55 protein-coding genes and 1 pseudogene (2 of these 56 only partly in view) are annotated in these 55,580 nt (G+C 59.0%); 20 read left to right on the top strand and 36 right to left on the bottom strand.

The window, feature by feature from the left end:
* Nucleotides 1-5,290, top strand: partial view of an ATP-binding sensor histidine kinase gene (locus A6013_RS12250; RefSeq protein ID WP_069733141.1) — the 3' portion only. Its footprint begins 293 nt before the window's first position; the window shows 5,290 of its 5,583 coding nt (coding positions 294-5,583); its start codon lies off the left edge, out of view; its stop codon occupies nt 5,288-5,290.
* Nucleotides 5,291-5,293: 3 nt separating this feature from the next.
* On the opposite strand, the gene A6013_RS12245 is transcribed toward A6013_RS12250, so the two are convergent.
* Both A6013_RS12245 and A6013_RS12240 read right to left on the bottom strand, forming a co-directional pair.
* Nucleotides 5,294-5,911, bottom strand: a complete 618-nt coding sequence (locus A6013_RS12245; RefSeq protein WP_045259555.1) for a response regulator transcription factor — start codon at nt 5,909-5,911, stop codon at nt 5,294-5,296.
* 179 nt (nt 5,912-6,090) lie between these two features.
* The gene (locus A6013_RS12240; protein ID WP_045631073.1) at nt 6,091-6,477 is read right to left on the bottom strand and encodes a VOC family protein; all 387 of its coding nucleotides are present in this window, start codon (nt 6,475-6,477) and stop codon (nt 6,091-6,093) included.
* 85 nt (nt 6,478-6,562) lie between these two features.
* On the opposite strand from A6013_RS12240, the pseudogene A6013_RS12235 reads away from it, so the two are divergent.
* Nucleotides 6,563-7,168, top strand: a pseudogene (locus tag A6013_RS12235) (ATP-dependent Clp protease proteolytic subunit); the annotation flags it as partial.
* A gap of 135 nt (nt 7,169-7,303) precedes the next feature.
* Entirely contained in the window at nt 7,304-8,425 is a 1,122-nt protein-coding gene (locus A6013_RS12230) for a cupin domain-containing protein (protein WP_069733140.1), read from the top strand.
* A gap of 38 nt (nt 8,426-8,463) precedes the next feature.
* Here the strand turns inward: A6013_RS12230 and A6013_RS12225 are convergent, their stop codons facing one another.
* Nucleotides 8,464-8,652, bottom strand: a complete 189-nt coding sequence (locus tag A6013_RS12225) for a hypothetical protein (RefSeq protein ID WP_047363975.1) — start codon at nt 8,650-8,652, stop codon at nt 8,464-8,466.
* A gap of 221 nt (nt 8,653-8,873) precedes the next feature.
* Here A6013_RS12225 and A6013_RS12220 point away from each other — a divergent pair, with 221 nt between their 5' ends.
* The 3 genes from A6013_RS12220 (at nt 8,874) to foxA (ending at nt 12,429) form a co-directional block, all read left to right on the top strand.
* Entirely contained in the window at nt 8,874-9,107 is a 234-nt protein-coding gene (locus A6013_RS12220; RefSeq protein ID WP_063942935.1) for a DUF2171 domain-containing protein, read from the top strand.
* A 138-nt stretch (nt 9,108-9,245) separates the two neighbouring features.
* A complete protein-coding gene (locus tag A6013_RS12215; protein WP_069733139.1) occupies nt 9,246-10,199 on the top strand; it encodes an AraC family transcriptional regulator in 954 nt (317 codons plus the stop codon).
* 121 nt (nt 10,200-10,320) lie between these two features.
* Nucleotides 10,321-12,429 (top strand): ferrioxamine B receptor FoxA, encoded by a 2,109-nt coding sequence (foxA, locus tag A6013_RS12210; protein WP_112792168.1) that lies wholly within the window; start codon nt 10,321-10,323, stop codon nt 12,427-12,429.
* Nucleotides 12,430-12,508: 79 nt separating this feature from the next.
* Here the strand turns inward: foxA and A6013_RS12205 are convergent, their stop codons facing one another.
* A complete protein-coding gene (locus A6013_RS12205) occupies nt 12,509-13,924 on the bottom strand; it encodes a PLP-dependent aminotransferase family protein (protein WP_069733138.1) in 1,416 nt (471 codons plus the stop codon).
* 176 nt (nt 13,925-14,100) lie between these two features.
* On the opposite strand from A6013_RS12205, the gene A6013_RS12200 reads away from it, so the two are divergent.
* Nucleotides 14,101-14,262 (top strand): DUF1127 domain-containing protein, encoded by a 162-nt coding sequence (locus tag A6013_RS12200; protein ID WP_048959778.1) that lies wholly within the window; start codon nt 14,101-14,103, stop codon nt 14,260-14,262.
* 94 nt (nt 14,263-14,356) lie between these two features.
* Here A6013_RS12200 and A6013_RS12195 read toward each other — a convergent pair whose 3' ends face one another.
* Nucleotides 14,357-14,611, bottom strand: coding sequence for a DUF4282 domain-containing protein (locus A6013_RS12195; protein WP_039265304.1), 255 nt, complete (start codon nt 14,609-14,611; stop codon nt 14,357-14,359).
* 80 nt (nt 14,612-14,691) lie between these two features.
* Complete coding sequence (locus A6013_RS12190) at nt 14,692-16,080, bottom strand: PLP-dependent aminotransferase family protein (protein WP_069733137.1); 1,389 nt, start codon at nt 16,078-16,080, stop codon at nt 14,692-14,694.
* 101 nt (nt 16,081-16,181) lie between these two features.
* On the opposite strand from A6013_RS12190, the gene A6013_RS12185 reads away from it, so the two are divergent.
* Nucleotides 16,182-16,661 carry a carboxymuconolactone decarboxylase family protein gene (locus tag A6013_RS12185; protein WP_014882392.1) on the top strand — a complete coding sequence of 160 codons (480 nt, stop codon included), beginning with the start codon at nt 16,182-16,184 and terminating at the stop codon, nt 16,659-16,661.
* Here the strand turns inward: A6013_RS12185 and A6013_RS12180 are convergent.
* Entirely contained in the window at nt 16,648-17,550 is a 903-nt protein-coding gene (locus A6013_RS12180; protein WP_028015376.1) for a LysR family transcriptional regulator, read from the bottom strand. The two genes, A6013_RS12185 and A6013_RS12180, sit on opposite strands and share 14 nt — an antisense overlap.
* Nucleotides 17,551-17,650: 100 nt before the next feature.
* Between A6013_RS12180 and A6013_RS12175 the strand changes: the two genes are divergently transcribed.
* The 7 genes from A6013_RS12175 (at nt 17,651) to A6013_RS12145 (ending at nt 23,258) form a co-directional block, all read left to right on the top strand.
* Nucleotides 17,651-19,063, top strand: a complete 1,413-nt coding sequence (locus A6013_RS12175; RefSeq protein WP_069733136.1) for an aldehyde dehydrogenase family protein — start codon at nt 17,651-17,653, stop codon at nt 19,061-19,063.
* Between the two features lie 75 nt (nt 19,064-19,138).
* Nucleotides 19,139-19,462, top strand: coding sequence for an antibiotic biosynthesis monooxygenase (locus tag A6013_RS12170; protein WP_028015378.1), 324 nt, complete (start codon nt 19,139-19,141; stop codon nt 19,460-19,462).
* Nucleotides 19,455-19,850 (top strand): hypothetical protein, encoded by a 396-nt coding sequence (locus A6013_RS12165; protein ID WP_063438171.1) that lies wholly within the window; start codon nt 19,455-19,457, stop codon nt 19,848-19,850. The genes A6013_RS12170 and A6013_RS12165 overlap by 8 nt, the downstream gene beginning before the upstream one ends.
* On the top strand, nt 19,825-20,520 hold the full coding sequence (locus tag A6013_RS12160; protein WP_069733135.1) for a helix-turn-helix transcriptional regulator: 696 nt from the start codon (nt 19,825-19,827) through the stop codon (nt 20,518-20,520). The genes A6013_RS12165 and A6013_RS12160 overlap by 26 nt, the downstream gene beginning before the upstream one ends.
* A gap of 149 nt (nt 20,521-20,669) precedes the next feature.
* Nucleotides 20,670-21,140, top strand: coding sequence for a MarR family winged helix-turn-helix transcriptional regulator (locus A6013_RS12155; protein WP_028015381.1), 471 nt, complete (start codon nt 20,670-20,672; stop codon nt 21,138-21,140).
* The gene (locus A6013_RS12150; RefSeq protein WP_028015382.1) at nt 21,137-22,204 is read left to right on the top strand and encodes an HlyD family secretion protein; all 1,068 of its coding nucleotides are present in this window, start codon (nt 21,137-21,139) and stop codon (nt 22,202-22,204) included. Before A6013_RS12155 ends, A6013_RS12150 begins: the two co-directional genes overlap by 4 nt.
* Nucleotides 22,194-23,258 carry a DUF2955 domain-containing protein gene (locus tag A6013_RS12145; protein ID WP_069733134.1) on the top strand — a complete coding sequence of 355 codons (1,065 nt, stop codon included), beginning with the start codon at nt 22,194-22,196 and terminating at the stop codon, nt 23,256-23,258. The genes A6013_RS12150 and A6013_RS12145 overlap by 11 nt, the downstream gene beginning before the upstream one ends.
* On the opposite strand, the gene A6013_RS12140 is transcribed toward A6013_RS12145, so the two are convergent.
* Together A6013_RS12140 and A6013_RS12135 are read right to left on the bottom strand one after the other, a co-directional pair.
* Nucleotides 23,249-23,629, bottom strand: coding sequence for a tautomerase family protein (locus tag A6013_RS12140; protein ID WP_069733133.1), 381 nt, complete (start codon nt 23,627-23,629; stop codon nt 23,249-23,251). The two genes, A6013_RS12145 and A6013_RS12140, sit on opposite strands and share 10 nt — an antisense overlap.
* On the bottom strand, nt 23,629-23,937 hold the full coding sequence (locus A6013_RS12135; RefSeq protein WP_069733132.1) for a carboxymuconolactone decarboxylase family protein: 309 nt from the start codon (nt 23,935-23,937) through the stop codon (nt 23,629-23,631). Before A6013_RS12135 ends, A6013_RS12140 begins: the two co-directional genes overlap by 1 nt.
* 97 nt (nt 23,938-24,034) lie before the next feature.
* Here A6013_RS12135 and A6013_RS12130 point away from each other — a divergent pair, with 97 nt between their 5' ends.
* Nucleotides 24,035-24,898 carry a LysR substrate-binding domain-containing protein gene (locus tag A6013_RS12130; RefSeq protein WP_069733131.1) on the top strand — a complete coding sequence of 288 codons (864 nt, stop codon included), beginning with the start codon at nt 24,035-24,037 and terminating at the stop codon, nt 24,896-24,898.
* Here the strand turns inward: A6013_RS12130 and A6013_RS12125 are convergent.
* From A6013_RS12125 to A6013_RS12115, 3 genes are read right to left on the bottom strand one after another with little or no spacing between them, the layout of a single operon-like run.
* Nucleotides 24,879-26,156: a DUF445 domain-containing protein gene (locus A6013_RS12125; RefSeq protein WP_028015387.1), complete on the bottom strand. Its 1,278-nt coding sequence runs from the start codon at nt 26,154-26,156 to the stop codon at nt 24,879-24,881. The genes A6013_RS12130 and A6013_RS12125 overlap by 20 nt on opposite strands.
* Nucleotides 26,157-26,159: 3 nt before the next feature.
* Nucleotides 26,160-26,813, bottom strand: coding sequence for a LysE family translocator (locus A6013_RS12120; RefSeq protein ID WP_069733130.1), 654 nt, complete (start codon nt 26,811-26,813; stop codon nt 26,160-26,162).
* Nucleotides 26,814-26,860: 47 nt separating this feature from the next.
* Nucleotides 26,861-27,604, bottom strand: a complete 744-nt coding sequence (locus tag A6013_RS12115) for an AraC family transcriptional regulator (protein ID WP_069733129.1) — start codon at nt 27,602-27,604, stop codon at nt 26,861-26,863.
* 151 nt (nt 27,605-27,755) lie between these two features.
* Here A6013_RS12115 and A6013_RS12110 point away from each other — a divergent pair, with 151 nt between their 5' ends.
* A complete protein-coding gene (locus A6013_RS12110) occupies nt 27,756-29,126 on the top strand; it encodes an NAD-dependent succinate-semialdehyde dehydrogenase (protein WP_069733128.1) in 1,371 nt (456 codons plus the stop codon).
* Between the two features lie 44 nt (nt 29,127-29,170).
* On the opposite strand, the gene A6013_RS12105 is transcribed toward A6013_RS12110, so the two are convergent.
* Entirely contained in the window at nt 29,171-29,491 is a 321-nt protein-coding gene (locus A6013_RS12105; RefSeq protein WP_028015390.1) for a hypothetical protein, read from the bottom strand.
* Nucleotides 29,491-30,036 carry a YfaZ family outer membrane protein gene (locus A6013_RS12100; RefSeq protein ID WP_028015391.1) on the bottom strand — a complete coding sequence of 182 codons (546 nt, stop codon included), beginning with the start codon at nt 30,034-30,036 and terminating at the stop codon, nt 29,491-29,493. The genes A6013_RS12105 and A6013_RS12100 overlap by 1 nt, the downstream gene beginning before the upstream one ends.
* Before the next feature lie 410 nt (nt 30,037-30,446).
* Here A6013_RS12100 and A6013_RS12095 point away from each other — a divergent pair, with 410 nt between their 5' ends.
* Complete coding sequence (locus A6013_RS12095) at nt 30,447-31,805, top strand: esterase-like activity of phytase family protein (RefSeq protein ID WP_069733127.1); 1,359 nt, start codon at nt 30,447-30,449, stop codon at nt 31,803-31,805.
* A gap of 53 nt (nt 31,806-31,858) precedes the next feature.
* Here A6013_RS12095 and yjiA read toward each other — a convergent pair whose 3' ends face one another.
* From yjiA to hpaG, 14 genes are all read right to left on the bottom strand, one after another.
* The gene (yjiA, locus tag A6013_RS12090) at nt 31,859-32,812 is read right to left on the bottom strand and encodes a GTPase (RefSeq protein ID WP_069733126.1); all 954 of its coding nucleotides are present in this window, start codon (nt 32,810-32,812) and stop codon (nt 31,859-31,861) included.
* 10 nt (nt 32,813-32,822) lie between these two features.
* The gene (locus A6013_RS12085; RefSeq protein ID WP_003856610.1) at nt 32,823-33,026 is read right to left on the bottom strand and encodes a YbdD/YjiX family protein; all 204 of its coding nucleotides are present in this window, start codon (nt 33,024-33,026) and stop codon (nt 32,823-32,825) included.
* A 65-nt stretch (nt 33,027-33,091) separates the two neighbouring features.
* Entirely contained in the window at nt 33,092-35,245 is a 2,154-nt protein-coding gene (locus A6013_RS12080) for a carbon starvation CstA family protein (RefSeq protein WP_028015394.1), read from the bottom strand.
* A gap of 191 nt (nt 35,246-35,436) precedes the next feature.
* On the bottom strand, nt 35,437-36,354 hold the full coding sequence (locus A6013_RS12075; protein ID WP_048957191.1) for a YafY family protein: 918 nt from the start codon (nt 36,352-36,354) through the stop codon (nt 35,437-35,439).
* Between the two features lie 176 nt (nt 36,355-36,530).
* Entirely contained in the window at nt 36,531-37,043 is a 513-nt protein-coding gene (locus A6013_RS12070; protein ID WP_069733125.1) for a 4-hydroxyphenylacetate 3-monooxygenase reductase subunit, read from the bottom strand.
* Nucleotides 37,044-37,060: 17 nt separating this feature from the next.
* Nucleotides 37,061-38,623, bottom strand: a complete 1,563-nt coding sequence (gene hpaB, locus A6013_RS12065; protein ID WP_028015397.1) for a 4-hydroxyphenylacetate 3-monooxygenase, oxygenase component — start codon at nt 38,621-38,623, stop codon at nt 37,061-37,063.
* 195 nt (nt 38,624-38,818) lie between these two features.
* A complete protein-coding gene (hpaA, locus tag A6013_RS12060) occupies nt 38,819-39,709 on the bottom strand; it encodes a 4-hydroxyphenylacetate catabolism regulatory protein HpaA (RefSeq protein WP_028015398.1) in 891 nt (296 codons plus the stop codon).
* Nucleotides 39,681-41,024, bottom strand: a complete 1,344-nt coding sequence (gene hpaX, locus A6013_RS12055) for a 4-hydroxyphenylacetate permease (protein ID WP_069733124.1) — start codon at nt 41,022-41,024, stop codon at nt 39,681-39,683. The genes hpaA and hpaX overlap by 29 nt, the downstream gene beginning before the upstream one ends.
* A gap of 21 nt (nt 41,025-41,045) precedes the next feature.
* Complete coding sequence (gene hpaI, locus A6013_RS12050; RefSeq protein ID WP_059354706.1) at nt 41,046-41,840, bottom strand: 4-hydroxy-2-oxoheptanedioate aldolase; 795 nt, start codon at nt 41,838-41,840, stop codon at nt 41,046-41,048.
* Nucleotides 41,841-41,850: 10 nt separating this feature from the next.
* A complete protein-coding gene (hpaH, locus tag A6013_RS12045; protein ID WP_048957186.1) occupies nt 41,851-42,654 on the bottom strand; it encodes a 2-oxo-hept-4-ene-1,7-dioate hydratase in 804 nt (267 codons plus the stop codon).
* A gap of 100 nt (nt 42,655-42,754) precedes the next feature.
* Nucleotides 42,755-43,135 (bottom strand): 5-carboxymethyl-2-hydroxymuconate Delta-isomerase, encoded by a 381-nt coding sequence (locus A6013_RS12040; RefSeq protein ID WP_048959796.1) that lies wholly within the window; start codon nt 43,133-43,135, stop codon nt 42,755-42,757.
* 9 nt (nt 43,136-43,144) lie between these two features.
* Nucleotides 43,145-43,996 (bottom strand): 3,4-dihydroxyphenylacetate 2,3-dioxygenase, encoded by an 852-nt coding sequence (hpaD, locus tag A6013_RS12035; RefSeq protein WP_041911312.1) that lies wholly within the window; start codon nt 43,994-43,996, stop codon nt 43,145-43,147.
* A gap of 2 nt (nt 43,997-43,998) precedes the next feature.
* The gene (gene hpaE / locus A6013_RS12030) at nt 43,999-45,465 is read right to left on the bottom strand and encodes a 5-carboxymethyl-2-hydroxymuconate semialdehyde dehydrogenase (RefSeq protein ID WP_069733123.1); all 1,467 of its coding nucleotides are present in this window, start codon (nt 45,463-45,465) and stop codon (nt 43,999-44,001) included.
* Nucleotides 45,462-46,739, bottom strand: a complete 1,278-nt coding sequence (gene hpaG, locus A6013_RS12025) for a 4-hydroxyphenylacetate degradation bifunctional isomerase/decarboxylase (protein WP_069733122.1) — start codon at nt 46,737-46,739, stop codon at nt 45,462-45,464. The genes hpaE and hpaG overlap by 4 nt, the downstream gene beginning before the upstream one ends.
* Nucleotides 46,740-47,010: 271 nt before the next feature.
* Between hpaG and hpaR the strand changes: the two genes are divergently transcribed.
* Nucleotides 47,011-47,451, top strand: coding sequence for a homoprotocatechuate degradation operon regulator HpaR (gene hpaR / locus A6013_RS12020; RefSeq protein WP_023334396.1), 441 nt, complete (start codon nt 47,011-47,013; stop codon nt 47,449-47,451).
* Nucleotides 47,452-47,534: 83 nt separating this feature from the next.
* The gene (tsr, locus tag A6013_RS12015; protein ID WP_048959804.1) at nt 47,535-49,199 is read left to right on the top strand and encodes a methyl-accepting chemotaxis protein; all 1,665 of its coding nucleotides are present in this window, start codon (nt 47,535-47,537) and stop codon (nt 49,197-49,199) included.
* 90 nt (nt 49,200-49,289) lie between these two features.
* Here tsr and A6013_RS12010 read toward each other — a convergent pair whose 3' ends face one another.
* From A6013_RS12010 to A6013_RS11975, 8 genes are all read right to left on the bottom strand, one after another.
* The gene (locus A6013_RS12010; RefSeq protein WP_048959798.1) at nt 49,290-49,805 is read right to left on the bottom strand and encodes a GNAT family N-acetyltransferase; all 516 of its coding nucleotides are present in this window, start codon (nt 49,803-49,805) and stop codon (nt 49,290-49,292) included.
* On the bottom strand, nt 49,805-52,096 hold the full coding sequence (gene opgB / locus A6013_RS12005; RefSeq protein WP_048959805.1) for a phosphatidylglycerol--membrane-oligosaccharide glycerophosphotransferase: 2,292 nt from the start codon (nt 52,094-52,096) through the stop codon (nt 49,805-49,807). Before opgB ends, A6013_RS12010 begins: the two co-directional genes overlap by 1 nt.
* 268 nt (nt 52,097-52,364) lie before the next feature.
* On the bottom strand, nt 52,365-52,847 hold the full coding sequence (locus tag A6013_RS12000) for a DUF2501 domain-containing protein (RefSeq protein ID WP_048959799.1): 483 nt from the start codon (nt 52,845-52,847) through the stop codon (nt 52,365-52,367).
* Between the two features lie 84 nt (nt 52,848-52,931).
* Nucleotides 52,932-53,669 carry a DNA replication protein DnaC gene (gene dnaC / locus A6013_RS11995; protein WP_028015417.1) on the bottom strand — a complete coding sequence of 246 codons (738 nt, stop codon included), beginning with the start codon at nt 53,667-53,669 and terminating at the stop codon, nt 52,932-52,934.
* On the bottom strand, nt 53,666-54,211 hold the full coding sequence (dnaT, locus tag A6013_RS11990) for a primosomal protein DnaT (protein ID WP_069733121.1): 546 nt from the start codon (nt 54,209-54,211) through the stop codon (nt 53,666-53,668). The genes dnaC and dnaT overlap by 4 nt, the downstream gene beginning before the upstream one ends.
* A 147-nt stretch (nt 54,212-54,358) precedes the next feature.
* On the bottom strand, nt 54,359-54,787 hold the full coding sequence (locus tag A6013_RS11985) for an organic hydroperoxide resistance protein (protein WP_013095463.1): 429 nt from the start codon (nt 54,785-54,787) through the stop codon (nt 54,359-54,361).
* 84 nt (nt 54,788-54,871) lie between these two features.
* Nucleotides 54,872-55,324 carry a MarR family winged helix-turn-helix transcriptional regulator gene (locus A6013_RS11980; protein WP_028015419.1) on the bottom strand — a complete coding sequence of 151 codons (453 nt, stop codon included), beginning with the start codon at nt 55,322-55,324 and terminating at the stop codon, nt 54,872-54,874.
* 41 nt (nt 55,325-55,365) lie between these two features.
* A protein-coding gene (locus tag A6013_RS11975) for a TetR family transcriptional regulator (RefSeq protein WP_028015420.1) crosses the window boundary here: on the bottom strand, nt 55,366-55,580 show its 3' portion. Its footprint extends 427 nt past the window's final position; the window shows 215 of its 642 coding nt (coding positions 428-642); its start codon lies off the right edge, out of view; its stop codon occupies nt 55,366-55,368.

Below are 55,580 nucleotides of genomic sequence, written 5' to 3'. Positions count from 1 at the left end.
TTTCGCGCTGGTGTATGCGCCGTTTGCGTTTGAGTTGCTGGCGCGGCGCGCGGGCAGGGCGATCTCGGGGATCTCGCGCTTTATTGAGATGGCGATCCAGATCTGCGTTCCCCTGCGCCAGATGCACCTGCAAAACCTGATCCACGGCGATATCAAGCCCGGCGCGATTTTTGTTCATCACGATGCCACCTGCCGTCTGGGCAGCTTTGGCCTCTCCTGTAGCCTCTCCGGTGCCTTCTCCCAGGCCCGGCTTGCCGTTTCAGGCGGTACGCCCGCGTATATGTCGCCGGAGCACACCACCCGCACCCGGCGTCCCGTTGACGGCCGCAGCGATCTCTACAGCCTCGGCATGGTGCTGTATGAACTCCTGACCGGTCGCCTGCCGTTTGAGTTGGGGGAGGACGATCAAACCAACTGGGCGCACTACCATATTGCCTCGGAGCCGCTGGCCCCGGACGTGATTCGCCCGGACGTGCCGGGAATGCTGTCGACCATCATCCTCAAGCTGCTGGAGAAGCACCCCGATAACCGCTACCAGACGGTCGACGGGCTGATTGCCGACCTCCGCCGCTGCCAGGCGACGCTGACCTGCGAGGGCGAGATCGTCGCCTTTACGCCCGGCCAGCAGGACCGCACTCCCGCGATCCATCTGGCGGACTCCCTGTTCGCGACGCATCCGCAGGCGAATGACGTCATTGCCGCGTTTGAGCGGGTGGGGCAGAGCCTCGTGCCGGAGCTGGTGACGATCGGCGGGCCGTCGGGGATTGGCAAATCGTCCATCATCGCGACGGCGCTCAAAACGCTGCAGCAGCGTCAGGTATTGCTGGCGGTGGGGAAAGTCGATCAGTTCTCGCCGTCTTTGCCCTACGGCGTATTAAGCTCTGCGTTCCGCACCCTGACGCTGCACCTGCTGGGGCTGCCCGCGGAAGAGGTAGCGAAGTGGAAAATCCGCCTGTCGCGCGCCCTGGAGGGGTACGAAGCGCTGGCCGTCAGCCTGGTGCCCGAGCTGGGGCTGCTCCTTGAGAGCAAGCCGCGCTACTCGGCGGATACGTTTTCCATTGATGCCCGGGCGCGCTTCAGCCATATGGTGCTGGCGCTGGTAAAAACCTTTGCTTCTCAGGGCTGCCCGCTGGTGCTGGTGCTCGACGATCTCCAGTGGAGCGACGCGGCCAGCCTGCATACGCTGAAACATCTGCTGGTGACCTGCGGCGCTATCCCGCTGCTGCTGGTGGTTGCCCACCGCGATATTGGTTCGTTGTCCGAACCGACACTGCAACAGCAGCTGGCGAGCCTGCCGGAGGCGGCGCAAAACGCGACTGAAATTGTCCCGCAGGCGCTGTCCGTGAAGGCGGTGGCGCGCTGGCTGGCGACGATATTTCGTGCCCGCAGCGCGGCGACGACCGACCTCGCCACGCTGATCCACGAGAAAACCGGGGGCAACCCGCTCTTTGTGCACGAGTTTTTCCGCCGCATCGTGGATGACGGGCTGGTGGTGCACAACAAATATCAGGATAAGTGGCACTACGATCTGCAGGCGATCCGCGCCCGACACTACACCGAAAACGTCGTTACCCTGGTGCTGGAGCAGCTCGAAGAGCTGCCCGACGAGACGCGCCGCCTGCTGGGCAGCCTCGCCTGCCTCGGCGGCACGGGCGAGATGGAGATGATCTGCCGGGTGGTCAGCATGTCGATGGCGGAAATGCGCTATGCGCTGCATCCGGCGGTGATGGCCCAGCTCATTGTGCTGACGGAAAAAGAGTACGCCTTCACCCACGACCGGGTGCAGGAGGCGGCCTTTGCGATGCTGGATCAGCATGAGAAAAGCCATCTTCACCTGACCACCGCCAGCCTGCTGGCCGACGCCGCGCGTCAGGCCGCGGGGAACGAACTGCTGTTCCGCGCCGTTCACCACGTCACGGCCGCGCTGGACTGCATCCAGCCCGCGCCGCAGCGCCAGATGTTCCGCGAGCTGAGCCTGCTGGCCGCACGACGGGCAAAGCGTTCGGGGGATTATCCATCGGCGCTCAGCTATATCCAGACCGCCAGAGCGCTGGGCAACGCCGGGACGGTGTCAGACTTTATGCTTGATATCGAAGAGGCGGGCTGCGAGTTTGCTCTGGGGCACCTGGAGCGCACCCGCGAGCTGTGTGACGCCATCCTCGGCTGCCCCGGCGGGCTGACCGAAAAGGCGCTGGCGGCCAACCTGCTGGTGGAAGTGTACATTCGCCAGTCGGACAGCCGTCTGGCGCTGGAGGCGGCGCTCTGCTGGCTGGGGATTTTTGGTATTCAGATTGGCCGCCACCCGGAAGATGCCGACTGCGACGAGGCCTGGGAACACTTCTGCAACCGCACGGCCGACGCGCCGCAAAGCCTTTTTGCCCAGCTGTCGCGAATGGATAACCCGGAAACCGAAGCGGTGATGAACCTGCTCTACAGCGCCAGCATTTGCGCCAGCTTCATCTGCCCGCGCCTGCATTTTTTGCTGCTTTGCCGCATGATGCACCTCACCCTCGACCACGGCATCACTGGCGCCTCCACCACGGCGATGGCCTGGTTTGGCGTGCTGATTGGCCAGCGCTACGCCGAGTACCGCCTCGGGTTCCAGTACGGCACCCTGGCCCGCGAGCTGGTGAACCGCCACGGCTACGACGCGTTCGAAGCCAAAACCCTGCTGCCCCTCGACCAGCTCAGCGTCTGGACTCAGCCGCTGTCATTCACCATCGAGTGCGCAAAAGCCTGCTTCACCGCCGCCGTTACCCACGGCGATATGACGGTGGCCTGCTTTGCGGCCTGCCATCAGGTCATTAACTTCCTCTCACGGGGCGATCACCTGGACGGGGTATTGACCAGCATCGATCGCGGCCTGGCGTTTGTACGTAAAACCCACTTCCAGGACGTGGAGACCATATTGATGCTCCAGCGCACCTTCGTGGAGTTTTTGCGCACGCCGACGATTGGCACCTGGACCGCGTCGCAGGCGCTGCCCGAGGCGCTGCTTCCCGCGTCGCCGGAGCAGGCCCCGGAGCAGACCTCCACCATGCTGTTCTGGTACTGGCTCTACCGCGGCATGGCGCACTTTACCTGCGGCGAGTATACCGACGCGCAGGCGGATCTTGAGATGGCGGGCTGGTACGCGTGGTCTGCGCCGGGCCATATCCATTTGCTGGATTACCATCTCTACAGCGCGCTGGCGCTCTCACGTCAGCTGACGCCGGAGACGTTTTCGGCGAATCACCGCCGCAGCATTCACGCTCACTACGACAAAATCGCCCTCTGGGCGCGCATTAATCCCTGCACGTTCGCGGATAAAGAGGCGCTGATCTACGCCGAAATTGTCCGTCTGGACGGGATGAACAGCATTGCGCTTGAGCAGTATGAGAAGGCGGTCCGGCTCTCCCGCGAGGGTGGCTTTAACCCGATTAACGCCCTGGCCCACGAGCTGGCGGGCCGCTTTGCGCTGGCCTGCGGCTACCCGACCGCATCAGACGCGCACTTCCGCGGCGCGATTGCCGCCTGGGGCCGCGCGGGCGCGCAGGCCAAGGTGCGCCAGCTGGAGCAGGATTTCCCGCACCTGCTGGCCTCCGGGCAGGCCAGCGCCTACGACACGGTGGCGTTTGCCCAGAACGAGACGATCCGCGATCTGCAGAGCGTGATCAAGGCTTCCCGCGCGCTGTCGGAAGAGATCAATCTTGAGCGCCTGATTGAAAACCTGATGACCATCCTGCTCGAACGCGCCGGGGCGCAGCGCGGCCTGCTGCTTCGCGTGAGCGATAACCTGATCCCGGAGATCGAGGCCAGCGCCTGGACCAGCACCGACGGCGTGCGGGTGCGGATCCTGAAAGACGTGCCGATGGCGACCGACATGCCGCTGTCGGTGCTGGCTGCGGTGATCCGCACCGGGCAGGAGATCCGTACCGGCAAGCCGGAGGAGTTTCATCCCTTCAGCCAGGACCCTTATCTGGTGACTTCGGGGGCGGCGGTGATGTGCGTCCCGATGTTCAAACAGGCGCGGCTGGTGGGCGTGCTCTACCTGGAAAACCGCCTGATGCCGGAGGTCTTCACCGCCGAGCACTCGCGCGTGGTCAGCCTGCTGGGCGCGCAGGCAGCGGTATCCCTGGAGACGGCGCGGCTCTACGCCGAGCTGCTGGCGGAGAACATTCAGCGCCGCCGGGTGGAAAAAGAGCTGCGCGCCAGCCAGACCTCGCTGATGCTGGGCGAGCAGATCAGCCACACCGGCAGCTGGCGCTGGGAGCTGGAGCAGGATCTGATGTTTGTCTCGGAAGAGTACGCCCGCATTCTCGGCCTGCCCGACCAGCAAAAGATGATCTCCATGGCGGAGTTTTTAACCTTCGTCCACGAGGACGATTACGCCCGCATCAGCGCCATCGTCACCCAGAGCGTGCGCGACGGGCTCTCCATGCGTGCGGAGTTTCGTATAAAGCGCACCGACGGCTCAACGCGCTACATCCTCGGAATTGGCGATCCGGTGGGGGTGGGCAGCGAGGTGAACGAGTACTACGGCATCATTACCGATATCACCAGCCAGCGCGCCGCGGAGGATGCCATGCGGGTGGCGCAGGCGGATCTGGCGCGCGTTTCCCGCGCCACCACCGTCGGGCAACTGACCTCCTCCATCGCCCACGAGATCAACCAGCCGCTGATGTCGATCGTCTCGAATGCCGGGGCGAGCCTGCGCTGGCTCAGCCGCGAGCCCGCCCGCCTGGATAAAGTGCGCGAAGGGCTGGAGGAGATCGCCGCGGAAGGTGCGCGAGCGGGGGAGATCATTCGCAGCATCCAGTCCCTGACGCGCAAGCAGGATCCCACCTTCTCGCGCATCGATATGCACTACCTGATTCACCATATCATCACGCTTTCGCGCAGCGAGCTGGAGCAGAGACACATTAGCGTTGATTATCTGTTGAACGCCAGCGACAGCTTTATCACCGGAGACAGCGTGCAGATCCAGCAGGTGCTGCTGAATCTGGTGATGAATGCGGTAGAAGCGATGGCCGAGGTGAGGGATCGCGCCACCACCATCATCCTCAGCACCGCCAACGCGGACGGGAAAGTGATCGTTGAGATCGCCGATACCGGGAGCGGCATTGAGCCCGAACGGCTGGAGCAGATTTTTGACTCGTTCTACTCCACCAAGCCGCAGGGGATGGGGATGGGGCTGACCATCAGCGCCAGCATCATCGAGCGCCACTGCGGAAAGCTGAGCGCGCGCCGCCGGGAGCCGCACGGCACGGTGTTTACCTTCGCGCTGCCGCTGGCCGCGCAGGAAGGGTAAACGTTACTCCGCGGGCTGGCTTTTGGTCAGGCGCTCAACGGCCCTGACCAGCTCGGCCACGGAGCGCACCTGCATTTTCTCCATCACGCGGCGGCGGTGCACCTTCACCGTGATCTCGCTGACGCCCAGCTCGGCGGCAATCTGCTTGTTGAGCTTGCCGGTGATGGCAAGCTCAAGCACCTCGTGCTCGCGCGGCGTGAGGGACAAATGGCGCTGCTTCAGGGCGTAGTGCTCTTTATTGCGCACGGCGTTGTTTTCCGCCAGCTGCAGCGCGGACTCAATGGCGTCGATCAGCGCGGCGGATTCAACGGGCTTGGTGAGAAATTCGTACGCGCCGCCTTTGATGGCGCGCACCGACATCGGGATAGTGCCGTGGCCGGTGAGAAAAATAATCGGGATCTCGCGCCCGCTGTCTTTGAGCGCGTCCGCCACCTCGAAGCCAGAGATGGCGGGCATCTGCATGTCGAGGATCACGCACGACGGCAGATCCTCAAACCGGTGTTGAAGAAACGTTTCTGCTGATGAAAAGCCGATGGCGTTTAAGTCTGCCGATTCCAGCAGCCCGATTACGGACTGCCTGACCGCGTCATCGTCATCAACCACATACACAATGTGTTCCATTCACCGCCCCGGTGCTGATTTAAATGTCGAGGATGCAAACAGTCTCAACGGTGGCGTAAGAGACTGTTTATGCTGACTTTCATCTTAACACATTAAATATCATTATCATTTAACAATATGATAACCATATGAAGTATAGCGAGCCGGGGCGGGGGGGGGGAAGGAATGAAACGCTGTTTTTATGCACCGACAAGCTCGATGCGGTTGCCGTCCGGGTCCGCGATTACCGCTTCATAAAAGCCGTCCCCGGTCATGCGCGGGGCGCTGAGCAGCGTGCCGTTTGCCTGCGCCCGCTCGGCCATGCTGTCCACTTTTGCCTTGCTGCCGACGTTAATGGCGATATGCGCCCAGCCGATAAACTCCGGGTGCGACGGGGCGTCGGGCAGGTCCGGCAGCGTCATCAGCTCGAGGGTCGGCCCGTCATCCAGGGTAATAAAATGGGATTCAAACCCCGGACGGTTTTTGCTGACGTAGCGTTCGTTACTGCGGCCATTAAACACCGTTTCCCAGAACTGAACCTGGGCTTCAAGGCTGCGGGTCCAGAGTGCGACATGTGCGATATTCATAAGCTCCCTCGTTATTTGTCTGTGAGGACTTTCACCGATAAAACAGGCTACACTCTGGTTTTGAGCGCGACAAGCTGAGGAAACAACAATGCACTACACACTGAAAGAAAGCGACAAGGACAAAGCGGAAGGGTCAAGCGGCGCGGGCGCTCTGCAGCAAAAACTGCTGGAGTCCCGTTCGATTGTCATCTCCGGCGAGATCAACCAGGAGCTGGCGCAGAAGGTCATTACCCAGATGATCCTGCTGCAAAGCGTCAGCAACGATCCGATCAAGCTGTACATCAACAGCCAGGGCGGCCACGTGGAAGCGGGTGACACCATTCACGACTTCATCAAGTTCATCCGCCCGGAAGTGCACGTTATCGGCACCGGTTGGGTGGCAAGCGCCGGGATCACCATCTTCCTGGCAGCGAAAAAAGAGCACCGCTACTCGCTGCCGAATACCCGCTTTATGATCCACCAGCCGCTGGGCGGCGTGCGCGGTCAGGCGACGGATATTGAGATCGAAGCGCGCGAGATCATCCGCATGCTGGATCGCGTCAACAAGCTGATCGCTGACGCCACCGGCCAGCCGCTGGAAAAAGTGAAAAAAGACACCGACCGCAACTACTGGATGTCTCCGGCAGAAGCGCTGGACTACGGCATCGTGGGCAAACTGATTACCCATTACGACGAGCTGAACCTGGATTAAGTTTTACTACCGTGTACGTGTCGGGTAGCGGCTTCGCCTTACCCGACCTACGTGCGCTCGTTTGACCCATGACAAGTTCCCCCTCTGCCTTCTTGCCTATAATCGCGCCTGTTTCCCCTCTCACTGGTGCTACCCATGGCGTATCAATTGAACCTGAACTGGCCGGAATTTCTTGAGAAATACTGGCAAAAACAACCCGTAGTGCTGAAAAATGCCTTCCCGAATTTTGTCGACCCGATTACCCCGGACGAGCTGGCAGGCCTGGCGATGGAGCCGGAAGTCGATAGCCGTCTGGTGAGCCACGCTAACGGCAAATGGCAGGCCAGCAATGGTCCGTTTGAGCACTTTGACGGTCTGGGCGAAACCGGCTGGTCGCTGCTGGCGCAGGCGGTGAACCACTGGCATATGCCCGCCGCGGAGCTGGTGCGTCCGTTCCGCGTCCTGCCGGACTGGCGTCTGGACGATCTGATGATCTCCTTCTCCGTGCCGGGCGGCGGCGTGGGTCCGCATATCGATCAGTACGACGTGTTTATCATTCAGGGGATGGGAAGCCGCCGCTGGCGCGTGGGCGACAAGCTGCCGATGCGTCAGTTCTGCCCGCATCCGGCGCTGCTGCACGTGGATCCGTTTGAGCCGATCATCGACGAAGATCTTGAGCCGGGCGATATCCTCTATATTCCGCCTGGATTCCCGCATGACGGCTTTACCCATGAAACCGCGCTCAACTACTCCGTCGGCTTCCGCGGGCCGAACGGCCGCGATCTGATCAGCAGCTTTGCCGACTACGCGCTGGAAAACGATCTGGGCGGCGAACACTACAGCGATCCGGATCTCACCTGCCGCGAACATCCGGGCCGCGTGGAGCAGTACGAGCTCGATCGTATCCGTCAGATGATGATCGACATGATTAGCAAGCCGGACGATTTCACGAAATGGTTTGGCAGCTTCGTCTCCACGCCGCGCCACGAGCTGGATATTGCCGCCGCCGAGCCGCCGTATTCGGCAGACGAGGTGCTGGACGCGCTGCAGGGCGGCGAAACGCTGTCGCGCCTGAGCGGCCTGCGCGTGCTGAACGTTAACGGCAGCTTCTTCATCAACAGCGAACAGCTGGAGACGGTAGACGCGAAGGGCGCGGATGCGCTGTGCCGCAACACCGAACTCGGCCAGGCCGAGCTGGGCGATGCGCTGAAAAACCCGGCGTTTGTTGACGAACTCACCGGGCTGATTAACCAGGGGTACTGGTACTTCGACGAGTAACAGGAGGCGGCGTTTAGTCAGCCTAAACGCCGCTACGTTCAAACCAGCATATTACACGCCTTCCAGTAGTTCAAAAGCCGCTCGTCGTCGCGCTCTTTCTCCGCTTTGATTTTCATCGCCTGGGCGAGATTCTCTCGCGATACCTCATGGCCTTTTTGCACGATGTCCAGGACCGCTTCACCAAGAGCCAGCGAAATTTCTGCCCGATTATTGTTGCGAATCGTCATAAATACCTCCTCGTTGGTTGCGATAATTTAATTATGATCGGGAAATAATCAGTCGGAAATAATTCATCTCATTCTTATTTTTTTCATTTCGGCGTTAAATAGACATCATATTCCATTCTGTCAATGATGTTTCAAAATGCTAATAAGCCTTTTAAGCCTGAATTTATGCGCTACAGTTATTTTTCGTGCAACAGGCAAATAACCGAAACAGGAGAATGATTATGGTAGATAAAAGCGCAATTAAGGATCACACTCAGGTTGTCGCCAGCTGCGGAACGCACGTCGGGGTTGTGGACCATTTAGACGGCGAGCGTATCAAGCTTGCTAAGAGTGACCCTGAATCAGGCGGCAAGCACCACTTTATTCCTCTCGGCTGGGTCGATAAGGTCGAAGATAATAACGTTATCCTGACCAAAAACCATAAAGAGGTTTTTGCTGAGTGGCAGGAAGCATAAATATATTTCTCGTAAAGAAATATATATCTTCGCTCCGGCTTTGTCCGGAGCGTAATAGTGTCTGCGCCCGGTGATTGCTGATATGGCAAAGGGATGGTACTGTTTTGCCTGTCCTTTTCCCGATGCAGGCCCCGAATTATGCTCCAGAGTGAAAATAGATCAGCGAAACGCATATTTTTTGTTGAGGATTTTCAGGTATTCGGCGAGCGCTACGGCATCGACTACCGTTTCCCGCTGTTAAAAGGGGATCAGATCAGCGGCAGCCCGGTGTTGCAGGGGAATGTGGAAGAGATGACGCTCTCGTCCGGCATTTCGCTGACCCACTCCGACGTGCATGTATTACAACCCTACGAAACCACATCCCGCCACAGCAGCCCGCTTTATATGCTGGTAGTGCTGGAAGGCTGCGTTACGATCGCGCTCAATGGCATCGACTATCACGTTCGTCCCGGCATGGCGTTCAGCGCCCGTCTGAGTGAGGAGCAGGTGATGAGCGCGCGTCACGACGCCGACAGCGCGCTGAAAACGCTCTCGTTTGGCGTGTACCCGCATGAAGCCGGGCGTGAAGCCCTGCTTGAGTCGCTGCTGCTGGAATGGCAAAACCTGAATACACCCACGTTTGTCTGGCACGTTCCCGAGTTTGTTATGTCAGGCATTCAGCATGCGCAGCAGCAGAGAGGAAGCGTGCTCGCGCGTAAGCTATTGCTGGAGGGGCTGATGTACCAGCTGCTCGGCCACGGCCTGAATCAGCGCCAGCAGCCCTGCCCGAGCCGCCCTGAGCATGCGCGCCTGGAACGCGTACGGAGCATGCTGGAACAGTCTCCTGAACGGGATCATACTCTCGCGCAGCTGGCAGCCTTGGCTGCAATGAGCCCAAGCAGCCTGCGCAGCAAGTTCCGTCAGCGCTACGGCTGCACCCTCTTCGATTATCTTCGCGACTGTCGCCTTGCGCTGGCGCGCCGCTATCTGCTGGAAGGCCACAGCGTGCAGCAGGCGGCCTGGATGTGCGGGTATCAGCATGCCACCAACTTCGCCACCGCATTTCGTCGTCATTACGGGATTTCTCCGGGCGACGTGCGCAAACTCCGCTAACGTAATTTCGCCCATCGCGCGAACGCATCCCGTGCGGTTTAGCATCACGCATACGTAACCTGGCGGCGCGCATAGCCGTTTGCACTCTCAAAAAGGTAATAATTCTTATTAACAATAAGAAATATCTCTGGAGAGGGTTATGTTTGCTAAATCGCGTCTGGCACTGCTGGTGGGATGGGTTACCGGTAGCGTCGCTTTTCCTTTACTGGCGCAGGATGCGCAAAAAACTGACACCGTGGTGGTGACCTCGCAGATGCAGTCTGCGGCCACCAAGCTTGAAACGCCGGATATTGAAACTCCGCAGTCGGTCTCTATCGTCACGCGCGAGCAGTTCGAAGAGCAGGGCGCAACCAGCGTGCGTCAGGCCGTGAGCTACACGCCGGGGGTCTACAGCAACCAGATTGGGGCGTCTAACCGCTTTGACTACATGGTGCTGCGCGGCTTCTCTGACGGCAGCCTGGACAACGTCTACCTGGACGGCCTGAAGATGATGGGCGACACCAACTCCCACAGCTCGCTGGTGGTTGATCCGTGGTTCCTGGACAGTATCGAAGTCGTGCGCGGTCCGGCCTCCGTGCTCTATGGCCGTTCATCGCCGGGCGGGATTGTGGCGCTTACCTCTCGTAAGCCGTCGTTCGATCCGGGCGGGGAGATCAAGCTCTTCGCCGGGAACAATAGCCAGCGTGGGGCGATGTTCGACGTCACCGGCCCGGTTGATGATAATGACCGCGTGGCGGTGCGCCTCAGCGGGATGACCCGCTATGCCGATTCCCAGTTCGATCCGCTGAAGGAAGAGCGTTACGCGCTGATGCCGAGCCTGACCTGGCGTATCACCGATAACACCCGTCTGGATCTGATGGCCTACCTGCACCGTGATCCGGAAGGCGGCAGCCACTCCGGCCTGCCGTATGAGGGCACGGTTGTGCCGCACAGCGGGAAGAAAATCTCCAACACGTTCTTTGAAGGTGAAGACGATTACGACAAGTACGATCGTCGGGAAAACATGGTCGGCTATAACCTTGAGCACCTGTTTGACAGCGGCTGGTCCGTGCGCCAGAAGCTGCGCTACCTGCACACCAAAGTGGAGCTGAACCAGGTGTATGCCGCAGGCTGGCTGAATGACACCGAGCTGAACCGCGGCTATTCCGGCTCCGACGAGAAGATGAACGCCATCACCCTGGATAACCAGGTCGACGGCAGCTTCGACACCGGGGCGGTGAACCACCGCGTGCTGATCGGCATGGACTACCAGGACCGCACCAACAACGTGACCGGCTACTATGGCGGCTTCCCGCCGATTGACGCCTTCCACCCGGTTTACGGTGCAAAGCCGGACTACATCACCCAGTACAGCAGGGAAAAGCATAAGCTTCGCCAGACCGGTTACTACCTACAGGATCAGATGTCCGTTGACCGCTGGCGCCTGACGCTCGGCGGGCGTTACGACCAGGTGAGCGTGTCGAACGTCGACAACTTTAACCACACCCGCAGCGATCTGGATAAAAACAACTTCAGCAGCCGCGCGGCGCTGCTGTATCTGTTTGATAACGGCGTTGCGCCGTACGTCAGCTACTCCACCGCCTTTACGCCGACCAGCTTTGCTGACGAGCAGGGCAATATCCTGGATCCGATGAAGGGCAAGCAGTGGGAAGCGGGCGTGAAGTATGAGCCAGAAGGGATGAACAGCCAGTTCAGCGCCTCGGTGTTCCGCATCAACCAGAAGAACATTGCCACCAAAGAGGAGCCGACCGATCCGTACCGTTCCATCGGTGAAATCGAATCCGAAGGCGTTGAGCTGGAGGCGATTGGTCAGCTGACCGACAGCCTGCGCATGCAGGCGGCGTACACCTACACGGATATTCGCTATAAGAAGAGCAGCCCGGAAGAAGAGGGCAAGCGCGCCGTCTATGCCCCGCGTAACATGGCCAGCGCCTGGCTGAGCTACGACGTCAAAACCGGCCCGCTGGACGGCCTGACCGTCGGCTCCGGCGTGCGCTATGTCAACGGGATCGCCAGCGATCGCCAGAACACCCATACGCTTCCATCGTACACGCTGGTGGACATGGTCGTGGGGTATGACCTGTCAAAAGTGGGGCTTACGGGCGTGAGCGCGCAGCTGAACGTCAATAACCTGACGGACAAAAGCTACGTTGCGGCGTGTAACTCGCTCTCTTACTGCTACTTCGGCGCAGAACGCAGCATTGTGGGCAGCGTTTCGTGGAAGTTCTGAGCCGTTGATTTTGCCGGGTGGCGGCTTCGCCTTACCCGGCCTACGCTATTCCGTAGCGCCACCGGCGCTAAAAAACGTACTACTCCTCCATCGCAATCACAATCGCCTCGCCCATCTTCTTCAACGCTTCGCGATGTTTATCCGTTGGCGGCAGCGCCACGTTGATCCGCAGGCAGTTGCGGTACTTCCCTGACGCGGAAAATAACGATCCGGCCGCCGCCTGGATCTTCAGCCGGCACAGCTGCTTGCTGACGCACACCATATCCACCTTCTCTGGCAGCTCAACCCACAGCAGGAAGCTCCCCTGCGGGCGCGTGACGCAAATCTCCGCCGGAAAATACTGCCGCACCCAGCAGGTGTAGGTTTCCATATTCTGCTGATAAATCTGGCGCATACGGCGCACGTGGCGATGGTAATGGCCGTCGCGAATAAACGCCGCCACCGCCATCTGGGTGCCCGGCACGTTAAACCCGCCCGCGGCGTATTTCATGTGCATCACCCGGTCGTAATAGCGCCCCGGCACAATCCAGCCGACGCGCAGGCCCGGCGCCACGGTTTTGGTAAACGAGCTGCAGAGGATCACGCGGCCATCGATGTCCATCGAGTGAATGGTGCGCGGGCGTGGGTACTCCGCCCCCAGCTCACCGTAGATATCATCCTCCACAATCACGATATCGTGCCGCTGGGCGAGGGCTAAAACCTGTTTTTTCCGCGCTTCCGGCATGATAAACCCGAGCGGGTTATTGCAGTTGGGCACCAGGATCACCGCCTTGATCGGCCACTGCTCCATTGCCAGCTCTAACGCCTCGATGCTGATCCCGGTTTCAGAGTCGGTGGGAATTTCAATCGCCTTGATGTCAAACCCGCGCAGCATCTGCATGGTGCCGTGAAAAGATGGCGACTCCACCGCCACGATGTCCCCCGCTTTGCACACCGAGAGCAGGGCGATCGACAGCGCGCCGTGGCAGCCGTTGGTGATCACAATGTCGCTTGCCGAGACGGTAGAGCCGCCGTCCAGCATCAGGCGGGCGATCTGCTCGCGCAGCTCAAGGCGGCCATCGAGCACGTCATAGCTCAGCATCTCGCTCGGGTTATGCAGCGCAAGGCGGCTCATCTCGCGCCACAGGGGCTTCAGGCTCGGCTGGTTAATGTCCGGCGAGCCGCCGCCAAAGGAGATCATCTCTTTGTCGGCGCGGGCGTCCAGCAGCATCATCACCTCATCCCACTGGGTGACGTCCACCGGGCGCTGCACCGGGCGCGTCATCGCCGGGACGGGCGGCTGGGCTTTGCGTTTCGAGACAAAATAGCCGGAGCGCGGCTGGGGGGTGATCAGCTGAAGGTTTTCGAGGATCTGGTAGGCCTGCTGTATGGTGCTGATGCTCACGCCATGCTCCTGGCTCAGGGCGCGCACCGACGGCAGACGCTCGCCGCTGCGATACAGCCCTTGTTCAATGCGTTCTGCCAGAAGGTTGGCCAGGTGTTGATAGCGTGTCATGCTGTATCCTTTATTTTCACCATACAGATTATTAAACCAGTACAGATTGCCGCAAAAAACGGCATGCAGATACCGTTTTAGCGGATCTGTATGTTAAACAAAAGTTGTTTTTGCATCTGTATTGCGCAGGTCGATTTCCAGGATGATAACCCCACTGGCACAGTGAGGAGAGCATTATGGAATTCTACGAAAACCGTTCAAAACGTCCGTTCGTCGTATTTGTCTGGATCGGCAAAACGATCCGCAACTGGTATCGCATCAACCGGACCCGCCGCATCCTGAGCCAGATGAGCGACGAGCAGCTCAAGGACGTTGGGTTATCGCGATATGATGTATGAGGATAGGGTTGTCCGGTGGCGCTACGCTTACCGGGTCTACAGAAGAACGTAGGCCGGGTAAGGCGTAGCCGCCACCCGGCATATAACAAGCGGATTATTCGGCAGATTTTACGGACGTGTTTTCAGCGATACGGCGCAAATATTCGTTGTTCTTGAACGCAACCATAATCAGTTCGAACATCACGCGGCATCCGACCAGGCTGCATACCGTACCGATAAAGCCGGTGATGAGATGGTCGCTGAACATGGTATACACACCGCCTGCAAAAATAAGCAGCATGGCGATCCAGTAAAATAAGACCAGCACGCGTGGTGTTAATAAATAATCAAATCCCAAAATTGATTTCATTTTCTTTTCCTTAGAAATGTAAAAAGCCATCAGATTATATCGATATTTTAAATTGGTGCTAATTGGGCAGATATCTGAATTCAGAGTAATATCTCCAGCGTCTGCCGTTTCGGCCTTTCCAGCAGCTCCACCGCCTCCTGATACGTCCGCACGTTGTTATAGCCCATTACCAGCCCGTAGCGTTTGCCCGACCCGCGATACCACTCAGAGAGCGCATTGACCTGCAGCTGCTGTTCCTGCCAGCAGCGGGCCACTTCCCGGTCGCAGCTCCCTTTGGTGAGAAACGCCACGATATGCATCCCGCCGTCGTTTTGCTCGGTGAAAAACAGATCGCCATACACCTCGCGCAGGGCGGCAATCATCCAGTCGCGGCGGGTCTGGTACAGCGCGCGCATCTTTTTGAGATGGCGGAAAAAATGCCCTTCGTTGAGAAACGCGGTGAGGATCTTCTGCGTCAGCACCGGCTGGCCGCTGGTGGTGATATCCGCGCAGTCGGTAAAGGCCCCGACGGTGCTGGCGGGCATCACCACGTAGCCCATGCGCAGCGACGGCATGATGGTTTTACTGAAGGTGCCCATAAAGATCACCCGGTCGTGCTGGTCGAGGCTTTTCAGCGACGGCAGCACCTTGCGGGTGTAGTGAAACTCCCCGTCGTAATCGTCTTCGATGATCCACGCCTCGTTCTGGCTGGCCCAGTCGAGCAATTGCTGCTTGCGCGGCAGGGAGAGCGTCACCGCCAGCGGGCTCTGGTGCGAGGGGGTGACGATGGCAAAACGCGCGTCACGATGGTGACGAAGCAGGTATTCCGTATCAATGCCGCAGCGATCGACCGGCGCCGTGTGCAGGCGCGGCACGATCCGCTTCAGCAGCTGCTGGCCCATAAAGTAGCCCGGATCTTCAAACACCACCTTGTCGCTGCGGCTGGCGAGGGTGTCGAGGATCAGCCGCAGGCTGCCGCTGTAGCCGCTGGTGATCAGCACCTCTTCGGCGGTGCAGGACAAGCCGCGCGAGATATTGAGATAGCTGGCGATGGCCTGGCGCAGCGGATACCAGCCCAGGACGGGCGGGTTGAGCATCTCCTCCTGACGCATGGCGCGCGTCGCCTGGCCCGCCAGCAGCAGCCATTTTTTATACGGGAAGCTGTCGAGGGCGGGGATGCCGGGGCGCAGAAATCCGGCCCGCTCGCGCTGGCTGATAAGCGAGGCCGGAAGCGTGCCGGTAGGCTGTTCCGCAGGGGCATTGTTATCCGGCAGCAGTAAATCCGGGTTGACCCGCGTGCCGCGCGCGCCCTGGCTCACCAGATACCCTTCACCCGTCAGAATGGCGTACGCCGTTTCGACGGTTTTGCGCGCCACCTTCAGCTCTTCCGCCAGCACGCGGATGGCAGGTACCTTATCCCCCGGCTTCAGCACGCCCCGCGTGATGTTGTCGCGATAGCGTGTATAAATGTCGTGATAGCCCGGCTTCATGTCCTACCTCATTTCACGCTTTTTGTATCTTTTTACTATGTCATGAACGGCGTAGATTTGCCTCATCGCACGGCACATGCCGCACAAAAAGAGGAAAGACAATGAGCACTCGCGTTAACCACCATAAAGTTACACCTGCCCTCGCCAACGCGCTGTCTGCCCTGAGCATGGAGGTGGCAAAAACCTCCATCGACCCGGCGCTGAAGCACCTGATCGACATTCGCGTGTCGCAGCTGAACGGCTGTACGTTCTGTCTGGATATGCACTCTAAAGAGGCCAAAATCGCCGGGGAACGCGAGCTGCGCCTGTACCATCTTGCTGCCTGGCGCGAGTCCCCGCTGTTCAGCGCCCGCGAGAAAGCCGCGCTGGCCTTCACCGAAGCGCTGACCCAGATTGGCGTTCACGGGGTGAGCGACGCGCTGTACCGCAGCGTGGCGGAGCACTTCTCGGACGTGGAGATTTCAGAGCTGAACTTCGCCATCGTGGCGATCAACGCCTGGAACCGTCTGGGGATCACCTCCCGCATGGCGCCCGGCTCGCTGGACGCGGCTTACGGGCTGAATAAGGCTAACCTGGAATAATCCCGCGCTCGCGGATCATCGCCACCAGCGCCCGCAGTCCCGGCGGAACGTGGCGATGGCCAGGGTAATACAGGCGCAGCCCGGCAAAGGGCTGCGCCCAGTCGTTTAAAACGCTCACCAGCTCTCCACGCTCAAGCTCTTCCCGGATATACAGTTCCGGCAAAAATCCTACCCCTAATCCCGCCTTTACGGCGCGGATCGAGGCGAAAAGATCGGATGTCGCAAAGCGCGGCGGTACGGCAAGGGCGTACGTTTCCCCCCGACGCGCCAGCTCCCAGCGGTAGATCCCGCCGTGGGCCATGCGCATGCCGATCCCCTGATGTGAAAGCAGATCGTCCGGCGTCTGCGGAGTACCGTGACGGGCAAAATAGTCCGGCGTGGCGGTCACCAGCTGGCGGATCTCCCCGGTAAGCGGCACGGCGATCATGTCCTGCGGCACGGACTCCTCAAGGCGGATCCCCGCGTCGTAGCCTTCCGCGACGATGTCGATCATGCGCGCTTCGCTGACGGTTTCCACGCGCATCTTCGGATAGCGGATCATAAAGTCGATCAGCAGCTGGTCCAGAAACAGGGTGCCGATATGGTTCGGCACGTTCAGACGCAGCGTGCCGGCGGGTTCCCCGGTGTCGCTGTGGATCTCCTCGCTGGCGAGGCGGATCTCCTGCAGCGCCGGGCCAACACGCGCCACGTAGCGCTGTCCGGCGTCGGTGAGCGCCACGCTGCGGGTAGTGCGGTTAAAGAGGCGGGTATCAAGGCGGCTCTCCAGCCCGGCGATAGCGTTACTGACCGCCGTGGCGGACATGCCGAGCTCCTGCGCCGCGCCGCGAAAGCTGCCGCGCCGCACCACCGCCATAACCACTTCCAGCTCTGTCAGACCTGAACGATGCATAGATTATCCTGAAAATCGAAACAACCCTTGCAGCATAGCGTGGATTATCGCAACGGAGAAGCCGTGCCAGACTGTGCTCACACAGCCTGAGGAGGTTTATATGCACACTATCGAACAGATCTTTATTAACGGCGAATTTGTTACCCCGCACGGCACCGAACGGTTTGATTTATACAACCCGGCGACGGCGCAGGTCATCGGGCAGGTACGCCTGGCGGATGAGGTTGACGCAGCGCGCGCCGTTGCGGCGGCAAAAGCGGCGTTCCCCGCGTGGTCGCAGACGACAAAGCAGGAGCGCATTGCCGCGCTAAAACGTATGCACGCCGCCGTGGCCGCTCGTCACGACGATCTGCTGGAAGCGGTCATCGAAGAGTACGGCGCGCCCGCCTCGCGCTCGGCGTGGATGGCCAGCTATCCGGCGGAGGTGATTGCTCAGGCGATTGAGGCGCTGGAGGCGTTTGAATTCGTCACCCACGCGGGCGCAGCCACGGTGCAGATGACGCCGCTTGGCGTGGCCGGGCTGATTACGCCGTGGAACAGCGACGCAGGATTTATCTGCGGCAAGCTGGCGGCCGCGCTGGCCGCGGGGTGTACGGCGGTGATCAAGCCGAGCGAAATGAGCGCCCTGCAAACGCAGATTGTCACCGAAGCGCTGTGCGATGCGGCTCTGCCGCCGGGCGTGTTTAACATCGTCACCGGACGGGGTGAGACGGTCGGTGACACAATCAGCCGCCATCCGGACGTGGCAAAAATCTCGTTTACCGGTTCGACGCATACCGGCAAGGCGATCCTGCGCAACGCGGCGGAAAGCTTTAAGCGTGTGACGCTGGAGTTAGGCGGGAAATCGCCGACGATCCTGCTGGATGACGTGGATCTGGCGCAGGCGATCCCGCTGGTGATTCAGGCCGGGTTTATGAACAGCGGGCAGGCGTGCGTGGCCGGTACGCGCATTCTGGTGCCTTACTCGCGTAAGGCGGAGATCGAAACCGCGCTGGCGCAGGCCGTGGCGGCGGTGAACTCCGGCGATCCGCGCGATAAATCAACGGACGTCGGCCCGATGGTCAGCGCAAAGCAGTGGCAGCGGGTGCAGGGCTATATCCGCAAAGGTGTTGAAGAGGGGGCGCGCCTGCTGGCGGGCGGCGAGGGGCGGCCGGAAGGCACACAGGACGGCTGGTTTGTGCGCCCGACGCTGTTTGCCGACGTGAACAACCAAATGACGATTGCCCGCGACGAGATTTTTGGCCCAGTGCTGTGCGTAATTCCCTACCGTGACGAGGCGGAGGCGATTGCCATTGCCAACGACACGGACTACGGCCTGAGCGCGGTGGTGCTGGGCGGTGCGGACCGCGCGCGCCGCGTGGCGCAGCAGATTGTTTCCGGTCGCGTGCTGGTGAACACCCTGGCCCATGAACCGAAAGCGCCATTCGGCGGGTTTAAGCACTCCGGCGTGGGGCGCGAGATGGGCGAGTGGGGGATCCGGGCGTTTATGGAGCCGAGATCGGTTCTGGGCTAAAGCTTCGCTCTTTACCGAAGCATTGTGCTTTTCCATCCTGCATTCTCTCCTCAACATCACAGCGGAGAGACCATCATGATCGCAGTCCTTTTCGAAGCCAAAGCCGCGCCTGCCCATCAGGCGCGCTACCTCCAACTTGCCGCAGAGCTTAAGCCTTTGCTGGCCGACATCGACGGCTTTATCGATATCGAACGGTTCCAGAGCCTGACGACCGACGGCAAAATTCTTTCCCTTTCCTGGTGGCGGGATGAAGAGGCCGTCCGCCGCTGGAAGCAGAACGTTTTCCATCAGGCGGCGCAGGCCGAAGGGCGGGAGTCGATTTTCTCTTTCTACCGTATTCGCGTGGCGCAGCTGGTGCGGGAGTACAGTTCTGAAACGGGAGGGCGCGCGGATGTATGACGTTCACGTGATTTTCCGCGACGGGCCCGGCGAGCTGGCGCGCTTTGGACAGCTGTTGGGGCGCAACGGCGTAGGGCTTGAGGGTGGCGGCGTATTCGGTACCGATGCCCATTTCCTGGTGGAGGACGGGGAAAAAGCCCGCCGCGTGCTGGTGGAGGCCGGGTTTACCGTGCAGGCGGTGCGCAGGCCGGTTATCAGAAAGCTCAGGCAGGAACGCCCCGGAGAGTTGGGCGAGATCGCGGCGGCGCTGGCGGCACGCGGCGTGTCTGTTCTTACCCAGTACAGCGACCATGCGAATCACCTTATTCTGCTGACGGATGATGATAAGCTGGCCGCAGAGATCACCGAACCCTGGGCAGCACATGTTAAAGACAAGCTTACCGACTGATAACGGCGCGGCGCTGGAGCAGGCCATTGCGGCGGTGGCGGCGGCAATGGCCGATCCGTCGCGCGTGAAGATGCTGTGCGCGCTGATGGACGGGCGGGCGTGGACCGCTACCGAACTGAGCACCGCGGCAGACGTCGCCCCCTCGACCGCCAGCGGGCATCTCGCCCGGCTGGTGGAGGGAAAGTTGATTACCTGTCTGTCTCAGGGGCGGCACCGCTACTATCGTCTGGCGGGGCACGACGTGGCGGAGCTGATCGAACAGATGATGGGGCTCTCCTGGAGCCGCATTGCGCCGCCGGAAACCACCGCGCCGAAGGCCATGCGGGAGGCGCGCACCTGCTACGATCATCTGGCGGGCGCGGTGGCGGTAAAGATCTACGATTTCATGCAGGCGGAAGGCTGGCTGGAGGCAGACGGTTCAGCGCTCACGCTGTATGGCCGGGAGCAGTTTCTGAAGCTCGGCGTGTCGTTAAGCGCTCATCCGCGCCGCAAGGCCTGCTGCGCCTGTCTGGACTGGAGCGAGCGGCGGTTTCACCTCGGAGGCGAAGCTGGCGCGGCGCTGCTTATTCATCTGGAAAGCAAAGGGTGGATCCAGCGGGTGGCGGGGTATCGGGAGGTGGTGTTGACGGCTTCGGGAAAAAGTGCCGTCAGGAGGCATTTTAGCCGCTAAACTCCACTGCGGGCTGGTGCCCTCACCCCGACCCTCTCCCACAGGGAGAGGGAGACATCGTTTTCGCAATTCCTGCGCTTTCGCCTCTCGTTTCTTGATACTTACCCTGATAACTATTATCTTGACCGCGTGTGACGAGAGGTTTCCCCATGAGTGAAGAAGCGCTGTTTAGCCGCAGGCCGATGGGCATGCGGATGGCGATGATCGTGCGCCAGTGGCGTGCGGTGATCGATGATGCCATTCTCGATACCGGCTTAACCCAGTCGAGCTGGACGGTGATGATGCAGCTTCATCAGCTCGGGGATAACGTCTCAATGAGTGAGCTGGCGGAGGTGCAAGGTATTGAACTGCCGCCGCTGATGCGCACCCTGACACAGCTGGAAAAACAGGGTTACCTGCTGCGCACCACATCGCCTTATGACAAGCGCATCCGGCTTCTGACGCTGACGCCTGAGGGAAAAGCCATATTAAAAAGGCTCACTCAGGTGATTGAGACCTATCAGGCTCGCGTATCGCAACACATCGCGCCGGAGCATATCGAGATTTTCAGCGCCACGTTAAATCAAATCGCCTGCAATTTGCGGACAATCCGCGAAGAAGACAACAAGACCGAAAAATAATGACCCCTGAACAAAAATTTGCCCGCTGGGTAAGGGTGAGTATTGCCTCTTTCCTGCTGATGTTTATCTATTTTGTCGTCGCGGATATCTGGATCCCGCTGACGCCGGACTCCACCGTCATGCGCGTGGTAACCCCGGTTTCTCCGCGTGTCTCCGGCTACGTGGCGGCGGTACATGTCCACAACAACAGCCAGGTGAAGAAAGGCGATCTGCTGTTTGAGCTCGACGACACGCCGTTTCGCAATAAAGTGGAAGCGGCGCAAATCGCGCTGGAGCAGGCGCGTCTCTCTAACGAACAGCTGGACGCGCAGATCGCCGCCGCGCAGGCCAGCCTGAAAACCGCGGTGCTGACCGCGCGTAACGACAAGGTGACCTTCGAACGTTACCAGAAGCTGAGCACGTTACAGAACGTCTCGCAGGCGGATCTGGATAAGGTCCGCACCGCCTGGCAGAGCAGCGAGCAGTCCGTCAGCACGATTCAGGCCAACATCCGGAACCTGCGCATCCAGCGCGGCGAGCGCGAAGAACACCGCAACGTGACGCTGCAAAAATACCGCAACGCGCTGGATGAAGCAGAGCTGAACCTCGGCTGGACAAAGGTCTACGCCCAGGCGGACGGCACGGTCAGTAACCTGCAGTTAAGCCCCGGTTTTTACGCCTCATCCGGCTCCGCCGCGCTGGCGCTGGTAAACAACCAGACCGATATCGTGGCCGATTTCCGCGAGAAGAGCCTGCGCCATACCCGTCAGGGCACCGATGCCGCCGTAGTGTTTGACGCCTTCCCGGGGCAGGTGTTCCGCGCCCACGTGGCCAGCAGCGACGCGGGGATCCTCGCAGGCCAGGAGGCGGTTAACGGCCAGCTCTCCCAGCCGGAGACCTCTAACCGCTGGGTACGAGACGCCCAGCGCATGCGCATTCACGTCACGCTGGACGAGCCGCTGCCGAAGCCGCTGCCAACCGGCGCGCGGGCGACCGTGCAACTCTACAACAGCGAAGGGCCGTTTGCGCGCTTCTTCTCTGGAATGCAGATCCACCTGGTGAGCCTGCTTCACTATGTCTATTAATACGCTGGCGCGGGTCTTTACCCCGCACGGCAACATCGTCTACACGGCAAACGACTTTCGCCAGACCCTGCGCATCGTTTTTGCCGGGATGATTGCCCTGAGCATATCGAGCTTCTACAACACCAGCTACGGCGTGTTTTTCGTGGTCTATCCGATCATGCTCCTCTCGCTGGTGCCGGTGTTTAACCGCCACGTGGCGAAACAGTTTATCTTCAGCGCATCGCTGAACTGCGTCGAAATGGTGATTATCATCGGCTATCTTTCCCAATGGCCGGTCATCATGACGCTGGTGGTATTTGCCCTTTACGTGATGCGTTTTCGCTTTATGAGCAAAGGGCCGCTGTTCCTGTTCGGCTCGATGGGCGTTGTGTGCCAGAGCGTGATGCTCAACTTTATGAGCTACCCCACCACCAACTGGCACACGCTGCTGTTTTCCAACATTGAAGCGAGCGTGATGGCGGTGTGCCTGAGCGCGCTGATGAACTACCTGCTGCCGGACGTGGAGCCCCGCAAGCCGCCGCCGCTGATTGAGAAAGACGACGCCCGCGTGCGCCACGAGTCGCTGCTCTCCGGCAGCGTCGCGACGATGATTTTCGTGGTGTTTCAGATTAGCGACTTAAGCGATTCGCTCTCGGCGCTGATGGCAGGAATTCTGATCCTGTTCCCTATGCACTATCGCGGCGCGGTGATGAGCTCCATCTGGCGCGTGGTCGGGGTAGTGCTGGGCTGCCTCTACATTTTGGTTGTGCAGCTTATCCTCTACGATCACAGCAGCCATATGCTGCTGATGATGCCGCTGATTGGCCTCGGCCTGGCGTTTGGCGCGCGGCTGCACGTGATGGAGAAAGTGGGCGCGGGCGTGGGGTTTTCCAGCATCACGACCATCGGCATTATGTTCGGGCAGAACATCCACCCGGACAGCGACCTGGTGTTCAGCGATCTCTATCGCATCACCTCCGTGACCTTTTCGCTGGTGGCGACGCTGACGATGGTCTTTCTGGTGCATTTGATCCTGAACCGTTTCGCCGCCACGCGCTACGTCATTCAGGGCTGATAGCGTTTGCCGCCGCTGAAGCTCCAGTCCTCAGCGGCCGTAAACTGGATAACGACCATCACGTCTCCACCTTCAATGCCCATCTTCTCATTCAGTTGCGCAGCCAGCTGGTGGTAGAGGGCAGATTTCTGTTCAGTGCTCCTCGGCTTACCAGCAACGATATTAAACAGTATCGCCCCCTCCGTTCTGCCCGTGCTGAGATAGTGCCGATCAATGTATCGATCCCCGGCCGCGAAGCATTCAAAAAAATGGAATCTGTCCTGTGCGGGAACGGCGAAGGTTTCCGTTAGCGCCTGGTGCAGAATGTCCGAGATCTGCTTTTGCTGCATCTCGCTATAGCGGTCACCCGTCATGATACGAACAAACGGCATTACTGTTTCTCCTCTGCAAGGCTGCTCAGCGCGCTGACGGCGGCCGGCCAGCCTGCGTAAAACGCCAGATGGGTAAACGCTTCGGCTATTTCGTCGTCCGTCACGCCGTTTTGCCGGGCGAAGCCGATATGCCAGGGAAGCTGCGCGGTGCGCCCCAGGGTAGCCAGCGCGGCAAGCGTGATCAGACTGCGATCCCGCGGGGCTAACTGCGGACGCTGCCAGATATCGCCAAAAAGTACCTGCTGGCTCAGTTCCGCCAGCTTAGGGGAAACCTGCGCAAGCGTGTCGCGATTCAGTGTTGTGCTCATTTTTATTCCTCCTGTCGTCTGGAAATCACTCTCGCAGGCTGCCACCATAAATAAAATCGCAATGTTCAGGACTGAATGTCCTGAAAATGAGGATGATATGGATAAACGCTTTTCAGCATTAGACCTGGACGCGCTGCGCAGCTTTGTGGAGGGGATCCAGTCCGCCAGTTTTGCCGAGGCGGCGGACAGACTGTGTCGGTCCACCTCTGCGGTCAGTGCCCAGTTAAAAAAGCTGGAGCAGCAGTGTGGCGTGGCTCTGACCGTTAAGCAGGGGCGTACGCTGGCACTGACCCGAGAGGGTGAAATTCTGCTGAGCTACGCCCGACGCATGCTGGTATTAAATGATGAAGCGCTCCGGGCTATCAGAGGTGAGTTGCTTCAGGGCGAGGTGCGGCTGGGTATGCAGGAGGACTTTGGCGAGTCCGTGATGCCGAAGGTCCTCGGCGATTTTCACAGACAACACCCTGAGCTTCGCATGACGGCACGTGTCGATCGCAACCCGCCGCTGCTGCGCGGCGTGGCGGCGAATGAACTCGATCTGGCGCTGGTCTGGCAGGAAGGTCGAGAAGGCGACTACGTGCGAAGCGAACCGCTGGCATGGATTTGCCGGTCCCGCGAGGATATTGAGGTCCTTCTGCAGCGAGGTGAGCCGCTGCCGCTGGTGATGTTTGACGCGCCCTGCCTCCTGCGAAGCCGGGCCATCGCGACACTGGATGCCGCAGGTATTCCCTGGCGTATCGCTTATACCAGCTATAGCCTGAGCGGGCTGTGGGCGGGAGTTAGCGCGGGGCTGGGTATTACGCTCCGCACGCGTATTGGTCTGCCCGAGACGTTACGGATCGACAGCCACCTGCTGCCAGATGCAGGAGAGCTGGGTATCGCCCTGCATCAGGGGAGCGCCTCCCCCGATGCAGCTATTACCAGCATGAAGGCGCTGATCCTCAGGACGCTGAATGGATAAGCGTTGGGACTTGCGAGAGTAAGAACAGGATTAGGCCTATCGTCCCGCCCACCAGCGTGCCGTTGACGCGGATGAACTGCAGGTCTTTGCCGATGTTCAGCTCAATCTGGCGGGACATGTCTTTGGCGTCCCAGCTTTTGACCGTGTCGCTGATGTGGCGGGTCAGGAACGCGGCGAAATCCGGCGCGACGCGGTGCGCGGCCTGCTCCAGATGCTCGTTCAGCGACGCGCGCAGGCTGGCGTCGTTTGTTAGCGTTTCGCCAAACCACAGTCCGGCGTTGGCGATGCGCTGCTTCACGCGCGAGTCCTCGCTCTGCATATCCGCCTTCAGCCACTGGCGCAGGTCAGCCCACATCTCGCCCAGATAGCGGTTAAACGCCTCATCGTTTTTCAGGTAGTGCTTGATGTTGTCGGCTTTCGCCGCCATTTCCGGATCGTTTTTCAGGTTGTCGATAAGCTTCAGCGTGGCGCGGTCGAACGCCTGGCGGATCTGGTGCGTGCGGTCGTGGCTGATATCGTCCAGCAGCGTGTTCACCGCGTTCGACACCATCTCCGCGCTTTGATCGCCCAGCCACTCAGTGGGGAGCACCATCGCCTTGCGCGGGTGTTCGGTTTTCAGCCAGTGGACAATCTGATCGGCAATAAACTCCCGCGTGCTTTCCCGCTGAATCAGGGTAATCAGGCGGTTGATGATGGCGTCCAGCAGTACCTGATGGCGGTTGTTTTTGGTCATGCTCTCCAGCATGACGGCGCTGGTTTCGGTGAAATCCACCTTATCGATGGCCTTATGCACCGCCCGTTTAAGCAGGCGCTGAATACGTCCGTCATCGGTCAGCTCGAGAAAACCGCTCATCACCTGCATCAGATGCAGCCCGACGCGCTGGGCGTTGTCGGGCTTGCTGAACCAGGCGCCAATCATCTGCGCTGGCTCATAGCGGCGGATCAGCGCCACAAGCGACTGAGTATCAAGAAACTTCTCCTGCACGAACTGGCCAAGATTGTCGCCGATTCGGTCCTTATTGCGCGGAATAATCGCCGTATGGCGTGAGATAAACGGAATGGGAACCCGGCGGAACAGCGCGACGACGGCAAACCAGTCCGCTAGCGCGCCGACCATCGCCGCCTCGGCAATGGCTTTGACGCCGCGCACCCAGAAGGTCTGCGGCAGGAAGAGAGTGGTGACAAAGGCCGCGGCGGCAATCAGCAGCAGCGACAGCGCCAGCAGCTTGGCGCGTTTGAGTTCAGCGATTTTTTCCATGGGTTAAGGATAGAGGGAAGCGGGGGAAAAGTGCAAAAATCGCCACAGCACCCACCCGCCAAACCCCATCAGCACCACGCCCGCCGTGCGCTCAATCCACCACAGCGAACGGCTAAGCTTCTGTTGCACCGCCGATAGCCCCATCATCGACACCAGCGCCAGATCCCACGCCAGCACCATCATCACCATCCAGACGCCGCAGGTCGCCTGCTGAAGCAGCGTGACGTCCGGCCCGAGTAACGCCGTCATCAGCGCCAGGTAGAACAGCGCATTTTTTGGATTTAACAGCGCCGATCCCAGCCCCAGTAGGAGCTGCTTCATCAGAGAAGGGCACCGCTGTCGGGTTTCTGCAAGCGCCAGTGCCTGCGGTTGGCTGCGCACCAGATGCGAGCCGATCCACAGCAGGTACAGCGCCCCGCAAAGCTCTATCAGCGTAAACAGCCACGCAAACTGCCGCAGCGCGTTCCAGCCGATAATCACCAGAACAATATAGAGCGCGTTACCCGCGGCGATGCCGACGCACAGCCCGGCGCTGCCGCGCAGCCGATAGCGCGCCGCGTAGCCCACAAGCAGGAAAAAATCCGGACCCGGGCTCAACAGCGCAACAAAATGCGCCAGCGCCAGAGCGAGAAAAGCGGAAGGGAAGAACAGTTCCATAGCGACCTCAGTTAACCATCTGAGGACAGGCTACGGCGCTGCAGAACCTATTTATTGTCTGATATTGATCGGCCTGTGGCGTACTGGCGCGGCGTGGCGGCGGTATAGCTGACGAAGGTCTTATGAAAATGGCTCTGGTCGGCAAAGCCGCTCTGGTAGCCGACGTCGGCGATGTCGTCCCCGGCACGTAGCCGCGCTTTGGCGAACTCCACGCGGGAGATGTTGAGGAAGCTGCCCGGCGTCAGGCCGGTGTCCTGCCGGAAGGTGCGGATCAGCGTCTCCTTGCGCAGCGAGAAGCGTTGGGCAAGTTCGTCGAGAGAGGGCGGGCTGGTGAGATTGGAAAGAAACGCCTCCTGAACCTGCTGGCTGGTTGGCCGAAGCGCGTCTGCGTTATCCGCGCAGCGGGGAAGGGCAGAAAGTAGCGCCTCCACGGACGCTGGAGACATTGTCTTAACGACGTCCAGGTAATGGGCAAACAGGGCAGGGTTACGAATCACCTGTAGCGCCAGAGGAAGATCGGTGTCGATATAGAGCATATGGTAGCTGCGCGGCTGCCCGTCGACGGGGTTGCAGCTGTGCGGCACATAAGCTGGGATCGCAATGAGGTCCCCGGGATGAAGAATGTACTCTTGGTCATGGCACACGCAGCAGGTCTGGCCTTCCATAATCGCGCCGATAGAGAGTTGAGGGTGACAGTGGCGTTTGTACGCCCGCGTGCTTTGCCAGGTGCTGCGCAGCTCAAGACCCCTGGCGCGGTGAAAAGTCTGGCGAACGTATCGGGTATCGGTCATGGAAACTCCTTCTGGACGTTTTTTATACCACGTCAGCGAACCGTCCGGCACTGCTTAACTCAGAACCTTCCGGATATACCCAACTTTACGTCCACAGCCAGTCATGTTGACTACCCTTAATACCCTAAGCGGTAAAACATGGAGATTCGATATGGCTTATCAGACAGTAAATCCTGCCACTAACCAGCTCATCAAAGAATACCCCTCACATACCGACGCGGATATCGAAGCGGCGCTGAAGGCGGCCGATGCGCTTTACCATTCGGATTGGGCGAAAGGCGACATCAGCCAGCGCCTGCCGGTGCTGCATAAGCTTGCCGACCTGATCGACGAGCGCGTGGAGGATCTGGCCAAAATCGCCAGCCAGGAGATGGGTAAGCTCATCGAACAGAGCCGCGGCGAGGTGAAGCTTTGCGCGCAGATCGCCCGCTACTACGCCGACAACGCGAAGCAGTTCCTCGCCCCGGTGAAGTACGACTCTGAACTTGGGGAAGCGTGGGTGGAGCATCACCCCATCGGCGTACTGATGGCCGTCGAGCCGTGGAACTTCCCGTACTACCAGCTGATGCGCGTCCTGGCACCAAACCTGGCGGCGGGTAACCCCGTTATCGCCAAGCATGCCAGCATCGTGCCGCACTGCGCCGAGACCTTTGCGCATCTGGTGCGCGAGGCGGGCGCGCCGGAAGGGGCGTGGACGAACCTGTTTATCTCGTCCGAACAGGTGGCGAATATCATCGCAGACGATCGCGTGCAGGGCGCAGCGCTAACCGGCTCCGAAAAGGCGGGCAGCGTGGTGGCCGCGCAGGCGGCGAAGCACATTAAGAAATCGACCCTCGAACTGGGCGGTAACGACGTCTTCGTGGTGCTGGACGACGCGGACCTGGATAAAGCGGTTAAGATTGGCGTGAATGCGCGGCTCAACAACGCCGGGCAGGTCTGTACCGCGGCGAAGCGCTTTATCCTGCATGAAAAGATTGCGGATGCCTTCCTCAGCAAATTTACCGAGGCGTTTAAGCAGGTGAAGATTGGCGATCCGCTGGACGAGAGCACCACGCTGGGGCCGCTCTCTTCCAAAGATGCGCTGGAAACGCTGACCAAACAGGTTAACGAGGCGGTGAAAAACGGTGCCACGCTGCACTATGGCGGCAAGCCGGTGCAGCGCGACGGGAGCTTCTTCGAACCGACGATCCTGACGAATATATCGCGTGAGAACCCGGCGTACTTCGAAGAGTTCTTCGGCCCGGTCGCGCAGATGTACGTGGTGAAAAACGACGACGAGGCGGTCGCGCTGGCGAACGATTCCCACTACGGCCTGGGCGGGGCGGTGTTCAGCCAGGACATCGAGCGCGCGAAGAAAATGGCGTCGCGGATCGAGACCGGGATGGTGTACATCAACTGGCTCACCGATACCGCAGCAGAGCTGCCGTTCGGCGGCGTGAAGCGTTCCGGCTACGGACGCGAGCTGTCGGATCTGGGGATCAAAGAGTTTGTGAACCAGAAGCTGGTGGTGGTGCGTAAGTAAGAGGTAATAAAAAAACCTGCCGGTTGGCAGGTTTTTTCAGTTGATTACTGTACTTCGATCTTGTCCCAGCCGCTTTTGAACATGCAGCTGTCGACTAACGTATCCCGGCGATATTCATTCGCGTCTTCAACCGTGTAGCTCGTGGAAATATCCTTTTTCTTGTTCTTTTTGTCCGTTTTTTCCGAGCTCGAACCGGTCACTACGTTATCCGGAGGCAGATCGATCAGGGCCTGCGCTTCGCATTCCGTGAGCTTTTTATTCATCTCAGCGTCGCTCACGCCCGGTTTTACCCATTTGTACTGGACGCAGCCGGTGAGCATCAGCGTGAGGCTCAGAACGCAAAGCGCGGTAATGCGGTGTTTCATCAGAAGCTAACTCCACCGCCGACATATGCGCCATCAATCAGGGTGTGGTTTGGACGACCATCTTTACCGTCAACGCTCACGTGGCGGTAGCCCACTTTCAGCGTAACCGGTTTGATTGGGGTCCAGCTTACGCCGCCGTTAGCTTCAACGTAGTTTTTCACGCTGTTGTTCAGGCCTTCTGGTGCCGCATAGCCTTCGCCATAGACGTGGATGCTGTCGGTCAGCGCAACGTTTACGCCGCCGCCAATCGGGAAGGCCACGCCGTTATCGCCTTTTTTCGGACCGATGTAGATGGCTTTTGCGCCCGCATTCAGCATCACCGGGCCCACTTCCAGGTTGTAGCCTGCGCCCACGCCACCGGTCTGGGTACCGTCGTCGGTGTTTTTCAGCCAGTTACTTTCGAGATAAACACCGGATGAGGATTTGCCCATTTCCAGGTTGAGGTTGGTAAAGTTTTTACCCTGCTCAATGCTGCCGCCCATTGCCAGTGCGGAACCCGAAATGGCGGTCAGTGCAGAAAGAAGAAGAATGTTCAGTTTTTTCATGTTTCGTGCCTCATCATCAAATTAATCTGGGGGCACCTTAACAAGCGATGTTTATGACTGCAAATGTGATGCAAATCGACTTTTCATGCTGTAATTGTTAATTCTTTTATCTTTATTTGTAACGCTTAAGTTGGGTTGTCGGTGTGTCAACGCGCAAATTTCAGGTGTTGAGGAACAGTTTAATTTTTTGACTAAACGAAATCTGAACGAGGCAGGGATAGTGATTTGATATGCATTAATTGCGCTTCTAATAATTTCCAATTCCATTTCTAAAATCACATAAAAAAACAAATTTTTACATTTTTATGGTCATTATTCGTTCAGATGTCCGGCCACGTTTCCTTTCCATGTCATTTTTCTGACACGTTTGTTCATTACGTTGTGGGCTTCACTTTCCGGATGCTAACAATATGAAAAGAAAAATCATTCCTGTGCTTATCGGCTGTACGCTCTCTTTCTCTGGCCTGGCGGCGCAGCCCACGGCTGAGCGCTATGTTGTCAGCTTCCCTGACGGCTCACACGTGAAATACAGCGGCGCCTTTGCCGGTGCGTTTCCGAATGGACTCCCGGTAGGGATTGGCTCCGGCCTGCTGTTTACGGGCAAGCAGGGCGATGCTCTGACCTTCGCGACCGTAACCGATCGCGGTCCTAACGCCGATGCGCCCAAAATGGGTAAAAACGAAGCCAAAATTTTTGTCACGCCGGATTTCGCGCCGCAGCTGATGACCATCCGCGTTCAGAACGGCAAAGCGGAGGCAACGGATGCCCGCCCGCTGCATGATGATAAAGGCGAGATTAACGGCCTGCCGCTGCAAAGCGGCGTGATTGGAGCCACCAATGAGGTGGCGTTCAGCGATACCCTCAAAATTCTGAAGGGTGACAACCGCGGGCTGGACACGGAAGGCATCACCCCGGACGGCAAGGGCGGTTTCTGGCTGTGCGACGAGTATGGCCCGTTCCTGATTAACGTCGACAGCAAAGGAAAAATTCTGGCGATCCACGGGCCGCAGGCGGCGGAAGGGGAAAAATCCATCGCGGGCGGTCTGCCAAACGTTATTAAATGGCGCCAGCCGAACCGGGGCTTTGAAGGCCTGACCCGGATGCCGGACGGGCGGATTATCGCCGCCGTGCAAAGCACGCTGGATATCGACGGTAAGAGCAAAAAGCAGGCGCTGTTTACGCGTCTGGTCAGCTTCGACCCGGCGACCGGGAAAACGGCGATGTACGGCTACCCCATCGACAGCGCGGCCTACAGCAAAAACAGCGACGCCAAAATCGGCGACATCGTGGCGCTGGACGACCAGCACATCCTGCTGATTGAACAGGGTGAGGATAAAAATGACGCGATGCGTAACCTTATCTACAAGGTGGATCTCAGCAAGGCGAGCGACCTGACCGCTTTCGACAAGCCGGGCGAGTACCCGGAGTTTGATGATGAGAAAACCCTGGCGCAGCGCGGCATTACCCTTGCTGCAAAAACGCAGGTCGTCGATCTGCGCGCGCTGGGCTGGAAGCAGGAGAAGGCCGAAGGGCTGGCGCTGATCGACGGCAAACGGATTGCGGTGGCGAACGATAACGACTTTGGCGTAAAGGTGGCGATGCAGCATCCGGTTGAGGGCAAAAAGCTCAAGGATTATCGGGTGAACGAGGAAGGCAAGCTGACGCTGGATGATAAACCGGTGGAAACCACGCTCAGCGTGAAGCCGCTGAAGAAGCCGGAGTCAGAGAGCGAGCTGTGGATTGTGACGCTGCCGGAAGCGTTGAAATAATTTTACCCCTCATCCTAACCCTCTCCCCAAAGGGGAGAGGGGAAGCAAGGCGGTTATTTCTTCAGACCTGCAAACGCTGCTCGGATTTCTTCTTCCGGCAGCTGGATACCAATAAACACCATCACGCTGTGCGGCGCTTCATCGCCCCACGGGCGGTCCCAGTCGGCGCTGTACAGGCGCTGTACGCCCTGAAACAGCAGGCGGTTCGGCTCGCCGTCGATCCACAGCATGCCTTTGTAGCGCAGCAGCTTGTCGGCAAACGACAGCAGCAGGTTTTCCATTACCCGGGAGACCTCGCTGATGTCCACCGGGTAGTCCAGCTCCACCACAATCGACGCCACGTCGTTTTGCTTGTCTCCCATAAAGTGGAAGCGCGGTTTCGTGGTGACGTTCTCCTCCAGCATAAAGCCGTTGGTGTTAAACAGCTGGGATAGATCGATATCGCCATGCGTCACCGTATAAATCGGCGCGCGCGAGTTGATGCGCGTCAGGCGCTCGCGGAGTTTTTCGCTGTCGCCTGCCACGTCGGTTTTGGTCAGCAGGATGCGGTCGGCGTAGCCAACCTGGGACTGGGCGATGGTGAACAGGTTCATCTGCTCGTCGGCGTGCACCGCGTCTACCAGGGCAATCACCCCGTCCAGCAGGTAGCGCTGGCAAAGAATATCGTGCGAGAAAAAGGTCTGAATAATCGGGCCGGGGTCGGCCATGCCGGTGCACTCGATCACCAGACGGTCGAAGCCGATGTCACCGCGATCGCGGCTGTCGAGCAGGTCCAGCAGGGCGTCTTCCAGCTCGTTAGAGCGGGTGCAGCAGATGCAGCCGTTGGTCAGGGTTTTGATTTGCGTGGCGCGGTCTCCGATTAATTGATCGTCAACGGAGACTTCGCCAAATTCGTTTTCGATGACGGCGATTTTGAAGCCGTGCTGCTCGTTCAGGATGTGGCGCAGCAGGGTGGTTTTACCGGCGCCGAGGAAACCGGTCAGCAGGGTAACGGCAATCGGGGTCATGGTCTCTCCTTTAGCAGCAGCGGACGCCGCCTTCTCCACTTCCGCCGTAGCGCGCTTCCTGACGCTCGCGGAAGAATTCGGTGTAGGTCATATACGGCTTATCCGGATGGTTGGTCTTCATATGCTCAACGTAGTTGTCATAGTCCGGAATGCCAATCAGCATCTTCGCCGCCTGACCGAGGTATTTTTTTGCTTCGCCTAAGTTACCAAACATTGAGAGTTCCAGATAGAAGAAGCCCGGAGGTGCGCAGCGATCCGGGCCTACAGTGACAGGCTTAATTAATGGTGTGAAGAGGTCTTCACGCCGCCTTCCGGCACCGGCACGTACGGGGTCTCTTTATCCGTACGGCCTTCGGTGTTGCGCACTTTCATCCAGGTTTTGATGCCGTAGAAGATAATGCTGTACACCACCACCAGGAACAGAATGCTCAGACCCGCGTTGGTGTAGTTGTTCACCACGATATGGTTCATGTTGGCAATCTGCTGCGCGGTCAGATCCGCGCCGCCTGCGGCAATCTTCTCTTTGTACTGGTTAGCCATGAAGAAGAAGCCTTCCAGCTGCGGGTTGGTGCTGAACAGCTTCAGGCCCAGCGCCCAGGTGGTGCAGAGCAGCAGCCACAGCGCAGGAACCACGGTCACCCAGATGTATTTGGTGCGCTTCATCTTCACGAGGACGACGGTACCGAGCACCAGGGCAACGGCTGCCAGCATCTGGTTAGAGATACCGAACAGAGGCCACAGGCTCTTCACGCCGCCGAGCGGGTCGACAACGCCCTGATACAGCAGGTAGCCCCACAGGCCTACGCACCCGGCAGTACCCAGAACACCCGCTACCAGAGAGTCGGTTTTCTTCAGGAACGGCACGAAGTTGCCCAGCAGATCCTGCAGCATGAAGCGGCCCGCACGGGTACCGGCATCCAGCGCGGTGAGGATGAACAGCGCTTCGAACAGAATACCGAAGTGGTACCAGAAGCCCATGTCCGCCCACGGCAGCACTTTGTGGAACACGTGTGCGATACCCACGGCCAGCGTCGGCGCGCCACCTGCGCGGTTCAGCACGGACGGTTCGCCAATGTCCTTCGCGGTCTGCATGATCTGCTCAGGCGAGATCACGAAGCCCCAGGAGCTGACGGTCGCCGCCGCGTGTGCGCTGGCCTCTTTCAGCTGCGCCATGATCAGCGCGGTATTTTCCCCGCCCATCTCATGCAGGTTTGGCATGGTGATGCCCAGACCCGCCGGTGGAGTGTTCATCGCGAAGTACAGGCCTGGCTCGATAATCGACGCCGCTACCAGCGCCATGATCGCCACGAAGGACTCCATCAGCATCGCGCCGTAACCGATAAAGCGCGCGTCGGTTTCGTTAGCCATCAGCTTCGGCGTGGTGCCGGAGGCGATCAGCGCGTGGAAGCCTGAAACGGCGCCGCAGGCGATGGTGATAAACAGGAACGGGAACAGGGCCCCTTTCCACAGCGGACCGGTGCCGTCAATGTACTGGGTCACCGCCGGCATTTTCAGCTCAGGGTTGATGATGACAATCCCGATCGCCAGCCCGACGATGACACCGATTTTCAGGAAGGTCGCCAGGTAGTCGCGCGGAGCGAGAATCAGCCACACCGGCAGCAGGGCGGAAACGAACGCGTAACCGATCAGCGCGAAGGTGATGGTGGTGTCCTTGAAGGTCAGCGCCGGGCCCCAGTACGGGTCGTGCGCAATCACGCCACCGAAGTAGATGGAGGCGACCAGCAGCACGATACCAATGACCGACACTTCACCCACGCGGCCTGGGCGCAGGAAGCGCATATAGATGCCCATGAACAGCGCAATCGGTACGGTAGAGCAGACGGTGAAGACGCCCCACGGACTTTCGGCCAGCGCTTTCACCACGATCAGCGCCAGCACCGCGAGGATGATGATCATTATCAGGAAGCAGCCGAAGAGGGCGATAGTACCCGGCACGCGGCCCATCTCTTCTTTGATCATCTCACCCAGCGACGAGCCGTTACGGCGCGAGGAGATAAACAGCACCATAAAGTCCTGCACCGCCCCCGCCAGCACCACGCCCGCCAGCAGCCAGAGCGTACCCGGCAGGTAGCCCATTTGCGCGGCCAGTACCGGGCCAACCAGCGGGCCAGCGCCTGCAATGGCGGCAAAGTGGTGACCAAACAGCACGTAGCGGTTGGTTGGCACGTAGTTCAGGCCGTCATTGTTAATGACCGCCGGGGTGGCGCGCGTCGGGTCGAGCTTCATGACCTTCTGCGCGATGTACAAGCTGTAGTAGCGATAGGCCACAAGGTAGACGGAGACCGACGCGACCACGATCCACAGGGCGCTGACGTGTTCGCCCCGGCGTAATGCGACAACCGCCAGACAAAAAGCGCCGAGGATCCCGAGTAAGGCCCAGGGCACGTGCTTAAGTAGTTTTTTAGTATCCATAGTAAGACCTGGTTTTTTATGTAAAGAAAAAAGGGTCAGGGTTCGTTGTGAGGAGGTATTGATTAATGCTGGAGCGATCGTGCCAGATCCGCGCGCGCGTAAAGGACGGTAAATGAGTGAGTGGTTGAAAGTGATGGGTGAGCGGTCAAAGGACGCGGCGAGTGGTTCAGGCTCGCCGCTGGTCGGGGAAATTATGTGATTGAGATCACGTGGTTTTCCGGGCTGCGCTCCATCGACAGGTAGCTTTCCAGCGTCTTGATGAGTTTCTCCTTCAGCCAGCTTGGCTCCAGGATCTGAATATTCGGCAGCCAGTAGAACAGCAGCGGCAGGATCTGGTTTTCGTGTGCCGCCTGGCAGCGCAGCGTGACGCCGCCGCGCCGCTCCTCCAGCAGCTCCTGTTCCGGCAGGAGATCGCGACGCAGGAAGTAATGTGAAATATTATCCTTAATGAATATTTTCACGGTGAAAGTAGTTTCGGACACCCACGGGTCGAGGCTTTTTTCCAGCAGTTCCCGAACATTTTCATCAGGAGTAAAAAAGGTTTTTTGAACATCAAACCAGCTAATCTGGCTTAATGAAAAGGATTTCAACCGGCTATTTTCGGTAGCTTGTAAATACCATATATTTTTTTTGTTAATGAGTTTATAGGGATTAATCAGACGGGTTTTACCCTTATAAACGATCTGACAGACATTATGGTTCTTAATCGATTTCTCGATTTTCGCTAAATGGCGGCGGATATCACGCTGCACCGTGTGCTCTGCGTCATTACCGAGGATAAGAATATGGTTTTCGTCGACGCGTGCCTCCAGCTTTTGCCAGAAGTCCGTATTTCTTTCAGGGAAAAAGTTATCGGCATTCAGGAAGTTAGCCAGAGCATGATGTAATCCCTGCCCGCCGGGAGATTGGGCGGAGTGGATCAGTCGATATAGCCCGTTACCGGTATGTTCAACAATGGGCGAGAGCGCATTTAAATCCCGGTAGACGGTACGCTCGGTAATTTTAAATTTCTCCATTAGCGCACTGCGGTTTACCACCCCGTGTAAATGTAGCTCAAGGAGAATATCGACCAGACGTTCAGCCGAGCGGCTCCGCGTCGTTTTAGCCATAAGGTCTTCCTGTATATTGGGTATGCGCTGAACAATGCAAAAGCACTGACCGGAGATGTCAGTATTCAGGCACAGAAAATTTCTCTTATGGATATATAACGGCGTGATTTAGCGGAAACCTTAGGAATTTTTGTAGAAAGCGGCGCTGGCCCGAAAAAAGGCCAGCGCGAGGGGGATCACACGACGGCTTCCATCTCCATCATCACCGGGTGGAAACGGCGCTTAAAGTAGATCAGGCCGTGTCCCGCGTCACTCAGGATGATGTTTTTCACTTCGACAAGATAAACCAGATGCGTGCCGATGGTTTGCACCTGGGAAATCTCGCCTTCCAGGCTCGCCAGCGCGCCTTTCAGCACCGGCTGCCCCAGCGGGCCTTTCTGCCAGCAGGAGAGGGCAAAGCGCTCCTCCATTGCCATCCCGGTCATCCCGGCGAAGTGGCGGGCCATGATCTCCTGCTCGTGGTTCAGCACGTTGACGCACAGCCTGCCGTTGCCCTGAAAGACCGGGTTCATGGCGCTGTTGGCGTTAATGCAGACCATGACCGACGGTGGGGTATCCGTCACCGAGCAGACGGCGGTGGCGGTAATGCCGCAGCGTCCGGCGTCGCCCTCGGTGGTGACCACATTGACCGCCGCCGACAGGCTGCTCATTGCGTCGCGAAAACGCAGGCGTTGTTCATCTGAATGCATTGTAACCTCCCGCTGCGCTATTTCAGCAGCTTGTCGAGCATGTTGATATCGCTGTTGTTGTGCAGGTGCGGCACGGTCCAGCCGTGCTGGTCGTACTCGGACATGCAGCGGTCGACCATTGCCATCATCTTGTCCATATTCCCGGAGCTTTGCGCCTGACGCAGGCATTGCAGGCGGATCTCATCCTGGCTGCCGGAGTAGTTGATTTCGTACAACTCGTGACGACCCCCAAACTCGCTGCCGATGGCGTCCCACATCAGTTTCAAAATCTTGATGCGTTCGACGTGATCCATTCCGTTGGAGCCGCGCACGTACTTCGCCAGATACTGGTCGATCTGCGGGTTGTTCAGGTCCCGCGCGCTGGACGGCAGATAAATCAGCCCGGAGGTCACGTTACGTTCGATGATATTCTTGATCTTCGCGTAGGCCATCGGGGCCATCACGCGGTAGGTTTGCAGCGCCGCGTGGTCCGGCAGGTACGCGCCGTTCACCCACGGCGTCGCTTCTGAGCACATGGAGTCGCTCAGCGCCCAGAACATATTGCGCCAGGCCACCACTTCGCCGAGATCTGCCTGCACGCCGCGGAACTCCAGGGTACCGGTGCACTCCAGGGATTTCTTCAGCAGGGCGGTGATGAAGTCGAGCTTCACCGCCAGACGCACGCAGGCCTGAAGCGGGTACATGCGGGCGAAGCCGCCCTCCATCGTCCAGCGACGGCAGCGGTCGAAATCGCGGTAGATCAGCACGTTTTCCCACGGGATCAGCACGTTATCCATCACCAGGATTGCGTCGTTCTCGTCGAAGCGGCTGGAGAGCGGGTAGTCGTACGGGGAGCCGGTTGCGCCTGCCACCATCTCGTACGAGGCGCGGGAGATCAGCTTCACCCCTTCGGCATCCATCGGCGCGACGAACATCAGTGCAAAGTCCGGGTTTTCGCCCATCACCTGCGCGGAGCCAAAACCGATCATGTTGTAGTGGGTCAACGCCGAGTTGGTTGCGACGACTTTCGCACCGCTGACGATAATCCCGGCATCGGTCTCTTTCTCCAGCTTGATGTAGACGTCCTTCACCTCGTCCGCCGGCTTGTGGCGATCGATCGGCGGGTTGACGATGGCGTGGTTAAAGTACAGGCCGGTTTCCTGAATGCGGGTGTACCAGTTGCGGGCGTTCTGCTCGAACTGGCCGTAGAAGGCCGGGTTCGCTCCCAGCGCGCAGCCGAACGCCGCTTTGTAGTCCGGCGTGCGGCCCATCCAGCCGTAGCTCAGGCGCGACCACTCGGCGATGGCGTCGCGCTGCTGGCGCAGGTCGTCGGCGCTTTTCGCCACGCGGAAAAATTTGTGGGTGTAGCCGCCGCTGCCGGTGTCGGTGCCCCAGCACAGCGTGTCCTGCATGTCCGGCTTGTGCAGGGCGTCGTACATCTGGGCGATGGACGCCGCCGCATTGCGAAATGCCGGGTGGGTAGTGACGTCCTTAACGCGCTCGCCGTAGATATAAATCTCACGGCCATCTTGCAGGCTTTTTAAATACTCTTCGCCGGTTAACGGACGTTTGGCATCAGCGCGGAAATCTTCAGGCTTCATAGGGACCTCGTATCGGAAGAAGGTTGTTAAATTTATGTTTTGTTTTTGTTGTTTAATTGAAGCGTGAGAGGGGCGGAACGTGAAGGGACGATTGGGACAACGGCGGGTACTTTTCGGGCGGGATTGGGATTTGTGATCTGTGCGGGTTTTTGGCGGGTGGCGCTGCGCTTACCCGCCCTACATACCGCGATGCGTTCAGGAAACCGGTACTTTCTGCGCCCGATACGCGCTGGGCGAGCAACCCGTCAGGCGATTGAAAAACCGGGCGAAATAGGCCGGATCTTTAAATCCCAGCTGCCAGGCAATCTCGCTGACCGCGCTGTCGGAAAACAGCAGCAGGCGCCTGGCCTCGCGCAGCTGCCGGTCGAAGATCAGCCGTTTCGGCGAGCGGTTGGCGAAGCGGCGGCAGATGTCCGTCAGGCGGGATTCGGTGAGGTGCAGTTCGCTGGCGTATTCCGGCACCGTCCAGTGCTGGTGGTAATGGGTGTCGATCAGCTGGGTAAAGCGCTGGAACAGCTTCAGCTCGCCGCGCATCCCGCTGGCCGCGTGGTCGTCGAGCTTCGCGTTGCGCAGCAGCAGGGTAAATACCGCCTGCGCCAGCAGGACCAGCGTATGCTCACGGCCCGGCAGCTGCGCCGTGGATTCCCGGGCGATGAGCTGCCAGTAGTGCTTCAGCGCCGTCAGCTCGTCAGGCTTGTCGGCAAGCGACAGACAGATCCCCGGCAGGCCGAACGCTTCCCGCGTGCCGGGGTAGAGCACCTCCAGCAGCGGCCAGATGAGATCCTCGCGCACCGTCAGCACGTGCCCGTCGCTGTCGGATTCGGTGATAAACGCGTGCGGCACCGACGGCGGCGTCAGCACAAACAGCGGCGCCTGCACCGAATAGCGGTGGTCGTCGAGCTGGAGCTCAATCTGCCCGGTGTCGAGAAAGTGCATCTGAAAATACTGGTCGTGGCGGTGCGCCTGCATGTCGCGGCCAAAAAAGGCCGCCATGCGGGCGAACGACTGATAGTGCACGTCGTCGGTGCCCAGGCTTTCGTCGTACTCCTTGCTGATATCAATGTTGGCGATAGGGCTCTGGCACATGATCGTTCCTCTGTTGAACCCGCTGCGTCATCGGGATGCGCGTCAGCACCAGCGCGCCGACCACCAGCAGACCCGCCACGAACCACAGCCCGGAGCTGAAGCTGCCGGTCGCGTCGCGCAGGATCCCAATCAGCAGCGGGCTGACGGCGGATCCGACGTTACCGATGGCGTTGATCACCGCCAGCGCCACCGCGCGTGACTGCAGGCTAATAACCCGATCCGGCGTGGTCCAGAATATCGCCATGGCGGTAAACGATCCGGTTGAGGCCATGATGATGCCAAGCAGCTGGATCAGGCTGTGATCGGTCGCTGAGGCCAGCATCCATCCCGCCGCTGCAAACAGGTACGGCAGGATGGTGTGCTTTTTTCGCTCTTTCAGCCTGTCGGAGCGGCGACTCCACCAGATCATCCCGAGGATGGTACAAAACTGCGGGATCGCCGCCAGCAGGCCAATCACGATATTACTGCTGCCGGTGTTGAAGCTTTGCAGGATCTGCGGCGTCCAGATGTTGATTGCGCTCAGCGTATTGGTCAGGCAGAAGTAGGCCAGCGTGTAGAGCAGCACGGCGGGCGTAAGCACCTCGCGCAGCGTCGAGCGCGGCGTGACGGATTGGGCGATGGCGACCTCCTGCTCGCGCGCGATCATCGTTTTCAGCGCCTGCTTTTCGTCTTCATCCAGCCAGGTGGCCTGATCCGGCGTGTCGTTGAGGTAAAACCAGGTCACCACGCCGAGCACCACCGATGGCAATCCCTCCAGCAGAAACAGCCACTGCCAGCCCTTCAGGTTCCACAGCCCGTCCATCGCCAGAATATACCCGGAGAGGATCGAGCCGAGCATCATGGTCACCGGCATGGCGATCATAAACAGCGCGTTGGCGCGGGCGCGGTGATAGGCCGGAAACCACCAGGTGAGATAGACCAAAATCCCCGGCAGGAAACCGGCTTCCGCAATGCCCACCAGCATGCGCAGGACGTAAAGCGTTTCGGGGCTGGTAGCGAACATGGTGCAGGTGGAGGCAATGCCCCACACCACCATGATCCCGGCGATCCAGCGGCGTGCGCCGACCTTCGCCAGCATGATGTTGCTGGGGATCCCGCACAGCACGTAGGTGACGTAAAACAGCGTCGCGGCCAGGCCAAACATGGTCGACGTGAGGCCCAGATCTTTGCCCATCGTCAGCCCGGCAAAGCCGATGTTGATGCGATCGAGAAACGAGAAAACAAACAGGATAAAGAGAAACACGATCAAACGACGGAACAGCTTATTCATTGCGCGATGTTCTACATCTTTATTATGCAGGGTTGAGGTCGTCATGTTGCGCTCCACATCGTACGTTTAGTAGACGGATTTATTGTTATCAACTGCTGTGGTGACGTCGGTAAAGCGGGCCGCCAGCGCTTCGGCGCTGCGGGCGAGCAGGGTGGTATCCACACCGACCGCCACAAACAATGCGCCGAGGCCGAGATAGCGTTTCGCCAGCTGTTCATTCGCCATCAGGATGCCGGGCGCTTTGCCCGCGCTGAGGATCTGCGCGATCGCCTGCTCGATGGCGGCCTGCACCTCCGGGTGCTGCGGATTGCCGGCAAAGCCCATATCGGCGCTCAGATCCGCCGGTCCGATAAACACGCCGTCGACGCCTTCCACGTCCAGGATCTGCGGCAGGTTTTTCAGCGCCTCGCGGGTTTCGATCTGCACCAGCACGCACATGGCGTCGTTAGCCTGATGCAGGTAATCCGGGATGCGATTCCAGCGCGAGGCGCGCGCCAGGGCGCTGCCGACGCCGCGAATGCCCGCAGGCGGGTAGCGGGTGGCGCTTACCGCTAGCCGCGCCTCGTCAGCGTTTTGCACCATCGGCACCAGCAGGGTTTGCGCGCCTATGTCCAGCAACTGCTTGATCTGCACCGGATCGTTCCACGACGGGCGCACTACCGGCTGGCTGGGATAAGGGGCGATGGCCTGGAGCTGGGTCAGGACGGTCTGCACGCTGTTCGGCGCGTGCTCGCCGTCGATCAGCAGCCAGTCAAAACCGGCCCCGGCCAGCAGCTCTGCGCTGTAGCTGCTGGTCAGCCCCAGCCATAAACCGATTTGCGGGCGGCCCGCCTTCAGCGCCGCTTTGAATGCGTTTTGCATGGTCGCCTCCTTATACAAAGCGACAGCTGATGGAACCCATGTTGCCGTAGTCAACATGGAAGGTGTCGCCTCTGCTGGCGGCAACCGGACGGGTAAACGAGCCGCCGAGGATGATTTGTCCGGGCTCAAGCTGCACGTCGTACGGCGCGAGCTTGTTCGCCAGCCACGCCACGCCGTTCGCCGGGTGGTTAAGCACGCCAGCGGCGACGCCGGTCTCTTCGATCACGCCGTTGCGGTAGAGCAGGGCGGAGATCCAGCGCAAATCCAGTGCGTCGGGCTTAATCGGACGACCGCCGAGGATCACCCCGGCGTTGGCGGCGTTGTCGGAGATGGTGTCGAACACCTTGCGCGGGCGCTGGGTCTCCGGGTCAACGTTGTGGCAGCGGGCGTCGATCAGCTCCAGCGCGGGGATGACGTAGTCCGTGGCGTTGTAAACGTCGAAGATCGTGCAGTTCGGGCCGCGCAGCGGTTTTGCCAGCACGAAGGCCAGCTCCACTTCGATACGCGGGACGATAAAGCGATCGACGGGGATGTCGCTGCCGTCGTGGAAGAACATGTCGTCCAGCAGCGCGCCGTAGTCCGGCTCGCTAATCTGCGAGCTGGCCTGCATCGCTTTCGAGGTGAGGCCAATCTTGTGGCCTTTCAGCACGCGGCCTTCGGCAATTTTCAGGCTCACCCATTCGCGCTGTACGGCGTAGGCGTCTTCGATGGTGATCTCCGGGTACTCCAGCGAGATCGCGCGGATCTGCTCCCGGGACTGTTCCGCCTGATGCAGGCGCTGGGCGATCAGGGTATGGGTGTGTTTGTCGAGCATGGCGATATCCTGTTTTTGCCGGGTGGCGCGTAGCGATCCCGGCCTACGTTCTTGGCCGTTGTAGGCCCGGTAAGCGAAGCGCCACCGGGCGAGCAGACGGCTACTTAAACAACGCGTGCACGTTGTTTTGTTTGTAATTGAGCGTCGGATCGAGTTCTTCCATGGCGAACGACAGCGCCAGATAGCGCTCCGCCATCAGCGCCGCGAAGTGGGTTTTGATCAGCGCAAACAGCATCTCCCCTACGGCTTCCCGGCTCTCCAGGCTTCGTCCGGCGCCGATCTTCAGCGTCATATGCACAAAGGCGTAATCATGCTTACCGTCCGCCATCTGCCAGGTATCGAGCCAGTGGGCGCGGCTGCGGATGCCGCCGAGAGGGAAGATGCCCGTGGCGGCCAGCGCCTCGTTCACTTTGGCGAACAGCCCCGGCAGGTCGGCCTGCGCGCGGATGTTGTCGGTACATTCAGCAATAAAGTGCGGCATAACGACTCCTTATGCGGGCAGCGGGAAAACGGCGTTGACCTGGCCGGTGCCGGAGCTGGCGAACAGCTCGGTGAGGAACTCAACCTTGCCGTCGTATTTATCCCAGCCCAGCATCCCCAGCAGCATCACCGTGTCGTGCATGTTGCCCTCGCCGTAGCAGTAGTCGGCGTACTCCGGCAGCATGCTGCAAAACTCTTTAAACTGGCCTTCGCGCCACAGCTTGACCACCCGCTCGTCCATCTGACGGTCGAACTCGCGGGTGTAGCTGTTCATCCCTTCTTCCGCACGCTGGTCGTCGATAAAGCGGTGCGACAGCGAGCCGCTGGCGAGCACCGCCACGGTGCCGTCGTACTTTTCGATGGCGCTGACGATGGCCTCGCCCAGCCTGCGGCTGTCGGCGAAATCGTGAACCGTGCAGAACGCGGAGATGGAGATCACTTTGAAGTGCTTATCCGCGTTCATGTAGCGCATCGGCACCAGGGTGCCGTACTCCAGCTTGAGGCTCGGGATGTTATGCGCCTTGGCGCGCACGCCGAGCTTCACCGCTTCGTCGGCGATCAGCTGCCCGAGCTCCGGGTTGCCGTCGTAGTCGTAGGTCATGTCGCGGATAAAGTGCGGCAGCTCGTTGCTGGTGTAGACGCCCGAAAAATGATCCGCACAGTTGATGTGGTACGCGCTGTTCACCAGCCAGTGGGTGTCGAACACGATGATGGTGTCCACGCCCAGTTCACGGCAGCGCTTGCTGATCTCTTTATGCCCGTCGATGGCGGACTGGCGGCAGCCGTGGTTTTTCCCCGGCAGCTCGGAAAGGTACATCGACGGCACGTGGGTGATTTTTGCTGCTAACGCTAGCTTGCCCATTGTCAGATCCCCCATTTTGGAATCGGATGGTCGCCCATGGAGATGCAGACATTCTTCATCTCCGCGAACACTTCAAAGCTGTACTCGCCGCCCTCGCGGCCGGTGCCGGAGGCCTTCACGCCGCCAAACGGCTGGCGCAGGTCGCGCACGTTCTGGGTGTTCACGAACACCATGCCCGCTTCAATGCTGCGCGCCAGGCGCAGCACCTTGCTGACGTCCTGGGTCCAGATGTATGACGCCAGGCCGTACTCCACGTCGTTCGCCAGGCGCAGGCCTTCCGCCTCGTCCTTAAACGGCAGCAGGCAGGCCACCGGCCCGAAGATCTCCTCCTGCGCCACGCGCATGCGGTTGTCGACGTCCGCCAGCACCGTCGGGCGCAGGAAGTTGCCGCCTTTCAGGTGTGCAGGCAGATCGACCGGTTTGTCCGGGCCGCCCGCCAGCAGGGTGGCGCCTTCCTCGATGCCGAGGCGGATATAGCCGGAGACTTTCTCCCAGTGCTGCTGGCTGATGAGCGCGCCAATCTGGGTGTTCGGATCGGTCGGATCGCCCACGCGCAGGCGATTGGCGCGTTCGGCGAAACGCTTGACGAACTCCGGGTAAATGCTCTGCTGGATGAAGATGCGCGAGCCTGCGGTGCAGCGCTCGCCGTTGATGGAGAAGATGGTGAACAGTGCGGCGTCCAGCGCGCGCTCGATGTCCGCATCTTCAAAAATCAGCACCGGGGATTTGCCGCCCAGCTCCATGGAATATTTCTTCAGCCCGGCGTTTTTCATGATGTTGCGCCCGGTGGCGGTGCCGCCGGTGAAGGAGACGGCGCGCACGTCGTGGTGGCGCACCAGCGCGTCGCCTGCCGTCGCCCCGTAGCCCTGCACCACGTTCAGCACGCCCGCCGGAATGCCCGCCTCCAGCGCCAGCTCGCCCAGTCGGTCGGCGGTCAGCGGCGAGAGTTCAGACATCTTCAGCACCGCGGTGTTGCCCAACGCCAGGCACGGCGCGACCTTCCAGGTGGCGGTCATAAACGGCACGTTCCATGGAGACACCAGCGCGCAGACGCCCACCGGCTGCACCAGCGTGTAGTTGAGCATTTTGTCGTCGACCGGGTAGGTTTTGCCGTTCATCTGCTGGCACACCTCGGCGAAGAACTCGAAGTTGTGCGAGGCGCGCGGGATGAGCACATTTTTGGTCTGGTGGATCGGCAGGCCGGTGTCGGCGGTTTCCATGGCGGCGATCTCGGGCACGTTCTGATCGATCAGATCCCCCAGGCGACGCATCAGGCGCGCGCGCTCCTTCATCGGCAGGTTGGCCCATTTCGGGAACGCCTCTTTAGCGGCGGCAACGGCCTGATGAATTTCCGCTTCACCGCCGGAGGCGACTTCCGCTAATACCTCGCCGGAGGCCGGATTAGTGGTATTGAAGAACTCGCTTCCGGCGACGTTTTTACCGTTGATCCAGTGGTTAATCTTTTTCATTTTGCAGTCTCCTCGCTGACAATCCGGTTCACCAGGCGGCCCACGCCTTCCACTTCCACCACCACTTCATCGCCCGGCACCACATCGGACAGCCCCTTCGGCGTGCCGGTGGCGATCATGTCGCCCGGCTGTAGAGTCATAAAATCGCTCAGATACGCAATCAGGTAAGGAATGCTGAAAATGAGATCGGCGGTGGTGCCTTCCTGACGCAGTTCGCCGTTGACGAAGGTGCGCAGGGTTAAGTTATGCGGATCAGGAATGGCTTCTTTCGGCACAATGTTCGGGCTGATGGGGGTTAATCCGTCGCGGCTTTTGACCCGCAGGTTCGGGCGGTAGTAATTTTCCAGGTAGTCGCGGATGGCGTAGTCGTTGCAGACCGTGTAGCCCGCGACATACTCCATCGCCTCGGCTTCGCTCACCTTACGCGCGGTTTTACCGATGACCACCACCAGCTCCGCCTCGTAGTGCATGTATTCGATATTGTTCGGGCGCACCGAGGTCTGGTTGTCGCCATTGAAGGTGTTCGGCGCTTTGATAAACACCAGCGGCTCGGTGGGCGGCTTGAAGTCCAGCTCGCTGGCATGATCGGCGTAGTTAAGACCGAGGGCGAACAGCGTGGCGTGTTCAGGCGTGCGGTGGGAAAGGGCAACGTCGCGCTCGTTCACCACCGGATTTTCCAGCGGCGGGAAACCTTCCGCCAGAATCCGCACGCGATCGCCCGGGCGGATCTCCACGCGGCTTTGCGGCGTGCCGAGCAGGATCGCATCGCCGGGATTGAGGGTGGCGAATTCGCTCAGGGCGCTCAGCAGTTCGGCGGCGCTGCGCTGCAGATCGGCGGTGTTCCAGTGGTCCGCTTCGCGGCCGTTGATCTCGGTGATGATGGTCAGGTTGTCGACGTTATCAACGGCGGCCAGCTCGCCAAGCGGGCAAAAGCCGTCCCGGCATTTGGCCTTAATGGCCGGGCGGTAGAAGCTCTCTTCCGGCAGGCTCACCTCGTTGGCCAGCGCGTACCCGGCGATGTAGGCCGCGGCGTCCTCTACGCGCACCCTGCTGGCGGTTTTACCCACAACCAGCGCCACCGTCGCGCCGCTTAACACCGTTTCCCCCTGCGGGAAAGGAATGGGCTCGCCCGCGCGAATCACCGTGTTGTGCGGTTTGATAAACCACACCGGCGTTTTTGGCGGCGTGTTGTAAGGGGCTTTTTCAAACGCCTCAGCCCTGGCTTCTTGCTGACTCTGGTGGTTCAGCGCGACGGCAAATACGGTACCTTTCATTCACCTACTCCTCACCCCGACGGTCCGGGTTATGATTTCATTAATATGTTAATGATCTGGTTTTATGCTTTTGCTGTTTATTTCGCAATCAGAAGTGAAAAATTTGTGATATGAATAACAATAAATTTACATTATGAATTTTAATCCTATGTAAATCAGTTGATTAATAAAAACGAATGGTTTCTGTTAGACTTTCTGGCAGGAAACGTGTTGTTTATAAAAACATCTTTTATGAATCGTTTACTTGTTAATGATGTGAAGGGGAGAGGCTATGCATGATTCATTAACCATCGCGCTTTTGCAGGCGCGGGAAGCGGCGATGTCGTACTTCCGTCCGATTGTGAAGCGGCATAACCTCACCGAGCAGCAGTGGCGCATCGTGCGCGTGCTGGCTGAACATCCGTCGATGGATTTTCACGATCTGGCGTTTCGCACCTGTATTCTGCGCCCGAGCCTGACCGGCATTCTGACGCGCATGGAGCGCGACGGCCTGGTGCTGCGCTTAAAGCCGGTGAACGACCAGCGCAAGCTGTACGTGTCGCTGACCAAAGAGGGAAATGCGCTGTACGAGCACGCCCAGGCGCAGGTGGAAGAGGCGTATCAGCAGATTGAGGCGGAATACACGCCGGAGAAGATGAAGCAGCTGACGGCGCTGCTGGAAGAGTTTATTGAACTCGGAAACCGGCATAACGCAGCGCGGGAAGAAGAGTAAAAACCACAAATTCCAGGATGATTTTCGTAAAGTTTTCCCTTTCCAGGCCGAAAATTCTGTATCTGTCTGAGGAAAGAGAAAACATGTTAAACCGTATCAAGATTGTCACCAGCTTAATGCTGGTTTTAGCGATATTTGGCCTTTTACAACTCACATCCGGTGGTCTTTTCTTTAATGCTCTGAAGAATGACAAAGAGAATTTCACCGTCCTGCAAACCATTCGTCAGCAACAATCCACCCTTAACGGGAGCTGGGTTGCGCTGCTGCAAACCCGTAATACCCTGAACCGCGCGGGCATCCGCTACATGATGGATCAGAACAATATCGGCAGCGGCGCGACCGTTAACGATCTGATGCAGATTGCGTCTGCCTCGCTGAAACAGGCGGAAAAAAACTGGGCTGACTATGAAGCCCTGCCGCGCGACCCGCGTCAGAGCGACGCCGCTGCGCTGGAAATTAAACGTAACTACGATATCTACCACGGTGCGCTGGCTGAGCTGATTCAACTGCTGGGGGCGGGTAAAATCAACGCCTTCTTCGACCAGCCGACCCAGAGCTACCAGGATGGATTCGAGAAGCAGTACGTGAGCTACCTGCAGCAGAACGACAAGCTGTACCAGATGGCGGTTGAAGACAGCAACAGCTCTTACACTCAGGCTATCTGGGTGCTGATCAGCGTGCTGGTTGCCGTGCTAGTGGTGATTGTGGCCGTCTGGCTGGGTATCAAGCAGGCGCTGATCTCTCCGCTGACGCGTCTCATTGACAATATCCGCCACATCGCCAGCGGCGACCTGGTGAAGCGCATCGACGTGGAAGGCTCTAACGAGATGGGCGAACTGGCCGACTCGCTGCGTCATATGCAGGGCGAGCTGGTGCGTACCGTGGGCGACGTGCGTAACGGCGCGAACGCTATCTATAGCGGCGCGAGCGAAATCGCGATGGGCAATAACGACCTCTCTTCCCGTACTGAACAGCAGGCCGCTTCACTGGAAGAGACCGCTGCCAGCATGGAGCAGCTGACGGCGACCGTTAAGCAGAACGCCGAGAACGCCCGTCAGGCGAGCCACCTGGCGCTAAGCGCGTCTGAAACCGCGCAGAAGGGCGGCAAGGTGGTGGACAACGTGGTGCAAACCATGCGTGACATCGCGGGCAGTTCGCAGAAAATTGCCGATATCATCAGCGTGATCGACGGCATTGCCTTCCAGACCAACATCCTGGCGCTGAACGCGGCGGTAGAAGCGGCGCGTGCGGGCGAACAGGGTCGTGGATTTGCGGTGGTGGCAGGGGAAGTGCGTAACCTGGCCCAGCGCAGCGCTCAGGCAGCACGTGAGATCAAGAGCCTGATTGAAGACTCCGTGGGACGCGTGGAAGTGGGGTCAACGCTGGTGGAAAGCGCCGGTGAAACCATGGGTGAGATCGTGAACGCGGTGACCCGCGTGACCGATATCATGGGCGAGATTGCCTCTGCGTCCGACGAGCAGAGCCGCGGTATCGACCAGGTGGGCCTGGCGGTGGCAGAGATGGACCGCGTGACCCAGCAGAACGCCTCGCTGGTAGAAGAGTCAGCCGCAGCGGCGGCGGCGCTGGAAGAGCAGGCGAGCCGTCTGACGCAGGCCGTGGCAGTGTTCCGCATTCAGCAGGAGCAGATGAAGGCGCGCGAGTTCGCTGCCGCGAAAAGCGTTGTCGCGCCGGTGATGTCGCGTAAAGTCGCGACGGCGGACGCGGGCGATAACTGGGAAACGTTCTGATCCAGCGCATTGTGCCGGGTGGCGGCTACGCCTTACCCGGCCAACGGAAGCTTGTTGTAGGCCCGGTAAGCGAAGCGCCACCGGGCGATATCAAAGCGGCAGGCGCATGGCGCAGCGGGAGTCATACGCTAAACCGTGCGCCGTCTCTTCTTCGCGTTTTTCACGCAATTCAGGCGTCAGCCTCGTCATCATTTCAAACCCCAGCCGCGCATAGAAGGGCGCATTCCACGGCACGTCCCGGAACGTCGTCAACGTCAGCGATCTCAGCCCCTTTTGGCGGGCATGGTCAGCTGCACAGGCGATGAGCTGCCGACCGATCCCTTTTCCCTGCCAGGCCAGATCGACCGAGAGCTCCACAATAAACAGCGACGAAGGGTGCGCTTCAGTGAGAATAAACCCCACGGGACGGTCGTTCGCCAGCGCCAGCCAGCTTAGTCCCCGTTCGGCATAGTCGAGATGCTGTTCAGCGGAAATGACCTCGCCATCGGCAAGCCAGGCGAGGTCGGGGTAGTCACGAAAACGCTCGCCCGCCGCGCGCTCAATGGCGGGCAGGGCGGCAACGTCGTCGGAATGTGTGGGCCGAACGGTGAGGTTAAGGGCGACCATTAGCCTGCGCGACTCACGATTTTAATTTCAACCATGCCGATCCCGAGCTGGCGCGGTGAATGGCCGAGAATATTTCCTTCATTGGTGGACTGCGGGTCTGGCGGCACAATCACCAGGGTACTGCTGCGCGATGGATTCTCAAAATGCAGGGTGTGAGTGCTTACGTCATTTCCAAGCGTCAGCGTCTGCTCTTGATCGCCCACGCGCACCGGTACAGGTTTATTCGCGTTAGGCCCGTACGCCCTGGCCGTGATCACCAGATCAAATTGCTCCGGCAGCGGATGGGTGTACTCAATTTTCACCTCGTTACCCAGCTGCGCGTTTGACCAGCGTCCCCACGACTCCGGACGGGAGATGCCGCTAAACTGCTTCACCTCTTCGGGCGCGCCGGCCACGTTAAAGATAAAGCTGTCCGCTTTATAGCGGATGTCGTTGTCGACGATTTTCAGCATGTCGATGTTGTGCTGATAGCGAGCCGTATCAATCACCGTATCTTTAAAGGCGGTTTTGCCTTTCCACTGGGCTTTGTCGACATGCTGCACGGTTTGCTCCCCGCCAAGCTGGCCCTGAGAGACGCACCAGTCCGTAGAGAGCGCCAGCGGCTGCGACCAGAGCTGACCCATTTTGTAACACCGGTCAATCCAGACGAAGTTATCGCGAGGGGCGAAATCGGCCAGCTGGAAGCGCAGCGGCGCGGAATACTCGCTTTCCGGCAGCGGTTCGACGCGACTATCCGACACGCGCACCAGCAGCGGCAGGCGGAAATTGCTGCCGGAGAAGGCAACGGTGTTTTTATCCCGATCGACGGTGAAGTCTTTCATCTCTTTCGGGAAATTCCACAGGCGGATGATGTCGGGCTTCCAGGCGAGGATTTTCTCCTTCATGTTGAGGAACACTTCCGACAGGGATTGCCCCGACAGCGTGCTGCGCCCGAGGCCAATAAAGTTGTCGCCCCCCAGAATGTCCAGCACGGTTGCGCCGTTATCCATGGAGTTGCGTTTGGTGGCGATTAACTCCTGCTGCGGCTGGTCGCCGCGCAGCACGAAGAACAGGTTGCTGCGATCCTGCTTGCTGAGCTGGTCCCACGCGCTGTTTTTCATTGCCAGATGGTCAGACGATACGACGATGACGGTGTTTTTAAACCACGGCGAGGCTTTGATTTTCTCGACCAGCGCGGCGATGTGCTCCTGGCTACAGGTCACGGCGCTGAAAGACTTGTTGTTTTTGCCGTCCACGTCATAGCTTTTTCGCTTACAGGTGCGCGAGACGAACCCGTCCGGATGGTGCGTATCTACCGTCAGCGCAAAGAGAGAAAAACGCTTCCCGGCGCGGGAAAGTTCCTCGAATTTCTTCCAGGTTTCGTCCAGCACCGTATCGTCATAGAAGCCCCAGTCGTTGCGGTAGGTGGGATCGGCAACCGTCGTTTTTAACTCTTCTGAGCCATACAGGTGGTCAAAACCGTGGGATTTCAGGAACACATCTTTTCCGGCAAAGCGCAGGTTTGCTCCCTGCATAAAGTAGTTTTCATAGCCGGAGTTTTTCAGGATATCGCCCAGGCAAATATTCTGCGGGAAGAACGTCGACATCGAGGCGGAGGCGTTGCCTTCAAAAGGTGCGAACAGCGGGATACCGCACTGGGAGGCCACCATCCCGGCGATAGTGTAATCCGTGCCGGGTAACTGCATGGTGTGGCTGAAATCGAGGCCTTCGTTTTTCAGCGCGCCCAGTTCCGGCGTGAGGTTCGGAAACGCATCGTTATCAAAGTAGGTGCGCTCCAGGCTTTCACCGTAGATGTAGACCAGGTTGAGCTTCGGGTTGGCGATCGTTTTCGACGGCTCTTTATAGTAGGCCACGAAGTCCGGATCGCCGTCGCGCGACTGGGATTTTACAAGCTCGGTGATCTGATGAAACGCGGGGCTGGCGTCGACGGAGGCCAGCGCCAGGAAAAGCGCCAGCAGGCTGTAGCCATGATGGTGAGGAAGATGGCGACGGCGGCGCAGCACCCAGGCGAGCGCGCCGAAAATCGTCACCAGCGCCACGATCAGTCCCAGCCCCGGAAGGATGTATTTACCTACTCCCGCGCCCGTCAGGCTGTTCGTCAGGGTGTAGAGCACAGCATCGTTAATGCCGTCGCCAGTGAAGTAATCGCTGGCGTATAAGGTAATGTTTAAAACGATAAAAATGCCGAGCACCACCAGCGTGGCGATAAACCACCAGGTGTTACGGCCGGCTTTCCAGGCATAAACGCCGACGGAAGCCAGAAAAAGGATAAGAGAGATGAATTCTGACAACAGCATATCCTCATGACGCCAGGTGCTTCGCTGGCTAACTGTTTATTTTTGGTAAGACAATGTAATGGCGATGTCGTTTAGCTGCAATTTTAGTGTCACGAAAGTGTGCTGTTGTTAGGATTTGGTTTATAAAATCGTTTTTATGAGGATGGTCGCATCCTGACAAACGGACGCTGAGACGATGGCAGGTAGGAAAAACGCTCGTTTAACGCCGCGATGCAAGCCTATCGCATTAAACGCGGCGTGTTGTGGCAGAAAATGGGGCGGATCAGGAGATGAAATTAACGCCTTGTTTCAGCACCAGATCGCAGGCTTTGGTTTTCACCTGTTTTGCCAGGGCGGAGTTGCCGAGGGTGCTCAGATTCAGCTGTTGGCCGTTTTGCGCGTTAAGCAGGCCCTGAATGCCGTCCATATAGCTGGTGTCCGCTTTTTGCTCCTGCGTGTCGAGACCCAGTTTACCCAGCACCTGGTTTTTCACGTTTTGCGCGTCGGTCACCGAGGCCAGCTTTTGCTTAGCGCAATATTCCAGAATCCCCGCCGCGTTGTTCATCGTGCCCGCGCTCAGGCTCTGGGAACTGTTGCTCAGCAGGCTGGTGAGAGAAGAGGCCGAGAGCCCGCCCTGGGCGCTGCTGCTCTCTTTGGTCAGCTCATTCGCGGCGCTTGACAGGGACTCCTGCCACGAAGCCGCTTGTGCTGCGCCGGTAACCAGCAGCGCGCCTAAAAAAGTGCTGATAAGAATCTGTTTTTTCATAATGGCTTTCTCAAAAAGGTCCGTTTTGGGCCGGAAGGGGTTCCAGTATATACCTGCGCCCTGCTGGCGATTCCTGGAACTGTCTTAATACTCTTTGCCGGTGACGCGGCTGCGGTAACTGTCCCAGTCGAAAATGACATACAGACTATTACCCAGCTTCATGCGGTCCATGACGCGTTCGCCCAGTAAGCGGGTCATCTCGTCAATGTTGTGGTTCGTCAGCATCCCGGTGGGACGTTTGGACGAAGAGCGGCGATCGACTATCTGGTTAATGATGACCTTTTCATAACGGGATTCGGTCTGAACGCCAATCTCGTCGATGACCAGTAGATCGACATTGCTCAGATCGTTAAGAAGCTGCTCTTCGCTGGTTTCACGGTTGCTGAAGGTGTCTTTCATGGCGGACATGATATCGGCCACGGTGATGATGAGGACCGATTTACCGCGCAGAAGCAGTTCGTTGCAGATGGCGGCCGCGAGGTGGTTTTTACCTGTGCCCGGCTTGCCGCTAAAAATGAAGCTGGCGATATTGCCGTCAAATTCATCCACGTACTGACGCGCGGCGGCGAGCGCGTTCATCTGCCCGCTGGTCTCAATTTTATAGTTATCAAACGAGCAGTTCTGATGCAGGGGACGAATACCGGAGCGGTTAAAGGTGCGCTGCATTTTCATCGCCCGGTTTTCGCGGGCGAGCGCGGCGGCACGAATTTTACCTTGCTCCTTTTGCCACGCCAGCAGCTCTTCACCCGTGGTGAAGGCGGGCTTCACGTTGGCTGGCATCATCTTTTGCAGACGTTTCATCAGGTCGCCGACGTTCTTCATTTCGCACCTCGGAATCCACTCGGGATCTGTTTATCCGGTTCTGAAAACGTGTTGATATCGCGCTTAGGCTGGCCATTGTTACTGGCGCGGGTAATTTGAAGATGACGCGCGAGCTTTTGCTGCCACTGAATGTGGGTGAACACTTTGCCTTCCGCCTGCCACCAGGCGATAAACGCGGCGAGCTCTTCCGCGGTGGCTGGCTGAGTTAACGCAATGCCCCACAATGCTGCTTGCCGCTGAAAATCTGCGTCAGGCTGCCAGCCCGTGTACAGGACAAATTTGCCCATCGGAACGGTTAGCGGGGTATTAACCGGTTCTTCAAAAAACTGGTTATCCAGCGTGACGTCGCTTGCCGGACGTGACATCTGCGCTTCGATCTCCAGAAGCTGCGCCAGACGTTCCGGCGTGATTGCGTAAAACGCCGGCGCGTTGTCGGCAAAAACCGCAACCGTGCCGCCTTCGGCGTGGGTCAACACACCGCGTGGGTCGCGCATAAAGGCATCAATGCCAGCAATGCTGGTGGTCAGAATTCTGGAGGACATAACGCTTACTCAACTGATTACTACGGGCGTGATATGGGCTTATGGTAGCACAGAGAGGGGAGGGGATGGAGGGGATTTCCCCAGTGGCGCTGCGCTTACCGGGGCTACAGTCGTAGGCCTGAAAAGCGCAGCGGCATCAGGCAGTTATCACGCGATGATATTCAGGGTCACGTCGATGTTGCCTCGGGTCGCGTTAGAGTACGGGCAAACGATATGCGCCGCATCGACCAGCTTTTTGGCTTCCGCAGGATCCATACCTTCAACGTGGATATTCAGTTTTGCTTCGATACCAAAACCGGTCGGCAGCGGGCCGATACCCACTTCGCCTTCAATAAACGCCTCTTTTGGCAGGGTAAATTTGTCGCGAGCCGCCACAAACTTCATCGCGCCCAGGAAGCAGGCAGAGTAACCCGCAGCAAACAGCTGCTCAGGGTTCGTGACTTCTCCACCCATACCGCCCATCTCTTTGGGCACGCCCAGTTTGACGTCCAGTACGCCATCGGAAGAGGTTGCGCGGCCGTCACGGCCCCCGGTTGCTTTTGCTTTGGCGGTATAAACAACTTTTTCTAAAGACATGGCAGGTTCCTCATCTTACTTTTGTATGTGCTATTAAATAGCGTGCGATGTATATGGGTAAATAAAAACGCGTAAAGTATAGCCTTACGCGCGTTGAATCTGTTGTCGCAAAAGTTCCAGTTGCTGCTTGAGCGCCAGCATGGTGTCGGTATCACACTGTGCGGCGCATCCCACCGCGTGTGGGATACCCAGTGCCTGCTGCTGAAGTTCACGTCCGGCTTCAGTCAGCGTGACGGCGACCTGACGTTCATCTTTACGCGAACGGTGGCGGTTGATTAGCCCTGCGCTTTCCAGACGCTTCAGAAGCGGCGTCAGCGTTGCGGAGTCAAGGAACAGCCGTTCACCGATGTCCGACACCGTCACGTCATCCTGCTCCCACAGCACCAGCATCACCAGATATTGCGGGTAAGTCAGGTTTAGCGGCGCCAGCAGTTGCCGGTACAGCTTATTAAGCGCCAGATTTGCCGAATAGAGGGCAAAACAGAGCTGGTTATCCAGCAGGAGCGCAGCGGTCGTGTCGTTCGTTTTTGCGTTCATGAAATGAATATAGATTGTGCGCGATTTAATTGCAAGCAATTTTAGGGGCAGGTATAACGCAGCGCCACCTGAACGGCCATTTTACGGTAGTGCTGGCGCTGGGCCTGCTCGTCTGCACCCTCTTCAAACAGCAGGGTGAAGGTGTAGCTGTTGGCAACGTAGTGAAAGCTGAAGCTGCTGATCAGACGGTGAAGGTCGCGGGCGTCAACCGTCTGGCTGAAAAGCTGTTTTTCTTTGCCCCGGCGCAGGATGCCTT

Origin of the sequence: Enterobacter sp. IF2SW-B1 (assembly GCF_001743375.1) — a bacterium.
Lineage (GTDB): Bacteria > Pseudomonadota > Gammaproteobacteria > Enterobacterales > Enterobacteriaceae > Enterobacter > Enterobacter bugandensis.
The sequence above is the reverse complement of the archived record's forward strand: the minus strand, read 5'-3'. Positions and strand labels throughout refer to the sequence as shown.

Bases quoted from the DNA above. Each gene is read 5' to 3' on its own strand.
- A6013_RS12000 (WP_048959799.1), bottom strand. From the start codon at position 52,847: ATGAAAAAACAGATTCTTATCAGCACTTTTTTAGGCGCGCTGCTGGTT.
- hpaG (WP_069733122.1), bottom strand. From the start codon at position 46,739: ATGAAAGGTACCGTATTTGCCGTCGCGCTGAACCACCAGAGTCAGCAA.
- A6013_RS12165 (WP_063438171.1), top strand. From the start codon at position 19,455: ATGTATGACGTTCACGTGATTTTCCGCGACGGGCCCGGCGAGCTGGCG.
- A6013_RS12155 (WP_028015381.1), top strand. From the start codon at position 20,670: ATGAGTGAAGAAGCGCTGTTTAGCCGCAGGCCGATGGGCATGCGGATG.
- A6013_RS12230 (WP_069733140.1), top strand. From the start codon at position 7,304: ATGGCGTATCAATTGAACCTGAACTGGCCGGAATTTCTTGAGAAATAC.
- A6013_RS12205 (WP_069733138.1), bottom strand. From the start codon at position 13,924: ATGACACGCTATCAACACCTGGCCAACCTTCTGGCAGAACGCATTGAA.
- A6013_RS12125 (WP_028015387.1), bottom strand. From the start codon at position 26,156: ATGGAAAAAATCGCTGAACTCAAACGCGCCAAGCTGCTGGCGCTGTCG.
- hpaX (WP_069733124.1), bottom strand. From the start codon at position 41,024: ATGACGACCTCAACCCTGCATAATAAAGATGTAGAACATCGCGCAATG.
- A6013_RS11985 (WP_013095463.1), bottom strand. From the start codon at position 54,787: ATGTCTTTAGAAAAAGTTGTTTATACCGCCAAAGCAAAAGCAACCGGG.
- A6013_RS12040 (WP_048959796.1), bottom strand. From the start codon at position 43,135: ATGCCGCACTTTATTGCTGAATGTACCGACAACATCCGCGCGCAGGCC.
- hpaB (WP_028015397.1), bottom strand. From the start codon at position 38,623: ATGAAGCCTGAAGATTTCCGCGCTGATGCCAAACGTCCGTTAACCGGC.
- hpaE (WP_069733123.1), bottom strand. From the start codon at position 45,465: ATGAAAAAGATTAACCACTGGATCAACGGTAAAAACGTCGCCGGAAGC.
- A6013_RS12200 (WP_048959778.1), top strand. From the start codon at position 14,101: ATGGAATTCTACGAAAACCGTTCAAAACGTCCGTTCGTCGTATTTGTC.
- A6013_RS12120 (WP_069733130.1), bottom strand. From the start codon at position 26,813: ATGGAACTGTTCTTCCCTTCCGCTTTTCTCGCTCTGGCGCTGGCGCAT.
- A6013_RS12130 (WP_069733131.1), top strand. From the start codon at position 24,035: ATGGATAAACGCTTTTCAGCATTAGACCTGGACGCGCTGCGCAGCTTT.
- hpaD (WP_041911312.1), bottom strand. From the start codon at position 43,996: ATGGGCAAGCTAGCGTTAGCAGCAAAAATCACCCACGTGCCGTCGATG.
- A6013_RS12140 (WP_069733133.1), bottom strand. From the start codon at position 23,629: ATGCCGTTTGTTCGTATCATGACGGGTGACCGCTATAGCGAGATGCAG.
- dnaC (WP_028015417.1), bottom strand. From the start codon at position 53,669: ATGAAGAACGTCGGCGACCTGATGAAACGTCTGCAAAAGATGATGCCA.
- A6013_RS12195 (WP_039265304.1), bottom strand. From the start codon at position 14,611: ATGAAATCAATTTTGGGATTTGATTATTTATTAACACCACGCGTGCTG.
- A6013_RS12075 (WP_048957191.1), bottom strand. From the start codon at position 36,354: ATGGCTAAAACGACGCGGAGCCGCTCGGCTGAACGTCTGGTCGATATT.
- A6013_RS12225 (WP_047363975.1), bottom strand. From the start codon at position 8,652: ATGACGATTCGCAACAATAATCGGGCAGAAATTTCGCTGGCTCTTGGT.
- A6013_RS12175 (WP_069733136.1), top strand. From the start codon at position 17,651: ATGCACACTATCGAACAGATCTTTATTAACGGCGAATTTGTTACCCCG.
- A6013_RS12010 (WP_048959798.1), bottom strand. From the start codon at position 49,805: ATGGTCGCCCTTAACCTCACCGTTCGGCCCACACATTCCGACGACGTT.
- A6013_RS12160 (WP_069733135.1), top strand. From the start codon at position 19,825: ATGTTAAAGACAAGCTTACCGACTGATAACGGCGCGGCGCTGGAGCAG.
- A6013_RS12220 (WP_063942935.1), top strand. From the start codon at position 8,874: ATGGTAGATAAAAGCGCAATTAAGGATCACACTCAGGTTGTCGCCAGC.
- A6013_RS12180 (WP_028015376.1), bottom strand. From the start codon at position 17,550: ATGCATCGTTCAGGTCTGACAGAGCTGGAAGTGGTTATGGCGGTGGTG.
- A6013_RS12215 (WP_069733139.1), top strand. From the start codon at position 9,246: ATGCTCCAGAGTGAAAATAGATCAGCGAAACGCATATTTTTTGTTGAG.
- A6013_RS12080 (WP_028015394.1), bottom strand. From the start codon at position 35,245: ATGGATACTAAAAAACTACTTAAGCACGTGCCCTGGGCCTTACTCGGG.
- A6013_RS12095 (WP_069733127.1), top strand. From the start codon at position 30,447: ATGAAAAGAAAAATCATTCCTGTGCTTATCGGCTGTACGCTCTCTTTC.
- A6013_RS11980 (WP_028015419.1), bottom strand. From the start codon at position 55,324: ATGAACGCAAAAACGAACGACACGACCGCTGCGCTCCTGCTGGATAAC.
- A6013_RS12190 (WP_069733137.1), bottom strand. From the start codon at position 16,080: ATGAAGCCGGGCTATCACGACATTTATACACGCTATCGCGACAACATC.
- A6013_RS12185 (WP_014882392.1), top strand. From the start codon at position 16,182: ATGAGCACTCGCGTTAACCACCATAAAGTTACACCTGCCCTCGCCAAC.
- hpaH (WP_048957186.1), bottom strand. From the start codon at position 42,654: ATGCTCGACAAACACACCCATACCCTGATCGCCCAGCGCCTGCATCAG.
- A6013_RS12245 (WP_045259555.1), bottom strand. From the start codon at position 5,911: ATGGAACACATTGTGTATGTGGTTGATGACGATGACGCGGTCAGGCAG.
- A6013_RS12100 (WP_028015391.1), bottom strand. From the start codon at position 30,036: ATGAAAAAACTGAACATTCTTCTTCTTTCTGCACTGACCGCCATTTCG.
- tsr (WP_048959804.1), top strand. From the start codon at position 47,535: ATGTTAAACCGTATCAAGATTGTCACCAGCTTAATGCTGGTTTTAGCG.
- A6013_RS12145 (WP_069733134.1), top strand. From the start codon at position 22,194: ATGTCTATTAATACGCTGGCGCGGGTCTTTACCCCGCACGGCAACATC.
- dnaT (WP_069733121.1), bottom strand. From the start codon at position 54,211: ATGTCCTCCAGAATTCTGACCACCAGCATTGCTGGCATTGATGCCTTT.
- A6013_RS12085 (WP_003856610.1), bottom strand. From the start codon at position 33,026: ATGTTTGGTAACTTAGGCGAAGCAAAAAAATACCTCGGTCAGGCGGCG.
- hpaR (WP_023334396.1), top strand. From the start codon at position 47,011: ATGCATGATTCATTAACCATCGCGCTTTTGCAGGCGCGGGAAGCGGCG.
- yjiA (WP_069733126.1), bottom strand. From the start codon at position 32,812: ATGACCCCGATTGCCGTTACCCTGCTGACCGGTTTCCTCGGCGCCGGT.
- A6013_RS12170 (WP_028015378.1), top strand. From the start codon at position 19,139: ATGATCGCAGTCCTTTTCGAAGCCAAAGCCGCGCCTGCCCATCAGGCG.
- A6013_RS12110 (WP_069733128.1), top strand. From the start codon at position 27,756: ATGGCTTATCAGACAGTAAATCCTGCCACTAACCAGCTCATCAAAGAA.
- hpaA (WP_028015398.1), bottom strand. From the start codon at position 39,709: ATGTGCCAGAGCCCTATCGCCAACATTGATATCAGCAAGGAGTACGAC.
- A6013_RS12105 (WP_028015390.1), bottom strand. From the start codon at position 29,491: ATGAAACACCGCATTACCGCGCTTTGCGTTCTGAGCCTCACGCTGATG.
- A6013_RS12115 (WP_069733129.1), bottom strand. From the start codon at position 27,604: ATGACCGATACCCGATACGTTCGCCAGACTTTTCACCGCGCCAGGGGT.
- A6013_RS12240 (WP_045631073.1), bottom strand. From the start codon at position 6,477: ATGAATATCGCACATGTCGCACTCTGGACCCGCAGCCTTGAAGCCCAG.
- A6013_RS12135 (WP_069733132.1), bottom strand. From the start codon at position 23,937: ATGAGCACAACACTGAATCGCGACACGCTTGCGCAGGTTTCCCCTAAG.
- A6013_RS12070 (WP_069733125.1), bottom strand. From the start codon at position 37,043: ATGCATTCAGATGAACAACGCCTGCGTTTTCGCGACGCAATGAGCAGC.
- hpaI (WP_059354706.1), bottom strand. From the start codon at position 41,840: ATGCAAAACGCATTCAAAGCGGCGCTGAAGGCGGGCCGCCCGCAAATC.